The organism is Halovivax ruber XH-70 (assembly GCF_000328525.1).
In the GTDB taxonomy this organism is placed as follows: Archaea; Halobacteriota; Halobacteria; order Halobacteriales; family Natrialbaceae; genus Halovivax; species Halovivax ruber.
On sequence record NC_019964.1, the window covers coordinates 3161517 to 3217708 of the forward strand.

Consider the following 56192-nt stretch of genomic DNA (forward strand, 5'->3'; position numbering starts at 1 on the left):
CTCAATCGAGGTTCGCCCGCCCGCTGGTCGCGCTCCGGAGTCGGTCGCGAAAGGCGTCGGCCTCGGCGACCGGAACGTCGACGGCGAACGTCACGGCCTCAGCGTATTCGGCGTCGATGTCGTAGCCCTCGCTCTTGATGATGGCCCGAACCGTCCCCGAGTCGTCGTAGTCGACGCCGATCACGACCCGCTCGTGGGGTCGCCGTTCCACCACGCCGGCGGCCTCGAGGGCGTCTTTCACGGCCTGCGAGTACGCCCTGACGAGACCACCGACGCCGAGGTTCGTCCCGCCGTAGTAGCGCGTGACGACGACGGCGACGTTCTCGAGTTCCTGTCCTTGCAGGACCGAGAGGGCGGGTTTGCCGGCAGATCCCGACGGTTCGCCGTCGTCGCTCGAATACTCACGGAGAAAGTCGGCGTCCGGATCCGTCCGCACGCGGTAGGCAGGGACGTTGTGCGTCGCGTCGGCGTAGGTCTCGCGAACTTCGTCGACGAAGTCCTCGGCGGCAGCCACCGACTCGACGGGGCGGACGTGGCCCAGAAACTCCGATCCCTGCACCTCGAAGCTGGCGGTGGCGGCCTCGGCGACGGTGGTGTACGAATCCATGGCGAACGAGGGACGTCAGTTCTCGGTCACTGCAACTCGATCGACCGAACGAACGGCAGATCACGGAGTTCCGTGATGAGCGAACCGGGGATGTCCTGGTCGGTGACGAGGTAGAGGCGCGGTTCGTCGGTGAACTCGGGATCTTCGCTGATCGTCTGGCGGATCGAGACGCCGCGGTCGGCGACGACGCCCGTGACTGTCGCGACGATCCCCTCGGCGTCGGGGTCGTCGACCTCGATCGAGAGGACCGTCAGGTCGAGCACCGGCGCGAGGTCCATCAGACTCGGCACCTGCGAGATGTTCTGGAAGATACGCCGGAGTTCTCCGTCCTCGAGGATCGCATCGGTGGTCGAGTCGACGACGCGCCGGTCGACGTCGATCTCGCGAGCGATGCCCGTGTTGGGAATCTCGATCCCGCCGGAGACCACCCGCCCCTCGTCGCTGACGGAGAAGCCTCGCTCTAACAGCAGCCGGATCACGGCCTGCTGGCTCGGCGAGCCCTCGAACTTCTCCATGATCTCGTCGAACATGCGCCCCGCTTTTGGGGCCACGCACATATCTGTCCCGGAGCGCGGACCGGAACTGGTGACGACGAGCCGATTCGCCGAGGGCAGTCGAGATGGACGGCGTGCTGCGACGATCCGACGGCGGGTGAGGCGGCGATCCCGTGGGGCGTCGCCCGGCGACCGATCGGGACGGGCGGTTTTTTGGTTACCGACCGGCAATCACCGCGCATGCGACAGCTCCGGACCTGTGACTTCTGTGGCGACGATGCGGTCGGCACGTTCGAGATCGTGCCGCCGGAATTGCACCCGACAGAGGCCGAGCAGCGCCGCGTCGTCCTCTGTGGCGACTGCCAGCCGACGCTCGAAGAACTGCTGGAACCGCTGCTCGCCCGCGCCGGGGCGGCACCGACGGGAGAAACGGGCAGCGAAGCGTCCGGAGACGACGCGCAATCGAACGGGCAAGCCGATCAGCAGGCGTCCGAACGCGACGACCAGCCAGAAACCCGTCCCCTCAGCACCCGCGACACCGACGACACCACGAGCCGTGGCACGCCGGGGATCGAGACCGACGCGGCCGGTGACGAGGCCGGCGACGTCGTCACGCCGAGTGCGTCCGAGCGCTCGACCGGCGACGAGGGCGTCGCGATCCAGCCGGGGGACAAGACAGCCGACGACACCAACCCGTCGGCGACTGGGACTGCCAACGCGAGCGACGATGCATCGACCGCGACCGCGGCACAGGCCGACACGTCGAACACTCCCTCGGCGCCGAAAGCCTACGGGAAAGTGCTACGACTCCTCCAGAACCGGGAGTTCCCGATGGCGCGGGCCGACGTCGAGGCGCTCGCGGCCGGCGCGTACGACCTGGAGGACCACCAGGCCGAAGCCGTCGTCGATCACGCCGTCGAACAGGGCGACCTGGTCGAAGACGGCCGGAACGTTCGGCTGGGATAGGTGGGTCCGCGGGAACCGACGGAATCGACCGTGGGAATCTGTGCCGTCGGAGAAGATCGAACGGACTGACTACTACTCCTCGTCGCCGAGCAACGCCCGTGACGAGTTCGTCACCACGAGGAGGCTCGACGTGCCCATCGCGACGGCGGCGAACAGCGGATTGATCAGGGTCGACACGGCGAGTGGGATCGCGATCGCGTTGTAGACGAACGCCCAGCCGATGTTCTGGCGGACGCGGCGACGGGCGGCGTTCGCGATGGCGAAGACCGTCGACAGCGAAGACAGGTCGTCGTCGACGATGGCGACGTCGGCGGCGTCGGCCGCGAGAGCGGTGCCGCCGCCGAGAGCGATGCCGAGATCCGCGCTGGCGAGTGCGGGCGCGTCGTTGGTTCCGTCGCCGACCATCGCCGTCTTGCCACGGGCGCGCAGGCGGCGGACCGTCTCGGCTTTCCCCTCCGGTGGGACGCCCGCGAAGACCTCCGCGACGCCGTCGTGCTCGCGAAAGCGGGTCGCGGCTGCTTCCTCGTCGCCGGTGAGGACGACGACCTCGACGCCGCGATCGGCGAGATCGGTGACCGTTTCGTCCCAGCCGTCGCGGGGTTCGTCACCGACGACGACGATTCCGGCGGCCGTGCCGTCACGACCGACGAGGATCGGAAGACGACCGGCGGTCCGCTCCGATTCGGCGCGGTCGGCGAGTTCGTCGGGGACGGTCCAGCCGCGCTCGGCGAACAGACCGGGGTGACCGACCAGAACGACCTCGCCGTCGACGGTGCCACCGACGCCCGTGGCGTAGGACTCGAAGTCCGACAGGCGGTCGTCCGCGGGGAGATCCGTCGATTCGTCGTCCGTGGTGGCGTCCGCCGGTGCGTCGTCGGCGTTCGCAGGCGCGTCGGCGGCAGGTTCCGTGAGTGCTTCGTCCGATTGCTGGCCGTCCGCTGCCGCCACCCTGGCCGACTCGCCGGCCGGGACGCCGCCGTCGGTCGCCGGGTCAGAACTGGCGTTCGACGGCGATCCCGGAGACGACTGGTCGCCTCCCTCCGCACCCGCCGCGTCCGGCCCGAACGCATTGGCGATCGCCCCCGCGACCGGGTGGGCAGAGCGCTGCTCCAGGATCCCGGCGCGTTCGAGGAGGGTGTCGGAACCGCTGGCGTCTAGCACTTCCATCTCGCCGGTGGTGAGCGTGCCCGTCTTGTCGAAGACGACGACGTCGACGTCGCGGATGCGCTCGAAGACGGTCTCGTCGAAGACGACGATGCCGCGTTCCAGGGCTTCGCGTATGCTCGATGCGACCGCGAGCGGGGTCGCGAGGCCGAGCGCACAGGGACAGGAGACGATGAGGACGGTGAGGCCGACGAGCAACGCGTTCGAGACAGGCGCGCCGAGGACGAGGTAGCCCGCCGTCACGACGAGCGCCAGCGTCACGACCACCGGAACGAAGATCGTCGCCAGCCGATCGGCCAGTCCCTGGATACCGCCGCGAGCGCTCTGGAGGTCCCAGACGAGGTCGGCGATGCGGTCGACACTGCTCGTCGGTTCGCCGTCGACGCCGACGACGAGCGAGCCCTCGGCCAGGATCGAACCGCCGACGACGCGGTCGCCTGGCTCCTTCGAGACGGGCAAGGATTCGCCGGTGATGACCGCTTCGTCGACCGCCCCGTCCCCCTCGGCGACGACGCCGTCGACCGGGATCCGTTCGCCGCCACGAACCAGGAATCGGTCGCCGTCGGTGAGAACGGAGACGTCGACGGTGGTCGTCGAGCCGTCGGCCTCGTAGCGCTCGGCCGTGTCGACCTGGGCGGCCGAGAGATCTGCGAGGGCCTCGGTCGCCCGTTGCTTGATCGTCCCCTCGTAGTAGCCGCCGACGGTGACGACGAGGACAATCGCGACGGTGACGTCGTAGTAGATCTCCGTCGGCTCACCCACGAGGACCGCGAGCGTGCTGTAGACGTAGGCTGCCGTGGCGGCGAGCGCGACCAGCAGGTCCATGTTCGGGTTGCGCGTCTTCAGACTGACGTAGGCACCTCTGAGGATGGGGCCGCCGGTGACGAAGAGGACGATGCTCGTCAGCGCGAAGAGGACGATGAAGAACGGAACCGAGGCCGAGCTCGTGACCATCTCGACGAGGAACTCGTGGGTGCGTTCCGGGTAGAAGAGGTTGACGTGCAGCGGGTAGACGAGCAGGAGGTATTGCATCATCACGACCATCCCGAAGAGGACGCCCACGATGAGGCGGATCTCGTTTTGATCCTCCGCACGGCGCTTCGCGAGAGCGTTCTCCCGGTGGTAGGCGGTGTAGCCGAGGCCGGTCAGGTCCTCGGCGACCGCGTCGGGGTCGGTCTCGTCGGGATCGTAATCGACGCGGACGGTCTCGGAGACGTAGCTCGCCGCGACGTCGGCGACGCCGTCGGCCTCTGCACCCGTGCCCTCGATGAACACCTCACAGGTCGAGCAGTGCATCCCCTCGATCTGGAAGAAGGCACGCTCGGTTCCCGGCGGTGCCTCCGTCGGTTCGTCGGGCTCCGATGCCGTTCCCTCGGCGACGGCAGCGCCGTCGACGTCGGCCGGATCCGTCGTGTCGTCGAGCGTGCCCGCGACGTGCTTGCAGCCGGCACAGCAGTACCGATTTCCCTCGTCGTCCGTGACGACCGTGGCTTCGAGGGGAAGCTCACACAGTGTGCAGGTGCCGTCCGTCTCGGGACTGACGTCGACGGTCACCGACGATCACCCGAGGCGGGGCGTTTCCGGTCGGCGTGCCGACTCGCGACACCGCGAACGAGTCGCAGAACGCCCGCATCCCGGAAACAGTTGGACATAGGACGTACTCCGGGCTGGACGGGAAAAACGGTTTCGTGGTGGCGTTGACGGCACCAGCGGTTCCACGGAGAGGATGAAGTGGCTCGCCCACGCTGGTCGCTACAGTTCGCCCTTCGTACTCGGTGTCGTGTCGGCGCGCCGGTCGTCGATTCGAGTCGCGTCGTCGAGCGTGCGCGCGGCGGCCTTGAACAGTGCCTCGATCTCGTGGTGGGCGTTCTCGCCCTCGATGTCGGCGTGCATAGTGAGGCCGGCGTTCGTCGCGACCGAACGCCAGAAGTGTCTGGCCATGTGACTCGTGAGGCCGCCGACCGATTCCTGGGAGAACTCGCCGTCGAAGCGGTAGAGCGGGCGGCCGCTGACGTCGACGACGACGCTCGCGACCGCCTCGTCGAGGGGCACCCGGCGATCGGCAAAGCGGACGATACCGGCCCGGTCGCCGAGCGCCTCGTCGAGTGCGGTGCCGAGACAGAGGCCGACGTCCTCGACGGTGTGGTGGTCGTCGACGTGGAGGTCGCCATCGCACGAGAGCGTGAGGTCGAACAGGCCGTGCGTCGCGACCGCGGTGAGCATGTGGTCGAAGAAGCCGATACCGGTCTCGACGTCGGTCTCGCCCGTTCCGTCGAGCGCGAGCGTGCACTCGATCGTCGTCTCGGCCGTCTCCCGCGAAACCGTCGCGGTTCGATCGCTCATGCCGGAGACACGGACCTGCGGCTACAAGGCGGTTCCGCTCGCGACAGGACCCAGCGAATCGTGGTCAGGGGAAGGGGCAGCGACAACTGGCAACCGGGATCGGCGCTGATCGAGCCGACGAGTGACCGACCGTTCCAGTGGAAGAGAGATAATCCGGCGCGAGTGGGTTTATCCGCACAGATAGTTCGATAAAACGTCTAATGGATTTTCAACCCGTCGTAAAATGTCGTAACTGGACCCTTCCGTCGTGAAACCGGTCGAAATGACACCAAGATTAGTCGGTTTATATGATGGTACGGATCCCGTGGTTCTCACGAGCGCTGATCACACATGCTGTCCAAATCATCCCTCCTCGTCCCCGGCCCGGTCGCCCGATTCGGTCGCGAAGTGGACGCACTGGTGAGCCCGGTCCTCCGGACGGTGAAGACGCCCCTGCAGGTCGTCTCGTTCTGGGGCGCCATCGGGCTCCCGTTCGTCCTCGTCGGCGTCCTCGCGAACGGGCTCGAAAGTACCGGCGCGGCCCTCTCGTTCGTCGCACTGGTGGTCCTCAACCTCCTCGCGCTGTACGTCGGCCACGGACACAAACAGCCCTGACACGCCACACGCAGCCGTCTCTCCCATCAGAGACCGCCCCGCTGCCGCCAGCCGCCATCCCCGCGCTGGACAGCCGATCACGATCGACCGCGGCCACCTATTCCTCGATGGCCTGCTGCCCCTCCGCGAGCGTGAATCGCCCCTCGTAGAGCGCACTCCCGACGACCGCGGCCGCCGCGCCCGCGTCGGAGAGGGCCTGAACATCCGCGAGCGTCGCGACGCCGCCGCTGGCGATCACCGGGAGGGTCGTCGCCTCGACGAGTTCGCGGACCGGTTCTGCGGCGATCCCCTCGAGCTGGCCCTCGACGTCGACGTTCGTAAAGAGGATCGCGGCGGCACCGAGGTCGGCGTAGCGCGTTGCGGCTTCGGCCGGAGTCAGGCCGGATCCTTTAGTCCACCCTTCGACGACGACCTCGCCATCCTTGGCGTCGAGGCTCACGACGACCGATTCAGGGCGTGTCTCGGCGATTTCCGCGACGATATCGGGATTCTCGACTGCTGCCGTCCCGAGAATGACGCGGTCGACGCCACGATCGAGCAGCGAGAGCGCCTCGTCCGCGGTGCGGATACCGCCGCCGATCTGGACGGGGACGGAGACGGCGTCGACGACCGCTTCGATGGCCGCGGCGTTGGCCCGCTCACCGTCGAACGCACCGTCGAGGTCGACGAGATGCAGCGATCGAGCGCCGGCGTCGATCCAGCGCTCGGCCGCCTCGACGGGGTCTCCGTAGCGCGTCTCGGTCCCCCGCTCGCCCTGGACGAGCTGGACGACCTCGCCATCCTGGACGTCGACGGCGGGGATCACCTCGAACGTCGGGAAGTGGTTCATACGTACGGAGGCGGCCGGCGACGAAGTAAGGGTGCTGATCCCGGTCGACGGGTTATCGTGGATCCGGTCGACGGGTCGTCGTAGATTCGGTCGACGGGTCGTCGTGGGTCCGGTCGGCGGGCCGTCACTGTTCCGTCCGACCGGTCATCGCGACTCCAGTCGGCGATTCCCTCCCCGTCGGTGCCTTCACTCCCCGCCGCGTGGTTGCGTGTGTGAGTCGACGACAGCGAGTCGTTCGTCGAGTTCGACGACGAGTTCCGACGACTCGAGCGGGACCCGGATCGAGAACCGCCACGGGTCACGGTCGAGAACGGTGGTCGTCCGGTCGGTCACGGCCCAGGCGAGTTCCCAGCGCGGGATCGCCGTGAGATCGCGCCCGTGTTCGTGGAAGAACGAGATCGTGACTGGCCGATAGCACAGCGTCTGGGCAACCGGCGCGTATTGAAAGCCCGTACACTCGGTGCAGTGGTAGACGACGTAGGCGTCGAGGTCACGCGTGTCGTGCTGGGACGGGAGGGGGCTCTCGGCGTGGATTTCGGGCTCGACGGCCTGCGCACACCAGGGACACTGGCCAGCCGTCATTGCACTCATGATCGATCGACTCCGTCGGTGAACAGTCTGTAACAGTGCGTCTCGGTCACGGTCGACCAGGCCGTGAGACGGCAGCGAGATGTCCGTATAGTTCGCGTCGCACGTGGAACAGCGAACGCGGACGAGCGTCTCGTAGCGTGTGAGTTCGATGGGGTGACTACACCGGTGGCAGTCGGTCCCGACGTCGACGTCGGCGAGCGCCGGCGTCGATTCCTCCGTGAGCAAGCCGGCGACGAGCGTCCGAAATAGTACCATTCCGGGCCAGCGGAGGCGATATCCGTCGGGCTCCTTCGCGACGTAGTTGCCACACAGCTTCGTCAGATGGTAGTTGAAACGCCCGGAGTCGCGGATATCGACGCGCGACTGCAACTCGGCGTAGCCAAGGTGGGCGATTCCGGTCTCGGGTGAAGCCGTCGCTTCGCCGAGTTCCCGGACGATCGCGACGCGCGTCTCGTCGGCCAGGAGCGAGAACGCGGTCTCGGCATCGAGGGCACTCGGATCCGATTCGTCGCCAACCGGTTCGTCGGGACGCATTCGTTCAGGTGGCAGATTCGTCGCGGGGGACTATCGGTCTGGTGCCCGAACCCCGATCGAGCGAGCGGGCGTCCTCGAGCGGGTTCGTCAGGACGACCGTCGCTTCGCGCCCGGGTCCGACGCCAACCGCGACGAGCGGGGCGTCCAGCGCCTCGGCGATGGTCTCGAGGTACGTTCTCGCGGCGTCCGGGATGGCGTCGTAACCCGCCTGGACGACTGCACCCCAGTCCTGTGGCGACCAGGTCGCCATCGATTCGTAGATCGGCTCGCACCGCTCCCAGGCGGATCGAGTGGCCGGAATCGTCTCGACGCGTTCACCATCCAGCTCGTAGGCCGTACAGAGCCGAAGCTCGTCGAATTCGGCGAGGGTGTCGACGTGAGTGATCGCGAGGCCCGTGAAGCCGTTCACGCGGGTCGCGTGTCGGAGCATCGGGAGATCGAGCCAGCCGATCCGGCGGGGGCGACCCGTGACCGTGCCGAACGCGCCGACCAGATCCCGCACCTCGTCAGCCCGGCGTTCGGCCAGTTCCGTCGGCATCGGACCATTGCCAACCCGGGAGAGATAGCTCTTCACGACGCCAATCACGTGACCGCCGGCGACGATCGAGGGATCGACACCGGTACCGGTGATCGCACCCCCGAGCGTCGGGTTCGACGACGTGACGAACGGGTAGGTACCGTGATCGACGTCGATGTGCGTTCCTTGTGCCCCTTCGAACACGATCGACTTCCCGTCGTGATGGCTCGCAGTGAGGAAGGCACCGGCGTCGACGACCATGTTTTCGGCGTCGAGACGCTCGCCCCACTCTCGGAGGGTTTCTGCGATGGCATCGGCGTCGAACGGAGCCGTCGAGTCGGCCGCAGAAGAGGTGACATCGGAGCCGTCGACAGCGACGGGAACCGCATCACCGTCGGTGATGGCCTCGACGAGTCGCCGCTTCCGCGAGACGAGGGCGTCGAGTTGGCCGTCGAGTGACCCGGCGGCGACCAGCTCACCCGCCCGGACGCCGCGCCGCCCGGCTTTGTCCTCGTAGGCCGGGCCGATCCCGTTGCCGGTCGTCCCGACGGCGTCACCAGTCTCGCCTCTGGCCGTCTCCTCGATCGAATCCAGTGCACGATGATACGGCAGTACGACGTGTGCACGAGCGTCGATCCGTACGTCGGGGGAAATCCCCCGCTCGCGGAGTGCATCGAGTTCGGCGAAGAGGACCGAGAGGTCGACGACGCAGCCGTTTCCGAGGACGCCCACGGCACCCTGGACGACACCGCTCGGAAGCAGCCGAAGTTCGTACGTCTCACCGTCGTGTTCGACGGTGTGGCCGGCGTTGGCGCCACCCTGATACCTGACGACGATATCCGCATCGCCGGCGAAGACGTCGACGATTCCGCCTTTTCCTTCGTCCCCAAGCTGGGAACCGATGACAGTTGCGTTCACGGCGAGACCCACGGCCGACCGGGTCGTAACCGTTCTGTGAAGCACGATTCACGTCGGTGAAGCGACGTTCACACGGAGTCGCGATGCCACGGGCCGTCGGGCAGGTCCCACCGGCCGCGCTCGGCACGCCCGTACAGTGACCGTGGACGTTCCGCGGAGCGTGACTTCGACGAACGGAACGACTGCCATATTAGGGTCGTGACGGTGTAGGAACGGGTCTCGTGACGCGGCCCGGTGGACCGATACCGTGGAGTGTCAGCGACAGCGGGACGATGACGTTCGATCTGCGGGCTGTGACGGCGCTCGATTTGCAGATTGCGACGGCGGTCGATCCACAGACAGTGATGCATCTCGATTCGCAGACGGCAGTGGCCGGACTCACCCGACCGCTCGCCGCGCAGCCTGTCGACACGCCATCGCTATCGCCGGCGATGCTCGTCGTCTTCGCGATCGTCGTGGTCGCGGTCGTCCTCTTCGTCACCCAGCCGGTGCCGCTCGACGTCACCGCACTCGGCGTGATTGTCGCGCTCGTGGTTCTGGAGCCGTGGACGACCATCTCGCCGGAGGAGGGGATTTCTGGCTTCGCCAGCCCGGCGACGATTACGGTCCTCATGATGTTCGTCCTGAGCGAGGGCATCCGTCGAACCGGGGCCGTCCAGCTGCTGGGCGAGCGCATGGCCGCGTTCGCTGGCGACAGCGACCGGCGCCAGCTGGGCTCGATCGTCGGCGTCTCTGGTCTCTCGGCAGGATTCGTCAACAACACGCCCGTCGTCGCGATCATGATCCCGGTCGTCATCGACCTGGCCGAGCGGACGGGGACGTCCCCGTCCCGGTTGCTGATCCCACTCTCCTACGCCTCGATGCTCGGCGGGATGCTCACGCTGATCGGCACCTCGACGAACATCCTGGCGAGTTCGATCGTCGCCAGGGACGCCTACCTCGGGCGCCCGTTCTCGATGTTCGAGTTCACCGCGCTCGGCGTGCTGGTGCTGGCGACGGGATCGCTCTACCTCCTGCTGGTCGCGCCGGCGTTGCTTCCCGAGCGGATCGAACCGAGCGAGGCGCTCACGGACGAGTTCGACGTCTCCGGCTACCTGACCGAGGTGACCGTCCCGACCGACTCGCCGCTCGTCGGGACGACCGTCCACGCCGCGCTCGAAGCGGTCGACGTCGACCTGGAGGCGGTCACCCTCCTGCGTGGCGAGGACGCGTTCGGCGCCTCGATCGACGAGAAGGAGTTGCGGCCAGCCGACGTCCTCATCGTGCGGACGGGCCGAGAAGGGGTGATCGACCTCGCGGCCGTCGAGGGACTCTCCCACCGCCCGCGACGGGGAATCGACGAGGCGGACCTCGAGATCACCGGCGACGAGAACGGCGGGACTGAACAGCGACTGGCGGAGGTAATCGTCGCCCCCGACGGCGATCTCGTCGGTGAGACACTCGAATCGACGAGCTTCCGCCAGCGATACGGCGCGACGGTGCTCGCCTTGCGACGCGGTCCGGACGTGTTCAACACGCGGATGGACCTGCGTCCGCTTCGCGGTGGCGACACCCTGCTCGTTCAGGCGGATCACGACGCGCTCGATCGCCTCGGACGGAACCGGAACGTCATCGTCGCCCAGGAGTTCACCCGACCGACGTACCGGCGTGAGAAGCTCCCCCTCGCGCTCGGAATCGTTGCCGGTGTCGTCGGGCTCGCCGCCCTCGACGTACAGCCGATCCTGGTGACGGCGATCGCCGGCGCCGGCGCGATGGTCACCGCCGGGATCCTCGAACCCCGCGAACTCTGGGACGGTGTCGACTGGAGCGTGATCGTCCTGCTCGCGGGGCTCATCCCGCTCGGCATCGCGCTAGAGGAGACCGGCGCTGCGGCGTTCCTGGCCGGACACGCCGTCGCGGCCGTCGGCGATCTGCACGTCGTCTTCGTCCTCGGCCTGCTCTACCTCGGGACGGCCCTGCTGACGGAACTGCTCTCGAACAACGCGAGTGTCGTCCTCATGATCCCGATCGGGTTCGACGTGGCCATCCGGCTGGGGGCAGATCCCTACGCGTTCGTCCTCGCGGTGGTCTTCGCCTGCTCGACGCCGCTGCTCTCGCCCGTCGGCTACCAGACGAACCTGATGGTGTACGGGCCCGGCGGCTACGAATTCACGGACTTCGCCCGCGTGGGCGCGCCGCTGCAGGTGCTGCTCGCCGTCGTGACGACGCTCGGCATCGTGGTGCTCTGGGGCGTGTAGTCGGAGCAGTCGTCGTGGTTCCGACATCGGTGGTCGACCGCCGACACACCTCGTTGAAAGACAGTACCTACATCAGGACGGGCGGCATTGCCCCTGCTAGTATGGTAGAGACGGTGTTGATCGTGGGTGTGATCGCGTCGCTCTTCGTCGGCTTCAACATCGGCGGCTCATCCACGGGGATCGCGTGGGGACCGGCCGTCGGCGCCGGCCTGTTGAAGAAGACGACGGCGGCCGGGCTGATGACGGTGTTCGTCTTCCTCGGCGGGTGGACCGTCGGACGGAACGTGATGGACACGCTTTCGGGCGACATCATCACGATCGAGATCTCGCTCGCGGCAGGCGTCGCCGTCCTGTTCTTCATCGGCCTGGGGATCCTGATCGCGAACGTCTTCGGCGTCCCCGTGCCGACGTCGATGACGACGGTGGGCGCCATCGCTGGGTTGGGACTGGCGACGGGGACGGTGAACTACGAGACGATCGCCTGGATCCTCTCGTGGTGGATCGTCACGCCCATCATCGGGTTCTGGATCGGCGCGTTCATCGGCCGGTACATCTATCCGGAGCTCAATCGCCGGGTTGGAATCGAAAACTCGCCGGGGCCGCTGCTCACGTTCGATCGAAGTGGCGGCCTCCCGACACCTGCTCTCGGACCGAACACGACCTATCGCGAACTCGTGAGCACGATCGTCGTGCTGATCGTCGGCTGTTACATGGCGTTCAGCGCCGGCGCGAGTAACGTGCCCAACGCCGTCGCGCCGCTCGTCAGCAGCGGAGCGCTCGAGCCGAACCCAGCCATCCTCATCGCGACGGTGGCGATCGGGCTGGGCGGCTTTACGATCGCCCGCCGAACGATGGAGTCCGTCGGGGGCGAGCTGAGCGACATTCCCCTGCTCGCGGCGCTGATCGTCATGGTCACGGCCTCCACGATCACGACCGTCCTCTCGTCGATGGGCATCCCGATCAGCCTCGTGATGGGGTCGGTCATGACGATCGTCGGTCTCGGGTGGGGCCGGGCGACCCGACCGGTTACCGTCCGCGAGGCGGTCGCGGGCGAGGCCGGAGAGGCGGAGATCGCGATGGGAGCGCTCACCACCGAGGAGACGGCGGGCGCCGAACCGCGCCCGATCGGCGAAGCCGAGCGGAGCGAGGTGCTAGACGCGCGCGACCTGTTCAACCCGGGCGCCATCATCAAGTACATCTCGATGTGGATAATCGGGCCGACGATGTCGACGGCGCTTGCGTACGGATTCTTCGTGCTCGTCCCTGGCATCGCCTGACGGACCCAGCCGACGCGAGCTCACTGGCCGCCCACTCCCGTGAATCCGACCACCGTACTTATTCACCATGTCGACGTAGCGTCTCGTATGAGTTTTCGCGTCCTCGTCCCGATGGACGACTCCGAAATGGCCGAGCGAGCCCTCGAGTACGCACTCGAAACGCATCCCGACGCCGACGTGACCGTCCTCACGGTCGTCGGCGTGCCCTCGATGCTGATGGGCGACGCAGTCAGTCTCGCGCTGGAAACCGATCTTGACGAGGCGTCGCAAGAACACGCCGGCCCAGTGCTGGAACGGGCCCGCACCATCGCGGCCGAACACGACCGAGAGATCGACACCGTCGTCGGCCTGGGCCATCCGGCCCGGGTCATCGTGCGCGACGCGGACGACTACGACGTCATCGTGATGGGGAGCCACGGCGAACACAGCGCAGACATTGCACGGCGATTCCTGGTCGGCAGCGTCGCGAAAGAAGTGTTCCGCCGGTCCCCCGTCCCCGTCACGTCGGTCCGGTGATCGAGCCGATCCGGGACGGATGTGGACGTGTGCTTTCGACTGGCGAGAAACGAGTGTATTCGATCGACTGACTGAACGGGTGTATTCGATCGACTGATCGAACGAGTTACTCCTGATCGTCGTCGTTCTCGGTAGTCTCCTCGATCAACTCCTCGACTTCGTCCTCCCGTGGCCGGCGATCGACGCGCTCCTCGACCGACTCGACTTGCTTTTGGACGTCCTCGATCTGCTCGACGACGGTCTCTTCGATGGTGTCCGGAACCGTCTCCTCGACGGTTTCGGCGACCGTCTCTTCGACGGTCTCACCGACCGTTTCCTCGACCGTCTCACCGACTTTCTGTTCGACGGTTTCACCAACCGTTTCTTCGACCGTCTCGCCAACCTTCTCGTCCATCGTCTTCTCCACGGTCTCCTCGACGGTTTCGCCGACTTTCTGCTCGACAGTCTCGCCGACAGTCTCTTCGACCGTTTCGCCAACCGTCTGTTCGACTGTTTCGCCGACCTTCTCGTCGACTGTCTTCTCGACCGTCTCCTCGACGGTTTTCCCGACCGTCTCGTCCATCGTCTTCTCCATCGTCTGTTCGACCGTTTCGCCGACCGTCTCGTCGACCGTCTTCTCGACTGTTTCCTCCACAGTTTTCCCGACAGTCTTGTCCATCGTCTCGCCGACTTCCTTCTCGACGGACTCGCGGACGGCGGTCGTCATCCAGTCCGGATCGAACCGGGACATCTTCCAGACGACGTGGACGACGTAGGAGGCGAAGACGCCGACCCCGAACGCGAGGCCGACGTTCGTATCACCGGTGGCGATCAGCCCGATCGAGAGGACGATCAAGGCGCCGTAGGTCAGATCGACGATCGCATCAATGCGGACCGGGTTCATGGCTACGACCTTGCGGCGTACCCCGGTAAAACCTCTGGATCGGCGGCCATCGGCGAACGGTGCGGGCGATCGTCACGTCGACGGCCGCCCCCGATCAGTGCAGATGAACGTTCTTTTGAGCGCGGACGGTGTGGATGGTGATAGATACCGTGTTGGAACCGCTCCTCGTCGTCGGATTGCTCGTCGCCGTCTTCGTCGGATACAACATCGGCGGCGCCACGACCGGCCCGGCCTTCGGCCCGGCCGTCGGCGCGAACGTGATCTCGAAGGTGATGGCCGCCGGCCTGATGGCCGTGTTCTTCTTCCTCGGGGCAATCACGATCGGCCCCCAGGTCGTCACGACCCTCGGGGAGGAGCTGGTCACGGACACCGGGATCTTCACGATGCGGGCGAACGTCGCCGTCCTCTTCTTCATCGGCGGGGCCCTGTTCGTCGGCAACTACGCGGGCGTGCCGGCCTCGACGTCGATGACCGCCGTCGGCGCCATCGCCGCGCTGGGATTCGCGACGGACGCGGTGAACTGGGTCGTCCTCGGCGAGATCGTCAGTTGGTGGATCGTCGCCCCGATCCTCGGGTTCTGGGTCTCCGGCGTCGTCGGGCGGTACTTCTACCCGCGAATCAACGCCTGGGTCGCGATCGAGGGGAGCGACGACGAGGACGAGCTCATGGTGCAGATCGCGTGGAAAGGGGTCTTCCCCCGCATCCGATTCGGACCGGACGCCGATCGCCGCGAGAAGACGGGCGCGCTGGTCGTCGTCGCCATCGGCTGTCTGATGGCCTTCTCCTCCGGGACGAGCAACATCGCGAACGCGATCGCGCCGATCTACGGAACCGGAGAGGTCGAGATGATCCCGCTGATCCTGCTCGGCTCCGCCGCGGTCACCGTCGGCTGTTTCACGATCGCCCGCCGCACGCTCGACACGCTCGGCAACGATATCACGAACCTGCCGCTGACGGCGGCAATCGTCGTCGCCGTCGTGAGTTCCTCGATCGTCATCGTCCTCTCCTCGCTCGGCGTCCCCGCGAGCTTCGTCGTCATCGCGACGATGAGCATCATCGGCCTCGGCTGGGGCCGGGCGACCCGGACGACGACGCTCCCCGAAGTCGCCAGGGGTGAAGAGACGCACGTCTCCGTCGGCGCACTGACCGCCGAGGAGGAAGGCGAGTCACTCCCGGAGATCGGTGAAGAGGAACCGACGGACATCCCCCGGGCGTCGGACCTCTTCGACCCGGGGACGACCGCCAAGGTCGTTCTCATGCAGAACGTCGTGCCGGCCATCGCGACAGTCGGAGCCTATCTCACGTTCCGGTTCGTCCCGGTTTTCGGGTTCTGAACGGCGGCGGAGCAATCGGTCGGGTGCATCGACCGCCGAAGTGCCGGTCCCGCAGTCGACGGACCCCATATTCTGCGGTGTCTCGGGCTTGCACCGACGATTCCCAGGATATCCTACGTGATTAACGATGCAAGTCGCAACAGCAAGGTATTACAGGGCGGGTGCCGAATTCTCCGCTGATGCCCACGGTAGAATACCTCAACTACGAAGTGCTGGACGATCACGGCTGGGAGATGGACGACGACGACCTCTTCGACGAGGCCGCCGACGCTGGCCTCGACGACGAGGACTACGGCACGCTCGAGGTCAACGAGGGCGAGTACATCCTCGAAGCCGCCGAGGCCCAGGGCTACGACTGGCCCTTCTCCTGCCGCGCCGGCGCCTGTGCGAACTGTGCAGCCATCCTCAAGGAAGGCGAACTCGAGATGGACATGCAGCAGATCCTCTCCGACGAGGAGGTCGAAGAGAAGAACGTTCGCCTGACCTGCATCGGTCACGCCCTGACCGACGAGGTCAAGATCGTCTACAACGCAAAGCACCTCGATTACCTGCAGAACCGCGTCATCTAAGCAGTCTCCTCTTTCGCGATACTGCCGTTTTCGCCCACCGGATCCGAGCCGTGGGTTTCGATATCGGGAGTCTCTCGGACGAATCGCGCGACGTTAGGCTTCGACGAGACACCCCGTCCGGGACGCCCGAAACACTAACACGAGTGGCGCGTCGATGAGCGCTCGTGCTGTCGAATCTCCCCGCCTCGGTCCCCGATCTCCTTCGCCTGCTCGCGCTCCCCGTCTTCGCCTGGGTCGCCGTGTTAGACGTGCGAACCCGGCGCGTCCCGAGTGCGGTCTGGATTCCCCTCGGTGCGCTCGGCGCGGCCCTGCTCGCCTGGGACGGCTGGGTCGCCTACACCGCCGACCTCCACGCCTGGCAGTCGTTCCTCATCCCGACGGCGTTCAGCGTCGGCTTCGTCGTGCCGCTCGCGTACCTCTTCTGGTGGTTCGGCGGCTTCGGCGGCGCCGACGCGAAGGCGTTGCTCGTCCTCGCACTGCTCTTTCCCGTCACCCCGTCGTACGGGATCGGTGACTGGGCGTTCCCGCTCGTCGGCGGCGATCAGCTCTTGCCCTTCTCGCTGGCGATCCTGGGCAACGGCGTCCTCGTCGGGCTCGCGATTCCGGTCGCGCTCGGGCTCCGAAACGCGCTCGCCGGACGATTCACCCCGATCGCCCCGCTCGGCTGGCCGACGGCCGTCGACCGCATTCCACACCGCCACGGCAAACTCCTCCAGACGACCGACGGCTACACGCTCTCCGGACTAGATCTCGACGCGCTCAGAATGTACCTTCGCTGGCGTGGCGCGACGTTCGCAGAACTGCGGGCCGAACCGGATCGACTCCGCGATCCCGAGACGCTCCCTGACGAACCGAATCCGCCGACCGACGGTGCGATCGACGCTGGGCCGCCCGTGGCCGACGGTGGGGAGGTGGAATCCATCGATGCAGTGGAACAGACGGGACGCGATGAAGCCGATTTCAGCGCCGAGCCGACCAACGGCGATCCGACCGACGCCGACCCGAGCGGCGTCGAGTTCGACGATCCCTGGGGTGCGGCGGCGTTCCTCGACTCGATCGAGGGCACGGCCTACGGCACTTCGCCCGATGATCTCCGCGACGGACTCGACGTCCTCGCGTCCGAGGAACGCGTCTGGTACTCGCCTGGAACGCCGTTTCTCGTCCCGCTCTTTCTCGGCCTGCTCGTCGCGATTGGTTACGGCGACGTACTCATTTCGCTGATGAGCTAGCGGTGGTCGTTACGCCGCGAGTCGCGCTCGTAGCCGTTCGTACAGCGGCCAGCCGACCGTCCAGAACGCCGCGAACGCGGCGCCGACGGCGACGACGGCCAGCCAGAGTCCGCCGGACTGATCCGGCGACCCCGTCGCGAGGGCTGCGACGACGCCGAGGAGCAGGAGGAACGAGATCACCAGACTCCCCAGTTCCAGCGCGGCCGCAACGGGGTTCGCACGCACCGCAGCGAGAAACGAAGCGAGGGCCATAGACGCTTCTCGAAGGGCGACAACAAAATACTCACGATGGGGCCGCACGGGCCCGAAGCGAGTGCGCTCCGCGGTGCCTAGTTGTCGATGTTGACGGTGATCGACTGCGTCTGGAGGTACGAATCGAGCGCTTCCATGCCCTTCTCACGACCGATGCCGCTCTTCTTCGTGCCACCGAAGGGCGTCTCGACGCCGTCGCCGAACCACTCGTTGATGAAGACGGTGCCGGCGTCGACGTCGCGGGCGAGCGAGAGCGCCTCGTCGATGTCCTGCGAGAAGACGCCGCCGGTGAGGCCGTATTCGACGCCGTTGGCGATACGAATCGCCTCCTCGGGGTCGGAGTAGGGGATAACCGTGAGCACCGGGCCGAAGATCTCCTCCTGGGCGATTCGCATGTCTGGTTCGACGTCGGTGAAGACCGTCGGCTCGACGAAGAAGCCATCGCGGTCGGCCGGTTCGCCGCCGGTCACGAGCGTCGCGCCCTCCTTCACGCCGACGTCGATGTACTCGAGGACGCTCTCGTAGTGTTCCTCGTAGTTGAGCGGGCCCATTCCGGGATCCTCGACACCGGGGCCGAGGTCGTAGGACTCGGCACGGTCGACGATCGCGTCGACGAAGTCGTCGTAGATGGACTCGTGGACGACGGCGCGGTCGGCCGCCGAGCAGATCTGGCCGGCATTGGTGAAGATGCCGAGTGAGGTCCAGAAGACGGCCGAACCGAGGTCGGCCTCCGGTGTGACGATCGAGGCGTTCTTGCCGCCGAGTTCGAGCGTGACGGGCGTGATCGTCTTCGCGGCGGACTCCATGACCGCCTGGCCCGTCGGGACGCTGCCGGTGAAGGTGAGGACGTCGACGTCCTCGTGTTCGGAGAGGGCGGCACCCGGCTCCCCGCCGCCGGTGAGCACGTTGAGGACGCCATCCGGGAGGCCGGCCTCTTTGCCCAGTTCCGCCAGTCGGATCGCGGTCAGCGGGGTCGTCGGCGCCGCCTTCACGACGACGCTATTGCCGGCGGCCAGCGCCGGCGCGACGCCGCGAGCGGTCAGGTTGAACGGGAAGTTCCACGGGACGATCTGGCCGCTGACGCCGTAGGGTGTGCGCTCGGTGAACGCCAACTTGCCGTCACCCGTCGGTGCGGTCCGCCCCTCTAGTTTGTCGACTGCGCCGCCGTAGTACTCGAAGAACCTGGCGGCACCCGACACGTCGTGGTGGGCCTGGGTGAGCGGCTTGCCCTGATCCCGACTCTCGAGTTCGGCCAGCTCGTCCGAGTGTTCGGCAATGAGTTCGCCCAGCTGGGAGACGATCCGGCCGCGCTTGCCGGGCGACATGGCTTCCCACTCGGCCTGGGCCTCGCTGGCGGCCTCGACCGCACGGTCGACGTCCGCCGCACCCGCCTCCGCGGCCGTCGCGAGTGTCTCGCCCGTCGCCGGGTCGATCGTCTCGCGCGTCTCACCTGCCGCCGCCTGTACGAACTCGCCGTCGATGAAGAGCTGGTATGCTTCTGCGATTGCGTCTGACATTGTGGATCACTCGAGGTCGGCCTCGACCGAACCGACCGAACGAGGCCGTCTATCCACTCCATCGGGCTCGTGCACGATAATAACATTCATCTCGATCGGTTCGAATTCGGTCACGCCATCCGGGTGGAGTCGTATCGTCGCCAGCCAACGAGTCCGGCGAGTGAGGCCGCGAGGATCAGTACGGCCTCGAGTTCGGCGCCACTCGTCACGAAGTAGAAACCGGCCAGCGGAATCGCCACGGCGAACGCGACGGTCGCGCGGTCCAGCGAACGGTGGTCAGCGAGCGCTCGTACGCCGAAGAGAAGCGTGAGAGCGAGGGTAACCCCAGCGACCACGTCGACGAGGTAGTGGAGACCGAGGACGATTCGCGCGAGACAGACGAGGGCGACGACGGTGCCGGCGGCTGCGTATCGACGCCGGGCGGTACTCACGGTGAGGACGGACGCCAGCCCGACGTAGACGATCGTCGTGCTCGTCGCGTGTCCGCTCGGAAAGCCGTAGCCCCCGGCGAAGGCCGTGAGTTCGTAAATCGTCTCGACGACGCCCGGGAGCGCCTCCGGATCGAGTGGCATCGCGGTCGGCCGTGGCCACGCCAGCAGTTCCTTCAGCCCCCGGTACAGCCCCAGTCCGGCGAACCACGCACCGCCGACGAAGGCCACGCCCGATCGAGAGGGCGTATCGAGCAGGAAAAGCGAGGCGAGGAGGAGCGAGAGGAACCAAATGTCACCGAGCTGAGTTAAGACGCCGAAGACGACGGCCAGCCAGTCCGGAAGCAGTTCGTTCACCAGCGCGTGCTCGCCGATTCCCCGGGTCATAGAACCACACGGGGAGAGGAGCGACTAAATAGCTTGGATCGATGTGATAGGTGTCAGACATCCGATAGATGCTCGAACGAGAAGCGGTTCAGCCCGGGTCGAAACCGTCGGTGGACGGGCCCGGTCAGCACCGTGATTCGATGTCGGCCGCGATGTCGTCGAGTTCGTCGTCCGCGAGATCGGGCGTCTGTCCGGCGATCGCGTGGATCGGCCCGCCACCGTCCCCGTCGAATCGCGGGACGATGTGGCAGTGGACGTGCGGGACCTCCTGTCCCGCCGCTTCGCCGTTGTTGAACGCGACGGTGGTCGCGTCGGCGTCGACGGCGTCCTCGACTGCCGGGACCAGGTCGTGAATCGTCGCGTAGAGGTCGGACGCGACGTCGTCAGGGACGTCGTTCAATCGCTCGTACTCGTCTTTCGGGATGACGAGCGTGTGTCCTGGCGCGAGCGGGTTCGCGTCGAGGAAAGCGTACGTGGTCTCGTCCTCGTAGACGGTGCGGGCGGGGATCTCCCCGTCGACGATCTGACTGAAGATCGTGGGCATGTCTGTGGCTGTGTCGCCACGTCGTATGAAGGTTACCCGCGATCGCCGTCACTCGGTTCAACAGGGGGGAGCTAGGCTTCCCAACAGCCGGACGTAACTAATAGGGAACGACCCTCCCCTCGGTTGTATTAAAATATTTACGACATTAGCCGAATGCAGTGATGGGTGAACACCCTGCCTTCGAGACGTGACGTGATCGTCGGTGGCGGCGGTCTGATCACCGGTGGCTCCGGCGCCATCGGGGTCAAACTGTACCTGGAAGACCCAGACGCCGGCTACGTTCCGGGCCGTACCCCGCTGGCATGGGCCAACACCGAGTGGCCATTCCCGGACTACGATCCAGCACTGACGCGCAACCCGCCCCCTGAGAGCCCCCCGATGCAGATCTCGAGCGCGTGTGGGCCGTTCGAGACGACTCACTGTACGCCAACGAGTGGTCACCCCCGATCGTCGCGAACGGCCGGGCGTTCGTCGCAGGCGCCGAATCGCGCGGTGTCGCCCTCTGGGCCGTCGATATCGCGAACGGCGACGTCGAGTGGAGTCGAAGGTACCTCGGGGACGGCGGAATGGGCCCCTCTATCGCCGCTCCGGGGAGCGAACTCTACTATCGGATCGATGATTGGACACCGCCGGTCGGTGCGTTGGCCGCGGCAACCGGCGAACAGGTGTGGAGCTATAGCGATCCGCCCAACGGAAACTGGTTGATCGGCGGCGGACGATTCTACCACACCGACACGATCGATGGGGATCTCCACGCGTACGACGTCCGGACCGGCGACCACCTGTGGGTAACTCCCGTCGACGACGATCGGCTCTTCGTCCGGTCGTTTCATCCCGAAGTCGGGGTATTCGCGTCCGGATACGGAACGCTGTACGCGCTCGATCCCGTGAACGGATCGGTCCGCTGGGACAGGGACGCCCCAGGCATTACGAGATCGGGGCCTGTAATCACCGGCGAACGGGTATTCATCACCAAATCGACCGGCGAGAAGGACCTTCTGTCGCTCGATCCCGCGAGCGGCGAACGGCAGTGGCAGTACCCGCTTTCGCAGGTCTGGGGAGACACACAGGAGGGACGCGCAAAGCGGTGGTACGAAATCGGGGCGGCGACGCCGGAGGTCGTCGTCGTTCGAGAACGACGCGCCGACCGGTCGGCCGGGCGACTGCACGCCGTAGAAGCTAACGCAGGCGAGCGCCGCTGGCGAATCGCGCCGCCCGACGGCACCGCCGGGTTCGGGGCGCCCACCGTCGTCGGAGACAGCGTCTACGTCGGCGCGGCCGGCCCCCAGCGGAGCACGTTACTTCGCCTGGCGCTCGACGACGGGTCGCAACTGTCGTCCTGGGACCTCCCGCCAGGCGCCGGGGATACGCTGGTCGCCGACGGCCTGGTGATCGTCAAGGTTGAGGACGGGGTCGTCGCGTTGGCCTGAGAAGAAAATCCGTTTCCGAGCAGTCAGCGGGTGCACAACTCGCCCAGCGCTTCGCGGAGTGCGGTCGCGTACTCGTCGGCCTCGTACCCCATCCGACTGATCCAGACGTCCTGATTGGACGGATGGAGGATCGGCAGGAGCCAAGTATCCAGCGCCCCACACCGAGTGGGTTCGAGAACGGTGTCGAGAAAGCCGGACCCGTCGAGGTCGTCGAGCGAGCGGTCGTCAGCCGCTAACACCGACGTGGTGGCGTGTTTGCCGGTCGCGACGACGACATCGGGCTCGACACGATCGAGTTCCGTCAGGAGGTGTGGGCGACAGGCCGCGAGTTCCTCGGCGGTAGGTTCGCACGTACTCACCGAGTCGGCGGACTCGCTCGCGGAATCGGTGTCCGACTCGGCAGCGGCGCCGCGCGTCTCGTCCGCGGGCATGCACTTCACCGCGTTCGTGAAGTAGCTCTCGTCGGCGTACCCCACCTCGTCCATCATCCGGCGGATCCGCCGACCGGAGTGACGCGCGGTGTAGGCCATCCCGGTCCAGTTGCCGCCGCGCCACGGGTCAGCATCGGGATTGCCGGCACCTGGCGCCTCGCCGACGACGAAGACCGGGGCGTCGGGCGGCCCCGTTCCCCACGAGATGTGCTCGCGACAGGCGGCGAGTTGCGGACAGCGATCGCAGTCCGGTTCGATGACGTGGCGCGACGCGGGGAACGCAGGATCGTCAGGGTCGGAGGGCGATTCGGAGGACACGCACTGAGGCAGGGGCGCATCGACGAAGGGCGTGTCGATCCGACGCGTCCACCACGCACGCCGGGCCTTCGAGCGGAAGTCAGCTGGCACTGTCGGCCCGCCTCAGAAGTGCCTTTGGGAAGGTTGTTTTTACCATTTATCCCTATACGACTCACCCCAACGCACCATGGAAACAATTATACTATACAAAATTGAAGTGTCCGTATACGATGACTCCGAGCGATCGTCGCCGATCGAGAAGTTTGCAGAGGCAGGCGGAGGACGGCTAGATGGGGCGGAAGAAGGATCGCCGACGGAACCGCAGAAACGGCGAGCGACGGGAACGCGACCGAGACGATCGCCGCGAGAATCGCGAGGCCGACGAGCAGGCGTTCACTCCCATGGGAATGCCCGATGCACCGATTCCCGACGCGCCAGTCCCCGACGCGACACCGCCCGATGCCAGGCCGTCGGTCGGCTTGCCAGCGATGGAGAACGTGAATCCGATTCCGCAGACTGACCGGGTGCCGATGGCCAGTCGCGGCTACGGTCACGAGGCGCAAGAACACATCATGCGTGCGACGGACGGGACGGAGACGGACCCTCACGACGTGCCGGATGCAGTGCTCGATGTGCTCGCGACCGGCAGCGGGCAGTCACTCGACGCCTCGCTCCAGCGCGCCCTCGAAGACCGGATGGATGCAGACTTCTCGAACGTCGAGATTCACACGGGTCCGGAAGCGGCAAAGGCCGCCGACGCGATCGACGCGCGAGCGTTCACTTGCGGCAACGCGATCGTGTTCAACGACGGCGAATACGATCCGGAAAGCGCGGAGGGACAGTACCTGCTGGCGCACGAGTTGGCTCACGTCAAACAGCAAACGGGCGCGGCGATCTCGATGATGCCGCAAGCGGACGCCGACCTGGAAATCGATCCTGACCCGCAACTAGAGCGGGAGGCTGATCAGGCGGCCGAAGACGCGCTGTCCGGAGAGGAACCGCTGACCGTGAACCGGCTGGGCACGGACGTCCACGTCCAGCGGGTATCGGAAAACAAGGTGTTCGAGGCGATGGCGCTGTTCGAGGCCGAGAACGAGAGCGGCGAGATCAGCGACTTCCGCGAGGACCAGAACGAAAATCGGCTTGCGTATCTGCACGGAGTGGCCCAAGACGTCATCGAAAAGCAGCAAAAAGAGTCTTCGCTGGGGACGAAACAGGAGCTCAAGGCATCGAACTCCAGAGAAGTTCGCGATCTCGCAAAGCGCGGTCCGTCGGAAGCCGATATCAAAACGCAGATCGAGCAACTCAAATCGAACATCGATGCCGACCTGAGCGACGTGGCCCTGACCGAGGACCAACGCCGGCTCCTCGATGGTGACATCGAGGTCGGGATGTGGGACAAGGTCTCCTGGGGAATCGTCAAGGGTATCCTCTCCGTGACGACGATCCCGTATCTGATCAAGGCGGCGAAGCTGGGAACGGCGGCCGCGGGGAAGGACCTCGACGACCGGGGAAGACAGACGGTGGCGCAACTCCGGGACGGAAAGATATCAGATCTGGACGACCTCAAGCACCTCTGGGAGCAGACCAACGGCTCGCTCGAAGACCGGGCCGAGCAGATCGAACAGGAGATCCGGGAGGGAGTCTGGTACGATGAGGATGGCGACCCATACCAAACTGGTGGAAATCAATGAAGACCAAAATCGAAGGGGAGAAAGATGGTTACATAAAGGTCTATGTGACCGACAATGGCGGGGCTGAGCATGACTTGACTATTGAAAACGGGGGAGAAATAGAGTTCCATAAATGCGAGGAATACTCTAACAATCCCGCCAAACGAACTCGTAAACAGTCGGAATACGGGCAGCAAGCCCGCCGATATGCGCAGTGGACTGTGTACCGCGAGCGCGGGTACGACACGGTTCCACCAACCGAAAACCCCGATCGCCTCGTGGCTGGCCTGCTGGCCATCACCAGGCTCTCCGAAGATGAGTTCGACGACTATTTCGGCGATCTCCACGCCAAACTTCGTCGCCACTACGACGGGTTCGGCGTCGAATTGCCGTTCGACGACGCAGATCCCGACGACGCCATCGTCTACCAGAAGGATGTCTACCTGCAACCCGATCCGGTCGACTTCGACCCGCCGGTACTCGAGCAATTCCTCGATCGGTTCGACGGGGATGCCGATTCACCGGCCGTCGGCGACGGCGACATTCCGTTCGACGAGATGGACGAACTCGATTTCGAGGTCGAAGCCGTCTCGGGGATGCACGTGTTGCACAACGACGGGCAGGGGAACGAGCAGGTATCCCACGGCGAGCAACCACTCGATCGCGACCCGGACGTTCGCGTCGAACTGATGGCGTTCGATCCTGCGTCGGTTGACTCGTTCCAGCACTACGTCGTCTCGAACCTCGCCTACCAGATCCGCGACCGCTTCCTGCTGATGGGGGTGAAGCCGCCAGTTCCGTTCCGCGCACAAGGGTGGGGAACCTACGAGGGCTTCCAGAGCCAGAAATTCTGCTCGCTGTACGACGAGTACTGGTCGAGCGAGGCGACCGTAACGTCCTGGGAACCCTGGTAACGCCTCTCCATCGACGCATGTGCAGGCTCTGTGTTCGGTCCCCGGATTCTGCCGTTCAGTTACCATCCGCCGGATGTAACCAGTACACTGGCTGTTTGCGCTCGATACAACCTGACGGTAAATCGCGGGCATGGCCTCGGAAGCCAACCATCATGCGAGTATTCGAGTGGACGGATCCCCACGACGTGCCGGACGCCGACCTGGAGATCGATCCGGATCCGCAGCTAGAGCGCGAAGCGGATCAGGCAGCCGAGGATGCGCTCTCGGGCGACGAGCCGCTGATTGTGAACCGGCTGGGAACCGACTTCCACGTCCAGCGAAAGGACTGGAACGCCGGTCCCGCAAATGCCGAGCGCCTCTCGACGGCCGAGGGCCCCGGCCTCGTCGACGAGACAGTCGCGGATCTGACCACCAAGACCTACCGGCTGACGCAGGACGAGCTCGTCGACCTCGTCGAGGCGGTCGACACACCCGACGAGCTCCCCGCCTACGTCGAAGCGAACGATATCGACGTCGCCAGCCGCCTGCAGGACACGATGGGCAGTGGGTTCAAGGGCGCGACGAGCGGCTGGAAGGCCGGATCGCTGGTGGGCTCGATAGCCGGGCCCGCTGGGGCACTGGCGGGCGGCCTCGCCACCGTTCCGGTCGGCTACTTCATCGCCCAGCAGTATGGGAACGGAACGGCCGACACAATACAGAAGCGCCTCCGGTCACTACTCGGACTCACCACCGATCAGGAGTTCAAGATCGAAGGTGGAGAAACGGGCGACAAGTCCCTAAAATTCTGGTGAATCTAATGGAAGCACAAGTTATCGATAGAGACGATCAAGACATCGGTGTAGAAGTTGACGATAATAATGGGGTGGAGCATCGGATATTGGTATCATACGATGGAGACATCTCTGGACACAGTCAAGATGGCTACCCTGATGACCCTGAACGGAGAAGTACATCGGAGCAGGAAACGATATTCCATGCCCGCCGCTACGCCAAGTACTACGTCGCTCAGGAGACCGAATACGACACGATCCCGTGGGATCTGAACCCCGGGCGGTTCGAGACCGTCCGCGACGCACTGGCTGCCCTCACCGCCGACGAACTCGACGACTACTTCGGCGACCTGTTCGCCCAGAGTCTGAGTCACTACGCAGACGATCCCGACGTCGACACGGGTGGCACCGAGCGCCCCTACGAACTTCCGACAGACAAGATCGGTCCCGATGGTGCCGTACTCTACGAACAGGAGATCTACCTCGACGAATCAGATGATATTGAAGCCGTCTCAGGCGTCATCGTCGAGTACTACGTCGCGAAGGGCGAGCGGACGACCGTTCGTCACGACGAAGCGCCGGTGCCGGATCGCGACTCGGACGCCCGCATCGAGATTTCGCCTGCTCCGTTCGTCGACCTGAAACCCTTCCGGGACTATCTCGTATACAATCTGCGCTGTCAGATCCGCGATTGCTACGTCGGAATGGGGCTCGAACCGCCCGCGGCGTACAAAGTCCTCGGCCCGGGCCAGTACCGCTTCACAGGCAAGTACCAACACTTCGAGTGCTACCCCGCGTACTTCGACGTCAACGCGGACATCCCCGGCTACAGCCACGAGTTCGCGCCGGAGTTGCCGATTTCGGACGCCGAACTCGGTGGGTTGGTGGATCTGGGAAGTGAACGGTCACTGTACAGCCAGCTCAAAGGCGCGCTGTTCAGTCGGTAGGGCTCGAAACCAGTTCCGTCGCGGGCGACGGAGAGACACCCCCAGAGCCCGCAGTCGGGTCGGCTTCCCAATCTTTCGTATCTAGCCGCGTTCGATCGTCGCGGACCCGCGGGCAGAGCGTCAGGGCTATGTCGACCGAGCCCTACGGTCTCGCTATGACGCTGCTTGGATCGGAACTGCTCGCCGAGGTCGTCTCGCTCGCGGTGTACACCGTTCTCGCCATCGGGCTGACGATCGTCGGCGCACTCGCAGAGAACGCCAGTCTCCAGCACCTGGGCGCTGGCGACCTGATGCTCGCCGGCTGGCTCGCCGCGATCGGAACCGTCCTGCTGTACGCGGGCGTTTACGCCGTCGGCTACCAGAAGCTGGTTCTTCGCGCGAGCGCCGTGTTCGCGGAGTGAACGGCGAGGTTGGCAGGTACCCAGCCCGACGTTGCACCTTCCTACGCTTCGGCGAGTGACTGCAGGTACGTGACGAACGCGGCGATCGCGAGCACGGAAAATCCCGCGGATATGAACTGCATAGGGATCACTCCCCCCCGTGAACGCGGTCGTTGCGACAGTGAGGATGATGATCGCCGCGAGAGTAGTGAGGACCCATCCGATGTTCGTCAGGTACCGTCGGACCGGGAACGACATTGGAGAGATTTTTTTGCCACCAGCCATAATAGTTTCTCGTCGTTCGAGAGTGGATGATGTGCCGATCAAGTCTGACAGGTGAATCTGCCACACCGATTGCTCTTTAGTCTCGGAGCCAATTCCATCCGGTATGAGTCGATTCGGCGAGGTCGCCGACCAGTACGAACCCCACACACTCGAAGAATCGGTCTTCGAGTACTGGGACGAGGTCGACGCCTACGAGCAGACGAAAGCCCACCGGGCCGACGGCGAGCGGTTCTTCTTCGTCGACGGACCGCCGTACACCTCCGGCGCGGCGCACATGGGCACGACGTGGAACAAGACGCTGAAGGACGTCTACCTCCGCTTTTTGCGGATGCAGGGCTACGACGTCACCGACCGCCCGGGCTACGACATGCACGGGCTGCCCATCGAGACCCGGGTCGAGGAGAAACTCGGCTTCGAGAACAAGAAGGACATCGAAGCCTACGGGGAGGACGCCTTCATCGAAGCCTGCAAAGAGTACGCCGACGAGCAACTGGAAGGCCTCCAGTCCGACTTCCAGGACTTCGGCGTCTGGATGGACTGGGAGGACCCGTACAAGACGGTCTCGCCGGAGTACATGGAAGCCGCCTGGTGGGGCTTTTCCCAGGCCGCCGACCGCGACCTCGTCGAAAAGGGCCACCGCTCCATCTCGCAGTGTCCCCGCTGTGAGACCGCGATCGCCAACAACGAGGTCGAGTACGACGACGTCGAGGACCCCTCGGTCTACGTGAAATTCGACGTAACGGACCGCGAGGGAGACGCACCAGCGGACACGAGCGGCGACGGTAAGCTCGTCGTCTGGACGACGACGCCATGGACCATCCCCGCGAACACGTTCGTCGCCGTCGACGAAAAGGGCGACTACGTCGGGGTTCGGGCCGAAAGCGGCGACCACGAAGAGCTCCTCTACGTCGCGGAACCGAAAGTCGAGGACGTCCTCTCGGCGGGTCGCTACGACGACTACGAGGTCGTCGAGGAGCTGACCGGCGCGGACCTGCTCGGCTGGGCGTACGAGCACCCGATGGCCGACGAGGTGCCAGCCCACCCCGACTTCGACGGCGCCTGTGAGGTCTACGCGGCGGACTACGTCGACACGCACGGCGACGGGACCGGCCTCGTCCACTCCGCACCCGGCCACGGGGAGGAAGACTTCGAGCGCGGCACCGAACTCGACTTCCCGATCTTCTGTCCCGTCGGCGGCGACGGCGTCTACACCGAGGAGGGCGGCGCCTACGAAGGGCAGTTCGTCCGCGACGCCAACGAGGACATCGTCGCCGACCTCGAGGCGAACGGCTCGTTGCTGGCCTCGGAGACGATCTCGCACAGTTACGGCCACTGCTGGCGGTGTGATACGGGCATCATCCAGATCGTCACCGAGCAGTGGTTCATCACGATCACCGACGTCAAGGACGAACTGCTCGACAACATCGAGGACAGCAAGTGGCACCCCGAGTGGGCCCGCGACAACCGCTTCCGGGACTTCGTCGAGGAGGCGCCCGACTGGAACGTCTCCCGGCAGCGCTACTGGGGGATCCCGCTGCCCGTCTGGACGCCTGAAGGCGACTCCTCGTCCGATAGCGATGGGGCCGATCCCGACGACATGATCGTCGTCGGTACCCGCGAGGAACTCGCCGAGCGCGTCGACCAGGACGTCGACCCCGAGTCCGTGGACCTGCACAAGGACACGGTCGACGAGCTGACGATCACCGAGGATGGAACGACCTACACCCGCGTGCCGGACGTCTTCGACGTCTGGTTCGACTCCTCGGTGGCTTCGCTGGGCACGATCGGCTACCCGTCGAACGAGGACGACTTCGATGAACTGTGGCCCGCCGACCTCATCATGGAAGCCCACGACCAGACGCGCGGCTGGTTCTGGTCCCAGCTCGGCATGGGGACGACCGCCCTCGGCGATATTCCCTACAAGGAAGTCCTCATGCACGGGTTCGCCCAGATGCCCGACGGCCGGGCGATGTCGAAATCCAAGGACATCCTCGTCGACCCCCACGAGGCCATCGACAAGCACGGCCGTGACGTCATGCGCATGTTCCTGCTGTCGAACAACCCGCAGGGCGACGACATGCGCTTTTCCTGGGACGGGATGGAGACGATGGAACGCCACCTCCGGACCCTCTGGAACGTGTTCCGCTTCCCGCTGCCGTACATGCGCCTGGACGGGTTCGAGCCGGGCGTTGCGACTCCGTCGCAACGAGACGGAGGCGGCGAAGCCGCCGGAGTGACCCTCGAGACGGTCGCTGACGACCTCGAACTCGTCGACGAGTGGGTGCTGGCCCGGCTGCAGTCGACGAAGGCCGAGATGGCCACCCACTTCGACGACTACCGACAGGATCGGGCGCTCGACGCGCTCATCGACTTCGTCGTCGAGGACGTCTCCCGGTTCTACGTCCAGGCCGTTCGCGAACGCATGTGGGAAGAGGCCGACAGCGCGTCGAAGACGGCCGCCTACGCGACGATCTACCACGTCCTCCGCGAGACCGTCGTCCTGCTCGCACCGTACGCCCCGTTCGTCACAGAGGAACTCTACGGCACGCTCACCGGCGACGACGGCTTCGACACGGTCCACATGGAAGACTGGCCGACGCCGGACGGGCGCTTCGAAGACGAAGAACTCGAGACCGACGTCTCGCTGCTGCGCGCGATCGAGGAGGCTGGTGCCAACGCCCGCCAGCAGGCCGGCCGCAAACTACGCTGGCCCGTTCCGCGCGTCGTCGTCGCGGCGAACGACGAACGGCTCGCCACGGCCGTGGATCGACACGAAGCGCTGCTCGCCGACCGACTCAACGCCCGCGAGATCGAGGTGCTCGGCGCCGACGAGCGCTGGGGCGAACTCGAGTACAGCGCCGAGGCCGACATGAGCCTTCTCGGCCCCGCGTTCGGCGACCAGGCGGGGCAGGTCATGAACGCGCTCAACGAGGCCAGCATCGAGGAACCGGACCTCGACGCGCTGGCGGACGCCGTTTCAGACGCGGTAGGTGAGGACGTCGACCTCGACGACGAGATGGTCTCGTTCGTCACCCAGACGCCCGACGACGTGGCTGGGTCGACGATCACGATCGAGGGCGACGAACACGGCGTCGCCTACGTCGACGCCTCGCTCACCGCGGACATCGAGAGCGAGGGCTACGCCCGCGAGGTCATCCGCCGCGTTCAGGAGATGCGCAAGGACGCCGATCTCGACGTCGAGCAGCGCATCGCCCTCGAACTCGACGTGGGCGACGACCGCGTCGCTGATCTGGTCGACGAACGTATGGACCTCGTCCGCGAGGAAGTGCGTGCCGACGAAATCCGAACGGTGACAGACGGCCACCGCGAGACCTGGGACGTCGAGGGCGTCTCGATGGAACTGGCAATCGAACCGCTCGCGACCGCCGAAGCGTCCGATTAGGCGGACGCGACGATTTCTACATCGAGGGCTGACAGTCGACGATCGACGCGTCGCCGTTCACGACGACTCGCCACTCGACGTCGGCGACGGTGATCGTGAGAGAGATGCGAAGCGGTTCCTGCTGACTGACCGTCGGCGCCGAGAAGACGGCCCACTCGTACTCCCAGAACGGCGTGGTGTCGAGGGCGGCCCCGTGATCGAACAGCGTCGAGGCGATTCGAGGGCGTGTCGACAGCACGAGGCCCACCGGTGCGTACACGGTGGCGCCACAGCCGGCGCAGTCGAACCTGACCGACGGAGCGTCCGGTCGGCGCTCGGCCCACGAATCGACGGTCGACGTCATCCGGTGGGCGCAGAACGGACAGACGCCGTCGTCGGCGAGGTCGACGTAGGCCCGGGTTCGGTTCGCGTAGGCCGCGACGAACGCCGCCGTGGAGAGGGAGTCCGCCGGGCCCGGCGGGAAGTCAAATGCGCTCAAGACGTGCTCGCACGCGGGGCACTCGACGACTCCTTCGCCCGCTCGGTAGCTGATTTCGACCGTCGGATTGGCGCAGCGGCCGCACACGGAGTCGATCACGACCGGGTCGCGTTCGACCTCGTCGTTGAGCACGTCGGCGACGAGGAGGTTGTGCGCCCACCGCCCCTGCTGGGTGAGTTCGTAGCCGGCGCTCGATTTCCGAACGAACGTGCCCGTGAGCTGGCGGAGGTGGTAGTTCAACCGGCCGCCGTCGTCGACCGGGGATCGGTCAAGTATCGTCGAATACGACAGCGGCGCGTCGCTCGCGGCGAGGATCGCGACGAGTCCGAGTCGGAGCTCGCTGGCGAGGCCGCGAAACGAGTCGTCGCGCCCGGGTGGCACCCGATCTCGCCCGTCGTCCGCCGGCCCGGGAGCGTTTCGACGGGTCACAACGACTGTGACCACCGCGACCAGTAAGCCGTTTTGGAACGCCTCCGGGAGAAGGAAATTTCTCCAAATCGCTATGGCAGGTTCGACCCATCTCGAGCACACGATACGATGCCTGGACACGTCTTCCTCGAAGGAGAACGGATCGAGTTCCGCGTCGTCGAGAACGCCGAGACGGACCGCCGCGTTCTCGGATACGTCAGAAACGAACCCGGCTTTCGGCAGGCACTCGGATTCGATACCCCGTGGCCGTCCAATCGAACCGAATCGTTCATCGAGTCCGTGACGAACGACGAGTCGAGTTGTAACCTCCTCGTCTGCCTTCGCGACGATGGCGGTTCGAACGGGGCGGACGACTGGAACGAGACGGATCGCGGATCGATCGTGGGGGCCGTATCCCTCTTCGACATCGACCGCGTCTCGGGGACGCTCAGCTACTGGCTCCTTCCGGACTATCGCGGCGAGGGATACGCGACGGAAGCCGTCTCCGTGCTGTGTAACTACGCCGTTCGGGAGCTGGGGCTGCACCGGATTCAGGCCGACGTGTTCGACGAAAACGACGCGTCTCGACGCCTCCTCGAGCGGCTCGGCTTTGTTCACGAGGGGACTAAACGGGAGTGTCGCGTGTGCGGAGGCGAGTACCGGGGGGTCGATCAGTATGCGATACTCGACGAGGAGTGGAATCGGGAGGAGAAGTCATGAGCGAGACGGATTCGAGGCGAAACGGTGACGATGCACCGCCCGACTCCCGCCCGTACGACGTGGTGCTATTCGACCTCGATCGAACGCTGATCGAGCACGATCGCTGCGCGTCGGCGGTATTCGCGGAGGCCTGCGCCGACTGTGACGTCGAACCGTTCTGTGGATCGGAGACGCTGTCGCTGGCCCAGCGGGCCGTCGCCGCGGGAACGACCGATCTCGACGCGGACAGCTTCGATCGGCGCGTGTTCGAAACCGCCGCGGCGGCCGCCGGCGTATCGATCGACGCGAAGGAAGTAGCCGCGGCGTATCACGAGGTGCTCGACCCCCGTGCGGTGTCCCTTCGACCGGGAGCGAAAACCGCACTCCACGCGGCCGATCCGTACGAAACGGCGCTCGTCACGAACGGGCCCGAGCGCACCCACGCGGCCAAACTGGCGGCCGTGGGGCTTCGCGACCGGTTCGACGTGACGCTGTTCGGCAGCGACGTCGAGCGCGTCAAGCCGGCCGCAGAACCGTTCGAGCGGGCGCTCGCGGAACTCGACGGGACACCGGAACGAGCCCTTAAAATCGGTGATTCACTCGAGACGGACGTCCGTGGTGCGACCGAGGTCGGGATCGACACCGCCTGGATTTCCGACGGGAAGCCCGCCCCGAGAACCAGCGTCGAACCCACGTACACGCTCTCGTCGTTGGCTGACCTGCCGTCCGTGCTTCGGTGATCGTCACGGCACGCCCACAAGGGATTTGCTGGTCCGTCGCCGAAACGCGTTCAGATGCGACACTGTCTGTCGATCGTATTCGTCTTTCTTCTCGTGCTGTCGCTGCCCGCGATGGCCGTCGGGCCCGCAGCGGGCGCTTCGGATGGGGCGTCGAGCGCGCCGGGAGACGAGCAATCGACCGCCGCGTTTGCAACGTCGGATCCGTCAGTTCACGCCCTGTCAGTCGTGAACGAACGGGAACTGGCCCGCCCGAGCGCCGCAACGACGCGGGAGACGATCGACGAATCGGTCGAGCTTCACCAGCGGCCGGACGAGCCGGGCGAGTTCGGGGCGGTAGCGACGATTTCGATCCCCGAGGCTGTCACGCGCCTGGAGCTCTCCGTGCCGTCGGAAGCGGCGGTCGAGGCGACCGACGGGTTCACGAAGATCGATTCGAACACGCTCGAGTGGGACGGTGAAACGGCGGACCCGACGGTGACGCTCGGGGTCGAGGCGAATCGCCAGTACCGGGAGGGCGGCCATCGATCGACGGCGACCGCTCAGCGCGGCGAGGACCTCGACTTCGCCGAGACCGGCGAGTGGGGAATCGTCGCGGTTCCGCAGCTGTCCTACGGCTGGCAGTACCGACGCGGCCACTCGGTTGCTGTCGAGCGGACGGCGAGCGTCGACGGCGAGGGTGCCGTCGGCGAGACGATCGCCGTCTTCGGGCCCGTCGAGGAGTTCGTCTCCGAAGCCAACGGCGAGCGTCACCGGCTGGTGGTCCCCGAGGCGGCCGATCTCGCCGAGTCGCCGGACGCCATCCTCGGGGCGCTGAACGGAGCGGGCCAGGAGTTAGACGTCGGTGCACGAAACGACGAGTTCTTCGTCGTCGCGGCACCCGTTGGGGAGGTCGACTGGCGCGCCTCAGGCCTGCAGTACGGCGACAGTGACGCGTGGGTCCGGGCCGACGCCGACCTCGAACGGCCGGGGAACGTCTGGCTGCACGAGTACACCCACTCGCGCCAGCCGTTCGCGGGCGTCGGAAACGGCACGACGGCCGCCACACGGTGGCTCGTCGAGGGTCAGGCCGATTACTACGCTGCGACACTGGCACTCGAACTCGGATACGTCGAGTACGACGCGTTCCGCCGGTTCGTCGAACGAGGCTCCCGGTATCCCTACGACCAGGGTGTCCTCGCCGACCCCGGCACCTGGGCCGACAGGGAGACACCCTACGCTCGCGGCCCGCTCGCACTGCTGGCGATGGACCGCGAGATCAGACACGCCACCGACGGCGACCGCAGCCTGCAGGGAGTCTTCAGGCGGGTGGGCGCCGCGGAACGACCCCTCGAACTGGCCGAATTCTACGCGGCGGTCGAGGACGTCGGCGGCCCCGACGCTGTGGCGACGGCCGAACGCGTCGTCGAAATCGAGACGATCCCAGACACGCGCTCCGAGTCGGCGTATCGGTCGCTGTTCGCCGTCGAACCGACCGCGTTCGACACCGCCTTCGCCGAGGAGGCGATCGCCGTCACCGGTCCCTATCGCGACGGCTCCATCGACGAACCCGGTGAACTCGTCCCTGGCGAGACGGCGGCGATACCGATCACGGTCACGAACGTCGACGCGACGGCAGGGCACTACGACGCCGCACTCGCCGTCGACGGCGAGATCGTCGATGCGACCGCCGGCCAGCTGGACGCCGGAGTGCGAACGACCGAGACGGTCGCGTGGACGCCGTCGGAGCCTGGAACGTACGAATTGCAGGTCGGTGACGACCGTCGAACGGTCACCGTCGAGGCGGCGGCCACGGCGACCGTCACCGACCTCGCGGTCTCGGACCGCAGCGTCGACGTCGGCGACGACGTCACCGCGACGGCCGTCGTGACCGGCCATCCGGACCGGCCATCGACGCGCGAGGTGACCATCCGGACCCCCGGTGGCACCGTCGCCACGGAGACCGTTCACCTCGCTCCCGGAGAGTCGACACAGGTCGAGGCCACGTTCACGCTCCACGAGAACGGCCTGAACCAGGTGAGCGCCGGTGATCGGCAGACGCTGGTCGGTGTGGGGCGAATCGCCGGCTACGCCGCGGAGGCCGAAGCGGCGCTCACCTCACTCTCGACGACGGCTATCGCGGGCGTGACGGCGCTCGTCGCCGCCCTTGGCAGCGTGCTCGTCGCTCGACGGCGCGGCATCTTGGGAGACGGGTGAGCGACCTGGCCTGCGACACAGGGACCCAATTTTCGCGAGCGAAGAGGACGTACACGACGGCATCGGGGATGTTCGGCTATGTGGTGACGAGTAATCACTCCAGCGCGTCGGCGAGCCACGGCGCGGCCGATACCGCACTGGCGGGCCCCTCGATGGTGTCGGTGCCGTAGATCGCCTCGACGCCGGCGCGAGCGAGGCGCGTGTAGGCAGCGCCGGCGAGCAGCGGGTGCACACAGCTGACGTAGACGCGGGCGGCACCGCGGGCGTCGAGGACGCCGATGGCCTCGCTCATCGTCCCGCCGGTGGCGACGATGTCGTCGACGACGACCACGTCCCGGTCGGCGACGCGGACGTCGCTCGGTGCGATCTCGACCTCGGTCCCGGACGTGCGAGTCTTCTCGAAATAGTCGGTCGTACCCGCCCCGTAGGCGTCACGGACGGTCTCGGCGATGTCGACGGCGCCCGCGTCGGGCGAGAGGAAGATGGGGTCGGTCAGGTCGTCCGGGAGCGGCTCGGCCAGTGCCGGCGCGACGTCGACGTTCGTCGCCGGCGGGTCGAAGAAGTCACAGACGGCGGCTTCGTGGGGATTCGCGGTGACGACCCGGTCGGCACCGGTCGAGAGCGCCCGAGCGACGGCCCGGGCGGAGATCGGCTGGCCGGCTTCGAACGAGGCGTCCTGACGGGCGTAGCCCATGTAGGGGACGACGGTGACGATCTCGTCGACGCCGGCCTCCTGGGCGGCGTCTTGCAACTGGAGGAGCTCCACGTGCGCGTCGCTCGAGACGGTCGACGCGACGATCACGACGCGGTCCGGGACGCGCTCGGCGTCCGCGAGACCGGGCACGGAGGCGAGTAACTCCCCGTCGGGGAACTGTTCGATAGACACCGCGGCGAGCGGTTCGTCGAGCTCAGCAGCGAGTGTGGCGGCCAGCGACTGCGAGGAAGACCCACTGACGATCATACCGGAGACGACTGGCGGCGGCTACGAACCGGTTTCGGTTGTCGACGGCGGAGCACGATAGCAAGAGAGAGAGAGAGAGAGAGAGAGAGAGAGAGAGAGAGAGAGAGAGAGAGAGAGAGAGAGAACGACCGAAGGCGAACCTGACTACTGGGCGCAGAAACCGCTGGTCGTATCGCCAGCGACGCGGAGTGCTCCCGACTGATCGATGACGACGATCAGCGAGAGGCAGTCGGGGCTGTTCCAGTCCGCCGGGGTGACTTCGACGAACTCGGTGCCGTCGAGCCTGACCCGGACCCGGAACTCGCCGCCGGCCGCGTCCCAGGACCGGTCGAGCGCGACGCTCCCGGTGCGACTTTCGATCTCCTTCGATACCCACGATTCCATCGAGCCGTTGATCTCGACCTGCACGTCGACCGTGTGGGTCGCGTCGTGCAAGTTGTCGACCGTGATATCCCCGAGGAGGGTCCCCTCGACGGTCGACGACTCGTCCGTCGATCCGGAATCGTCCGGCGAGTTGGCGTCGCCATCGGGTCCGTCGTCGGTCGAGCCGTCGTCTGACCCCTCGTCTGCTCCATCGTCCGGGTCGCTCTCGTCACCACTGAGACAGCCGGCCGTCGCGCTCACACCGAGTGCGCCGGCGACGGCGAGGAATCGGCGTCGTGTCCGCTGTGTCATACGTGACTCTTCGACCTGTCGCGGATAACTGTTTGTCAGACATGTGTAGGAAGTGCGACTGTTTCGGGCCAACGGCGTCGTCCCTCTCGGCGAGTCGGTTACGGAGACCGCAGTAAATCGCGTTAGTCGACGAGTGCGATCGCAGCCGGATCACGAACCCCTAGCACGTGACGACGGTGGTCCGTACGGTCGGCGGCGATGAGTGTCCCAGCATCGGTGATCGCATAGACGGGGCCGGCCGGCCCAGCCGTCAGATCGACGATCGGGTCGTTCGCAGTGGCGAGTGTCCGACGGGTCGGCGCTGCGTCCGATTCCGCGAATTCGAGTGCGACGAGTGCCGTTCCGGACCCAACGGCCGATTGGATGGGTGCGGACCCGCTGGGGCGGTTCACGACGGAGACGGCATCGACCGGGTCGTCGAGCAACGAGTGCCACTCGCTCTCGAGCGTGTACAGTCCCGACTCGGCCCCCGCCAGCACCACTCCGTCGGACGCGACGTCCCGGACCTCGTCGAGGCCGATGGCCTGGAGCGTCCGGTCTCGGATTCGGAAGACGCCACGGTCAGTCGCGACGTACGGAGCGTCGATCGCTGCGACGGATGGACGCTGGACAGGCTCGTCAGCGGCCGCCTCCCGCGGCGCAGTAATCTCGGTCCACGACGAGTCGGCGGCCGGCTGCCCATCAGCGTACTCGAGACAGCGGAGTTCACCGTCCGGCGCGGCGGCGACGATCGTCTCGGGCCCAGCATCGACGCAGGTCGCGGGGCCGAATCCGGTCGGTTCGAGCGCGTCCGAGAGCGACGTCGAAAGATCGGGGCTAGCGGTCGTGCCGGGTCGTTCGAGATCAGTCGCCGGTTCGGTCTCGGTCGCCGACTCGTTCGTCGCGACGGTCGATCCCGCCACAGTCCCGACGAGCACGTCGTCCTCGGTCGCGACCGCGACGGCGTGTCGGGCGTCGCCCGCGTCGGTCGCGATCGGCTCGACGGCCACGTCACGAGCCGGTCGTCGATCGACCAGCGAGAATTCGCCGACGGCAGTGTCCGTGACTCGAACGACGACGAGGCCGGTTGCACTCGCCACGAGACACGAACGCGCGCCGACGTGTTCGTCGTAGACCCGCTTCTCCGTCAGCGTCTGCATGCCAGCCGATTCGGCGCGGATCGTAGAAAGGATTGGCATCACCCCGTGTCGATGGGCCCGAGACGACGGCGACGGCGTAGCGCTTCGGAATGTCTTTGAGGTGGGCGGTCGGAATGGGATTCGATGGAGGTATTCGGGTCGAGTGGTGCACGCGGCGTAGCGAACGAGGAGTTGACACCGGCGTTCGTGCTCCGCGTCGCGAAGGCGGCCGGGACGGCGTGGGGCGCTCCGCGCGTCGCGATCGGCCGCGATACGCGCCACACCGGCCGGATGCTCGTCGACGCGGCGACGAGCGGGCTAGCGAGCGTCGGTGCCGACGTCGATCGGCTCGGGATCGCCCCGACGCCCGGTGTCCAGGCCTACGCGGGGCGCGAAGGCGTGCCGGCGATCGTCGTCACGGCCTCGCACAACCCGCCCGAGTACAACGGCGTGAAGCTGATCGGCGCCGACGGCGTCGAACTCTCGGTCGCCGAACTGGAGACGATCGAGGAGACGCTGCTCGCCGAGGACTTCGCCGACGTCGCCTGGGACGAGATCGGGCAGGTGCGAGCGATCGACGGCACCAGAGAGGCGTACGTCGAGGACGTCCTCGCGGCGGTCGACCGCGAGCGAATCGCCGCGGCCGACCTCACCGTCGCGTTAGACCCCGGCCACGGCGCCGGGTCGCTGACGAGCCCGGACGTGTTCCGGGCGCTGGGCTGTCACGTCGTCACCGTCAACGCCCAGCCCGACGGGCACTTCCCCGGTCGCGATCCGGAACCCGTCGCGGAAAACTTAGGCGAGCTCGGCCGACTGGTTCGCGCCGCCGACGCCGACGTCGGCATCGCCCACGACGGCGACGCCGACCGGGCGATCTTCTTCGACGAGACCGGCACCCACTTAGAAGGCGACGCAACCTTCGCAGCCCTCGCCGCGGCGGAACTCGACGCGGACGACGCGCTCGTCTCGGCCGTGAACGTCTCCCAGCGACTCGTCGACGTCGCCACCGACGTCGGAGCCGACGTGGAACTCACACCGATCGGGTCAACGAACATCATCACGCGCATCCGCGAGCTCGACGCCGAGGGACGCCACGTCCCGATCGCCGGCGAGGGCAACGGCGGGATCTTCTTCCCAGACTACCGGCTCGCCCGCGACGGCGCCTACATCGCAGCTCGCTTCCTCGAACTCGTCGCCGAGACGCCCGCCAGCGAGCTCGTCGCGCCGTACGACGGCTACGCCAACGTCCGCCGAAACGTCGAGTACGCGTCAACGGCCGAGTGCGACGCCATGCTCGAGGCCGCAGCCGCCTACGCCGAGGACGCCGACGCGTCGGTGACCTCCCGCGACGGCTACCGGCTCGACTACGGCGACGCCTGGGTGCTCGCTCGCCCCTCTGGAACCGAGCCGCTCGTGCGAATCTACGCCGAGGCGCGTGACCGGGACCGGGCCGAGGAACTCGTGACGGACGTCCACGAGGCACTGCTGGCCGCTACGGGGCAGGCGTAACGGAGTCGTAGGCTGACCGAACGGAGCGGACGACGATTCGCAACTGGTAGCTGTGGCTCGTTACAGTACCGTTCGGCGGTACCCGCCGTTCAGGCGGCGTTACGAGCCGATGGATCCGGCGTACGTTTTGCCGAGGCGATCCGTCGCGAGGAGCACGCGGTGGGCGACGACGAGCACGACGACCGCGAGGAGGATGAGCGCGCCCTCCCCGACCGTCGGGAGCAGGCCGAGCGAGACGATGAGCGTGGTCGCACAGGCCGGCGGATGACGGGTGTCAGTCGCGAGCATCCCCCCGGCAGTGAGCGTGGTGGCGAAGACAGCACTCGCCCCGAGGCGCAACCCCGTAATCGAGCCCGGGGCCGTTGCCGTCGTCATGTCAGCACCGCCAGCGAGAAGCGTGTACGCGATGAGCCCGGCGGCGACGCCGACGGCGTGCCCGCCGATCACCCGTCGCGGGGACGTCGACTCGCCGCGTTCGAACAGTGCGAGGACGAACGCCGATGGCCCGAGGCTGGGAAAGAGCATCGGGAGCCCCGTGAGCCAGGCCAGCGCTGCCGTCGTCGAGAGGAGCATCCCGGTGTGCAGCGTCGTGCCGACGCGGTCGTCCATCGGCCGTCAGTCCCCGCTAGATGGGCAAAGACCCCGCGGTTTCGGAGCGGAGCCGATCAGCGCCATACGACACTCGACGGCCTGTCGCTACGACTCGCCAGTACCGCGATCGTCGGCGGGGACGATCGTCACCGGGACCGGCGACCGCCGCGCGACGGCCTCGGCGACGCTGCCGAGGAGGACCCGCGAGACGCCCGATCGGCCTTCGCTGCCCATGACGATGCCGTCTACGGGTTCGGTGCGGACGTGCTCGACGATCGCATCCGCAGGGGCGCCCTCGATTACGGCCGTCTCGACGGTGGCGTCGTGCTCGTCGGCGATGGTTCGAACGTCTGCGAAGAAATCCGGTTCGCCGTCGGCGACGCCCGGCGCACCGCCGCCGTAGGCCACTTCGAGGTCGTCGACGACGTGGACGACGGTCACCGCGACCTCGTCGAACGCAGTGAGCGCGTGCTCGAGTGCGGAACGAGCGAGCGCCGAATCGTCCATCGGGACGAGGAGCTGCTGAGTCACGAGCGAGGCTACGCAGTCGGACGGGTAAAAGTCGACGGGTCCGCGTCGACCGGCATCAGGTCACGTCGTCGGCCGTTTCTAGCGCGTCCTGCAACGCGGTGCGTTCGGCTCGAAGGGCCTCGAGATCGGCGGCGACCTGTCCGGCTTCGATGCGCTCGCGTTCGCGCTCGCTCAGTTCGGTCCGGGCGGTCGCGGCGGTCTGGAGCCGGTCGTACGCCGGATCGTGGACGAGGTCCCCGACTGCCTGGAGCGCGGCGGCCGGGTCCGTCTCGACGTCGCTCACGGTGGCCGCGAGTCGGGTGACGAGCGGGCGGCGTTCGCGCACCTGAAACCGCAGCGTCTCGGCGGGGGCTGGCGGCCACGGGATCGTCAACGGTTCGGCGTCGAGGCGCTGCAGGTAGGTTCGCTGGGTGGCTACCTGGCGCTTGAGTTCATCGGGGTCGTCGACGTGATGGGCGAGTTTCGACCGCGAGTACGCTGCGTACTCGAGAAGCTGTGAGACGGTCGACTCGCCTGCCGGATTCGACTCGACGAAGTCACGGAGGTCCGCAGGCGGTCGCTCGAAGTCCACGAGCGGGTAGAGGCGACTCCGTTCGAGGAAGGCAAACACCTCGCGGGCCGAGGCAGTCGACAGATGCGCGTCGACCGCGGCCTCGACGGCCCGGTTGTAGGTCTCGATCGGGTCCCGAATGCGATCGACCGGGACGTCGAGATCGACCGACGCGAGTTCGACGAGACGGTCGTGCCGATCGATCTCGGCGTCGAGGGTGTCGATGCGCCGATGGGCGGCTTTGCGAGCCTCGTGGAGGTCGCTCGTCGCCGCCTCGCGTTCGTCGAGGAGCGAGACGTAGCGCTCGGCTGGGTCGAGGGCCGCCTTCGCCGCCTCGAAGTCCTCGTCGTAGAGGCGGCGCTTGTCGATGGCCTCGTAGGCGTCCTCGAACGCCGCCCGTTCCGCGAGATCGTCGTCGAGTCCGTCGACGAGATCGTCGAACTGTGCCTCGAATTGAACGTAGGCCGCGAAGGCCTCGCGACCCGTCCCGACCGCTCGCTCGTCGTTGTTCTCGAGGAGTTTCCGTGCTCGACGATAGGCCTCGGCACCGCGTTCGACCTCGTCCGCGCCGACGTCGTCGATTCGATGCTGGACCGACTCGACCCGGTCGATCGCCGCCTCGAGTTGGGCCAGCGCATCACTGTCGATCTCGCGGGCGGTCGCGTCCGGTCCAGCAGCGTCGGTGCCATCGCTGCCGGATTGCACAGGATTCGACATGGTTACTCGTAGACGGCCTCCGGATCGAACACCCGTTCGCCGACGTGGTCGCCGTCGGCGGTGCGGTAAAAGCACGAGCGATGGCCGGTGTGACAGGCGCCGCCCTCCTGGTCGACGAGGTAGAGGAGCGCATCCGCGTCACAGTCGACCCGGACCTCGTCGACGCGCTGGACGTGCCCGCTCGAACCGCCCTTCTTCCAGAGTTCGTCGCGAGAACGCGAGTAGTAGTGGGCCAGCCCCGTCTCGCGGGTCCGCTCTAAGGCCTCGGGCGAGACGTAGGCGAGCATCAACACCTCACCCGACTCGGCATCCTGGGCGATCGCGGGGACCAGTCCGGTCTCGCCGAAATCCACCTCGACGTCGGTCATACGTGACAGGTCGGTGGGGAGAGCGATAGGCCTTTTGCAACCGAACGTTTCCCGCCGAACTTTTTGCGCGAGCGAGTGCTGGCAGTTGCCCGCAACTCGTCGCGAAAACCTTCGATGAAAAAGGACCGCGACGGAATCGCCGGAATACCGCGCTCACCTGTTCTCAGATGTTCTGAGCAGCGGTCCAAGCGGTGGAGCCGCGATCCGCGAGTAGCACGGATGCGCGACAGTTTTGGCACGGGCGCCACATTGGGTACTCACGACATGCCCATGGCCGACGATCGACGGGGTATCGCCGACGAACGCGAGAAGCGAAAGAACTGGATCAGCCGATTCCACGAGACGCACCCGCTTCGCTCGTTCATCTTCTTCGACCTGGTGGTTTGGCTAGCGGCCATCGGCATTGTCCGGTTGCTTCCCTTCGTGAGCGTCCGATGGTGGAGCGCCGGCTCGTTGCTCGCCGTCACGGTCATTACCTGGGTCGTGCTCGTCTTCGAACGACCGCCACGGCCCGGGTTCGGCCGTCGATAAGTCGATATCGTCGGGCCTCGAGGCGATTCTGTCACCTGAGAGTGTCGATTCCGCACGTCTGAAGACGGTTTTTCGCCGATAGAGACAGCACTCGACGGGCGAGTTCGACCTCGAGAAACAAACTCTCGGTCGGGACTAGGGCACTTGAACCCTTCAGTCTACCGGTAGGAGTGTACGGTAGCGTCAGGGCTTGTACCCCTCTGATTGTACCGAATCGTGCAATGGAAGAGTTGCCAGCGGGTGAGCGAATCGAGACGGTGCTCGGACAGCCGGCCGATCGAGTTGAGCCAGTGCGGTCCCTCCACGCAGTCCCGCCGCACGAAGTGTACGAGGTCGACGTCGACGACCGTCGGGCGGTCTGTAAGGTGTCCGTGGACGATCGCGGGTCGGCCGGTGTCGAGGGACGAGTCCTCCGGTACGTAGCGAGGGAGACGTCGATTCCGGTTCCCGAGATATTCGACGTGGGTGCAGACTGGTTTCTCGCGGCCTACCGGGAAGATTCGCCGACGGAACCGCCGGAAGACGAGCGGACTCTCGAGACGAACTGGCTCCGGATTGCCGGACGGACGCTTGCGACGCTCCACGGCGAGGCGACGTTCGACCGCCCGGGGTTGCTGGCGATCGACGGCGATCCCGCCGATCCGGAGAGCGGCCTGCGGGTCGACGCTGACCACGACGCGACGTGGAGCGACGCGCTCGACGATCAGCTGGCCGTCTACGAACGGACCGTCTCCGGCACCGGATACGAGAGCGCGGTCGCCGAAACGCGGGCGTTCCTTCGGGATCACGCCGCCCGATTCGACTGTCTCGGCGGCGAGGCCGTACTCTGTCACGGCTGGTTCACGCCGGACCACGTCGCCGTCACCGGCGGCGATACGACCTGTGTCATCGACTTCGAACACGCCCTGGCGGGCAGTCCCGAGTGGGACTTCTGGCGAACCGCCGTCCCACTGTTCGACGGGACCGGCTGGGAGGGGCCGGACGACGCCGAGGCGACGTTCCGAGCGGCCTACGAGTCAGTCCGCCCGCTTCCGGACGGATTCGACGAGCGAGCCGACGCCTACCGGGCGTTCGTCGCCGCCTCACACCTCGACTCGCTCGCCACCCAGCGAGGGATCGACGAAGAAACGCAGGACGTCGCGTCGTTCCTCTCGACGTTCATCGACGAGACGCTCGCCACCTGCCGAGACACGTGGGCGTGAGGAGGTTACCGCTGGAGGGTTTCGAGGGTTTCTGCGGCCTCGTTCGCGGCTTCGAGACACTCACGGGCGTATCGGGGGTCGTCGGTCGTCGCCGCCTCGTGTGCGAAGCGTTCGAGTGCCGTCCGTAGCGAGGTCGCCGCGTCGGTCGCGTCGCCGTCGGCAGGCCGTGCGGACGTGCGTCTCGGCGGCGTCGACGGGCCACCGGTGGCACCAGCGCCGGGATCGGCCAGTTCCGACGGATCCGGTGTGTCGACGGCGTCCGGGTTCGTCGGCGACGACTGCGGGTCGAACGATTGGCGCTCCGGTTCGACCGACGACGGCTCGCGAGGCTCGTCGGCCGTTCCCGAGTCGTTCGGTGTCTGCGACGTCGGTTCTGGGCGGCGGTCGGGCGTGCCGTTCTGCGGAGCGTCACCGGCAGCGGCGCCGTTCGCCGACGCCTCGACGCCCTCCGGACCGCCATGACAGGACGGACAGAAAGTGGCGCCGTTCTGCTGGAAGAGCGGGTCGCCACAGGTGTCACAGTGGGAGTTCGTCATCGTCGCGCCCTTCAACAGGAGGTCGCTCATGCGCTGGGTGGCCTCACGCTCGGTGTCGTCTTCCTCGTACTTCTCGCGCAGTTCCTCCCGGAGGGCTTCCTTGTCGATACCGCCGTCGTCGTCCTCCGTCTCGCTCATGGACGGCTAGTGGGGCTGGAACGTCGAAAAGGCTACGACCCGCGTCAGCGACTGGCGTCGGTGTCCGGGCGCCAGACCGTCCCCGAGGGGTCACTCCGTCCGTCGAAACATCCCGTTCGACGCCGGACGGGTCGCTTCGAAGCCGAATCGCTCGTAGAAACCGTCGACGTCGGCGAAGAGATTCACGTAGGCGTTCGGCGGGGCCGTCTCGGCGATCCACTCGTCGATCGCGGACATGATCACCGTTCCCAGGCCCTGGCCCTGGTGGTCGGGGTGGACGGCCATGTCGCAGATCTGGTAGACGGTTCCGCCATCGCCGACGACGCGACCCATGCCAACCGGCTCGTTCGTCGGCTCGTGGACGACGGTGACACCGAACAGTGAGTTCGGGAGGCCGCGTTCTGCACCGTCGCGGGATCGCGGGGGCATGCCGGCGGCTTCGCGGAGAGTGAGGAACGTCTCGGGAGTTGGGACATCCCGTCGAAGCGCGTAGCCATCGGGGACATCCGCAGTGGCTGCCATGTGAGACCGTTCGCCGGCAGTGAAATGAGGGTGACGGTGACGACGGGGTGTGCTACTCGGAGACGGCGGATTCGACGAACTCGACCGCCTCTTCGGGGGTCGACGCCGTCTCCATGTCGAGACTTGGGACCGCGGCGGCCCCGAGGCTGACGACCGGGCGCTCGTACACGTGGGCGAACCCGATTTCGGAGAGGGTGCCGGTGCTCCCGGCGAGGGCGATCACCGCGTCGCCGTTCAGCGGGACGAGCGCGTTGCGAGCGTGACCCATGCCGGTCGCGATCGGGACGTCGACGTGGGGGTTGGCGTCGGCGACCGAGTTGGTCGGGAGGATGCCGATGGTGCGGCCGCCCGCCTCCGACGCGCCGCGACAGACGGCCCACATGGTGCCGCCGAGACCGCCACAGACGACGTCGTGACCCCGGGTTCCCAGTTCCCGGCCGACTCGCTCGGCGAGTTTCGACTCTGCATCGGTGATCTCACCCCCGCCAATGACACTGACGCGCATGAGAGAGACAGGACGGGCCGGGCCCTTGACTGTTTGGTACCCGGAATGCACCCAGTTCAATTTGAAATTCACGTCTGAGATACTATCGGCGAGGCTGGATTGCCGTTCGACAGACGTGGAGGGGATGTCGTCGGCAGCGAACGGTCGCGGCTGACTCAGCTATTGGAGTCGGATCGGCAGTCGACTCGGTGGGTGACCCGGTGACGGGGTTGACCCGACGGTTTAACCAGTAGGAAGACGTATACGAACCCGGTATGTCAAAAGTTAGCGTGGTCGGCGCTGCCGGGACGGTCGGCGCCGCCGCAGGCTACAATCTCGCACTGCGCGACGTCGTCGACGAACTCGTCTTCGTCGATATCCCCGATCAGGAGGACGTCACGATCGGTCAGGCCGCAGACACGAACCACGGCGTGGCCTACGACTCGAACACGACCGTTCGGCAAGGGACCTACGCGGATACGGCCGGGTCTGACGTCGTCGTCATCACCGCCGGGATTCCCCGCTCGCCCGGCCAGACCCGGATCGACCTCGCGGGCGACAACGCGCCGATCATGGAGGACATCGGCGCCTCGCTCGCCGAGCACAACGACGACTTCGTCACCGTCACGACCTCGAACCCGGTCGACCTGCTCAATCGCCACCTCTACGAGACCGGCGACCGGGCCCGCCAGCAGGTGATCGGCTTCGGCGGCCGGCTCGACTCCGCCCGCTTCCGGTACGTCATCGCCCAGCGCTACGACGCCCCCGTCCAGAACGTCGACGCGACCATCCTCGGCGAACACGGCGACGCCCAGGTCCCCGTCTTCTCGAAGGTTCGCGTGGACGGTCGAGACCTCGCGTTCGACGAAACCGAGCGGGAGGAACTGCTCGGCGAACTCCAGGAGAGCGCGATGAACGTCATCGAGAAGAAAGGGGCCACCCAGTGGGGCCCGGCGACCGGCGTCGCCCACACGGTCGAGGCGATTCTGCGGGACACCGGCGAAGTCCTGCCCTGCAGCGTGACACTCGACGGCGAGTTCGGCCACGACGGCACCGCCTTCGGCGTCCCGTGCAAACTCGGGTCCGACGGCGTCGAGGAAGTCGTCGAGTGGGACCTCACCGACGACGAACACGACCAGCTCGACGAGGCCGCCGAGAAGCTCACGGAGCAGTACGAGAAGATCGCCTGACTGGGCAGGGAGTCGAGAACGGACCAACTGAGTAGAAGATACCGAGGGCTGCTGTCACGGAATCAACTGCTCGCCATCGTCGTCGTAGATCGTGATCGCGTCGACGGGGCAGGCCCGTGCTGCGAACTTCGCGTCGAGTTCGGCGTCTTCGGGAACCTCGCGGACGAAGACGGCATCCTCGACCTCCTCAGCGCCCTTGAGGACGGCCTTTCCGCGATCCTTGTCTTTCTCGAATTCGCTCCACTCGGCGACACATTGGTACATCCCGATACAGGTGTCCTCGTCGAACTCGACTTTCATAGCCGAGCGTTAGGACGGTCGGCCTATAGCGCTGGCGGGAATGGGCGGGATCCGTTCGAGCCGACGGGCCGTAGAATCCGGTTGGGCCGGCAAATCGTGTGCTATGTTAGTCGGAACCACATATCATCGTGATTTTATGTTCCCGGCGAATCGAGTCGGTCCTATGGTCACGGACGCCGCAGCGACTACGAAACCGTGCGAGGACGCACTCGGGCTCGCGATGTGGGACTATCAGCAGGGGCGGGATGGAACGCTTCGCTACCGCGACGGCCGCGAGACGAAGGACGGCAACGTCGAGGAATTCTACTTTACGCCCCCCGCAGAGTGGGCGGACGATCGAATCGCCCAGCTCCGGCGGCTGGCCGATTCCGGGGGACCGGTGCTCGATGTCGGGTGTGGAACCGGCCAGCACGTTCGATGGGTTCGGGATCAGGACGTCGATGCAGTCGGTATCGACGTGAGTTCGCGCGCCGTGGCGACCGCCCGCGAACGTGGGACACGAGAGGTTCTCGTCGGCGATATGTTCGACCTGCCGTTCGACCAGGACCGGTTCCGAGCGATCAACTGTTCGGGAACGCAACTCGGGCTCGGCGGCTCGCTCGCAGGCATCGCCGACGTCCTCGATCGGTTCGCACGCGTCACGACCGACGATGCAGTCGTGCTCGTCGACAACTACGATCCGAGGAAGCTCGGCGACGACTTCTTCGGCTACCGACCCGATCCGCGCGAGGGGATTGCCCACCGGTGCTTCCACTTCGAATACGAGCGTGCGACGACGGGGGCCGGTCTCGACGCGATCAGTCGGTCACTCCACTTCCTGCTGTGTTCGCCGGATCGCCTCCGCGAAGCCACGGCCGAGACGCCCTGGCGCGTCGACGAGGTGTTTCCCACCGACGACGGCCCGTTTTATCGCGCACTGCTGGAACGGATCGATGGACCCCTCGCCGAGTGACTGGCCAGCAGCGTGGTGTCGACGGGAGATCACGGGGTGTCTCGAAGGAACGTTTTTCCGCCCGGTCGGCAAACGACGACAGACGGAATGGTCGCCCTGTCGTTCGTCGTCCTGATCGGGGTCGCCGTACTGGCCTGTCTGTCGATGGCGTGGGTGCTCGGGGCGAACAGCAACTCGCCACCGTTCGCGCCCGCGATCGGAGCGAACGCGATCTCGACGATGCGGGCGGCGTTCATCATCGGGCTACTCGCCGCCGCAGGGGCGCTCATGCAGGGCGGGAGTATCTCCGAGACGATCGGGGCCGATCTCATCGACGGCGTGACGATCACCCCGCTGGCCGCCATCGCTGGCTTGCTCACCGCGGCGACGTTCATGGGAATCGGCATCTACACGCGGTACCCGATCCCGGCGGCGTTCGCGACGACAGGCGCGATGGTCGGCGTGGGCCTCTCGCTCGGCGGCGATCCGGCGATGGCGACCTACCAGCGACTCGGGACCTTCTGGCTGTTCGTTCCCATCATGTCCGGCGGCCTGGCGTACGCGACCGCGATCACGCTGCGCCGGGACGATATCCCCGAATCCGTCGGCGTTCCGGCGCTTGCGGGGTTGGTCGGGGCGATCATCGCCAACATCCGGCTGGGCGTCATCCCGGATCCCGCCGCCGACCAGGGGACCCTCGCCGGCCTCATCTCCCGGCAGTTCGGTGGCGGTCCCTCGCTTGTGGGCGGCGTCGACCTTGGAGTCGTCCTCGTGACGATCGCAGCCGGTACGATCGCGTTCTACTGGGTGCGTCGGAAAGTCCTCGCCTCGATCCAAGGCGGGATCCGGTCCTTCCTGCTGGTCCTCGGCGGGATCGTCGCCTTCTCCTCGGGCGGTTCGCAGGTCGGCCTGGCGACCGGGCCCCTGGAGAACCTGTTCCGAGTGGAGCTCGGATTGCCGGGGATCACGCTGCTCGCACTCGGCGCCGCAGGGATCCTCGCGGGTGCCTGGATGGCTGCACCACGATTGTTGCAAGCGACCTCCAGAGAGTACGCCCAGCTCGGCGTTCGCCGGTCGATCGCCGCGCTCGTTCCTGGATTCGTCATCGCCCAGCTGGCGATCTTCCTCGGCATCCCGATCTCGCTCAACAACATCATCCTCTCGGGCGTCATCGGCGGCGGCCTCGCAGCCGGCTCGGCCGGCGTCTCCCGGCGCAAGATCGGCGTCACGGTCTCGTTCTGGCTGTTAACGCTGGGGAGCTCGATCGCCGTCGGGTACGGGCTCTATCGGGTGCTCGCGATCGGACTTGGTGGATAGTCCTGAATCAGGGCCCGACCGGCCTCGATCCGGCACCGACCTCACTGCAGAATCGTGACCGGTACCCCGGTTCGCTCCGCGATGAGTTCCGGAATTCCGTCACCGAGGAGTCGCCGAACGATGCCGCTGACGTCGTGCCCGGAAACGACGACGTGATCGACTCCGTGGCGGTCGGCGTACGTGGGAACGAGGTCCGCTGGTGACCCCTCACGCGTCTCGACCGTCACCCGCGACGGGTCCGCGGCCGACGTTCGAAGTCCGTCGGCTCGATCGCGGGCCTCCGTGAGGCGCGTTTCACTCCGTTCCAGGATTCGGCCCTCGCTCACGGATTGATCCAGCGGGGCGACCACGGAGAGGAGCGTCACCGCCGCCTCCGGGAACGTCTCGAGGGCGTGTGCCAGCGCGTCTTCGTCGTCCGGGTCCCCGAGCGCGACGACGAGGACGTGGTCGGGATCGGCCATAGACCCAATTGGTCACCCATCCCCATCGGCCTGTCGGCGACGGTCGTGGGCACCTGTGGTGGCCAGCCACGGCGACTGAACCACCGATCCAATCGACCCCCAGCCGAACGCCGACGCGCGTCGCCCGACACGACACTTTAAACCGGAGCACGACCCAACCACGGGTAATGAATTTAGAGGAGCTGTCGGGGCTCCCGCCCGGCGCCGTCTCGCACTTCCAGGACGAGGGGATCGAGTCGCTGTATCCCCCACAGGCGGAGGCGGTCGAGGCCGGCGCCACCGACGGCGACAGTCTCGTCGCGGCCGTCCCGACGGCGAGCGGGAAGACCATGATCGCCGCCCTCTCGATGCTCTCGGCCATCGAACGCGGCGGGAAGGCACTCTACATCGTCCCGCTGCGGGCGCTCGCGAGCGAGAAGAAAGACGAGTTCGAGGCCTACGAGGAGTTCGGCGTCTCCGTGGGGGTCACGACTGGCAACTACGAGAGCACCGACGACTGGCTCGCCACCCGCGACATCGTCGTCGCGACGAGCGAGAAGGTCGACTCGCTCGTGCGAAACGGCGCCGACTGGCTCTCTGACCTCACCTGCGTCGTGAGTGACGAGGTCCACCTCATCGACGACAGAAATCGTGGCCCGACGCTGGAGGTCACCCTCGCGAAGTTGCGCGCGCTCAACCCCGCGCTTCAGGTGGTCGCGCTCTCCGCGACGGTGGGCAACGCCGGCGAGATCGCCGACTGGCTCGACGCCGAACTCGTCGCCTCCGACTGGCGCCCGATCGACCTCCAGATGGGCGTCCACTACGGGAACGCGATCAGCTTCGACGACGGCAGCAAGCGCGAGGTACCCGTCGACGGCTCGGAGAGCCAGGAGGACGCCCTCGTCAGGGACATCGTCGCCGAGGATGCCTCCGCGCTCGTCTTCGTCAACTCGCGGCGCAACGCCGAGGCCGCGGCACGCCGACTCGCGAACGTCGTCGCGCCGGAACTCGACGACGAAGAGAAAGCGGCACTCGACGAGCTCGCCGACGACATCCGGGACGTCAGCGACAGCGAGACGAGCACGGACCTCGCGGCCGCCGTCGAGAAGGGCGGCGCCTTCCACCACGCAGGCCTGGCCAGCGAACACCGATCACTGGTCGAGGACGCCTTCCGCGACCGGTTGCTGAAGGTCATCAGTGCGACGCCCACGCTCGCCGCCGGCGTGAACACGCCCGCCCGCCGCGTCGTCGTCCGTGACTGGCGCCGCTTCGACTCCACCGCGGGCGGCATGACCCCGCTCGACGTCCTCGAGGTCCACCAGATGATGGGCCGAGCGGGTCGGCCCGGCCTCGACCCCTACGGCGAGGCCGTCCTCCTCGCGAAGAGCCACGACGAACAGGACGATCTGTTCGACCGCTACATCTGGGCCGAGGCCGAAGACGTCCGATCGAAACTGGCGGCCGAACCCGCGCTACGAACCCACGTCCTCGCGACCATCGCCTCCGGCTTCGCCAGCACGCGAGACGGCCTCCTCTCGTTCATGAACGAGACGCTCTACGCGAGTCAGACGGACGAACGCGGGCGGCTGGAGTCGGTCACCGACACCGTGCTGGACTATCTGGAACGGAACGATTTCGTAGAACGGGAGGGGGGAACCGCCGGCGGGTCACGAAGCGGAGCCGACGCGGATGCCGCCGACGACGCGTTCACGTCTGCCGCCGACCTCGCGACGGAGGCCAACCGGGACGTCGACCTCCGGGCGACGAACCTGGGCCACACGGTCTCGCGGCTCTACCTCGATCCGATGAGCGCCGCGGAGATCGTCCACGGGCTCGAATCGGCCGGCAGCCGCCCGACGGCGATGGGACTCTACCAGCTGATCGCCCGCACGCCGAACATGTACGAACTCTACTTGCGCTCGGGCGAGGACGACAAATACGGCCAGCTCTACTACGAACTGGAAGACGAGCTGCTCGGCGACGCCCCGAGCGAGTACGAGGACAACCGCTTCGAGGACTGGCTGGCGGCGCTGAAGACTGGCGCCCTCCTCAAGGACTGGGCCGACGAGATGGACGAGGATCGCCTCACCGAGCGCTACTCCATCGGCCCCGGCGACCTTCGCGGGAAGGTCGAGACCGCCGAGTGGCTGCTGGGCGCCGCGGAGACGCTCGCCGCGGAGATCGATTCGGACTGGAGCGTCGCCGTCCGCGAGGCGCGCGCCCGGGTCGAACACGGCGTCCGCGAGGAGTTGCTCGAACTCGTCTCCGTCCGCGGCGTCGGTCGCAAGCGCGCTCGCCAGCTCTACCAGGCCGGCGTCGAGTCGGCAGCCGACTTACGAACCGTGGACAAGGGAATCGTTCTCGGCGCCCTTCGAGGGCGAAAGACGGCCGAGAACATCCTCGAGAACGCCGGTCGCGAGGATCCCTCGATGGACGGCGTCGAGGCGATCCAGGTAGACGGAGGCGACGCGCCCGGGGCCGCCGGAGTCGACGCCGGCTCTGGCTCGACTAGCGAGGCCGGGTCGGACGCGTCGACGACACCCGAGTCGGAGGACCAGTCCAGCCTGGGTGACTTCTGATGACGGGAACTGGCGTGACGATCGTCGAGGGAACGCTCCGGATCGACGACCTGGATGCGTTTCTGGCAACGATCGACCGAATCGCGGAGCGACACGACGTCACGATCCAGGCCGTCGACGCCCGGTACGTCGCCGGGCAATCCCACCTCGAACGCGCCGTCGAGAGCGCCGAACGAGCGATCGCGAACGACGACGCCATCGCCCGCGACCCGGCCGTCGAACTCCTGCTGTACGCCGCCGGCCGCCGCCAGATCGAACGGGCACTCGAGATGGGCGTCGACGAGGGAACTGGCCCCGCCGCGATCGTCGTCACCGGCGGCGCCGACGGGCCAGCCGCCGACGAGCTTCGTGACGAGCTCGACGTCGAACCGGCCTCCGTCGTCGGCAACCCGGACGAGGAGACCCTCTGTGACTTCTTCGACATCGGCGATCGGGAGCGAGCGGCCACCAATGCGACGCTCGAGCAACTCGTCTGCGAACGCGTCGCGTTACTGGCGGTCGAGAAGTAACGACCGTCGACGATTCACAGTCTGGCCAGCCTGCTAACCCCCTTCGTTTCAACTGGAGATCCGGAGTAGTCGTGTGGATTTCACTCGACGTGAAATCGGCAGCGATCGGTGACACTCGAGTTCGTCGGTCGCCGGCAGGGCTGCCGGATGGACAACCCGTTTGAACGTTCGATCCCTGTTTGCGGTATGGACCTCTCTATCGTCGATCTCTCCCACGTTCCCGAGGGTGCGAGTGCGACTGAAGCCTACCAACAGACGGTCGAACTCGCCCAGCTCGGCGAGGACCTCGGCTACGAGCGGTTCTGGGTCGCCGAACACCACGGGATGGCGGGCTACATCGCCGGGACCACGCCGGAAGTGCTGCTCGGCCACCTCGCCGCGGAGACCGAGTCGATCCGGCTGGGGTCGGGAACGGTCCTGCTCAACTACTACCAGCCGTACAAGGTCGCGGAGGCGTTCAGCGTCCTCGACTCGCTGGCGCCCGGGCGGATCGACATGGGACTCGGCCGGGCGACGGGGCCGCCAGCGGCCGACCGCGCCATGGGCTACGATTCGAGTCCCAAGACGCCCGAGGAAGCCGATTCCGAACACCGCGCGAAGGTCCAGGAGACGCTCCGACACGCGCTCGACGAGTTCGGCGACGACCATCCCTACAGCGGTCTGCAGCTCGCGCGATCGGCCGAAAACACCCCCGAGCCCTGGTTGCTCGGGTCGTCACCCTCTAGCGCAAGGCTCGCCGGCGAACTCGGCCTCCGATACTGCTTCGCTGGTTTCATCCGCCCCCAGTTCGCCGAACCCGCCTTCGACGCCTATCGCGAGGCGTTCACTCCCTCGCCGATCGGCGCCGGCCCCGACGAGCCGGCAGGCATGCTCGCGATCAACGCAGTCTGTGCCGAGACGGACGAGGAAGCCGCCCGCCTGCGCGCCCCGACCGAGGCGGTCTACCAGCGCATGGCCCGTGGGACCATCGGCGACGGCATCCCCTCGATCGAGACGGCGATCGACGAACTCGGCGGCGTCCCCGACCACACGCCCGATCCGCTCCCCGAGGGCGAGTGGTCACGCTCGATCTCCGGCAGCCCGGAGACGATCGACGCCGTCCTCACCCAACTCACCGATCGGGTCGGCGTCGACGACGTCATCGTCCAGCACACCATCCCCGACTTCGACGACGCGAAACGGTCGCACGAACTACTCGCCGAGGGCGTCGGGATCTGACATTGAATGTCGGCTTCCTATTCAGTCAGCTATAAGCGCCTCACAAACGACTTAAAAGTATTATTTCCGGTCTATTTTATTCCCAATGGAGGGTTCAACATCACTGACTTCAATTCTCTATCTTCTAAACTCTTAGAGAGTCTCTGTACCCGCTGAACGATCTCCGGTTGTGATCGAACAGATGGGTTTTCGGGTTCACCGTCGGAGACTTCGATATAGCCGTATTCCCTCTTCTGTTCTAAGGAGAGATTCCTGGGTACAACTACCCCATCTTCATCGTCTTCCCAAATAAATACCGAAAATTTATTTTCAGCAGTAATGTCGTTCACAGGCCACCCTAGCCCATCAGCCGTAAAACGGGATAGTACATTTAATTCATAGCCCTGCTTAAGTTCGTCTCCAAACCTGGGGTTTATCCGTTGGTAATGTGACATTTCAGACGGGACATCGGTCCAGCCATCGAATACGTTCTTCACACGGTATCCGCCATCAATAGCGCTTCTTCCATCTTCTCCTTGAAGAGAAGCAAGGATGTCAGGAGCACTTAAGGTAATTGCTGTCCCCGCACCTGTCCAAGGGTTCGAGCTTGCAAATGCTACTATCGTTGAAACGGTCAGATCAAATGCTGGGTTGACCCAGTCCGGCAAGGTTATATCAGATTCTGAGCCCGTCGGGGTAAATCCCCTATAACCTGCATCAATTGATGGAGGGTAGTACGCATCGTCGCCATTTATTACATCAAACGAATTGCTCTTAATGTCGTCAGTTTTCCACGTATCATCCTCTCCCCTAAGGCTTTGGCCACATCCGGTAAGTCCAAGATATGCCTCCCACCCATAAGTATCCGTCTTAAAAACCTCTAACAATCGAACATTACTAGTCCCAAATACGTGCTTCGGGGTATGGATGGCCTTCCCGCGATCAATGTCGTGATCACTTTTAGATTTAGAATCAATTGGTGACTGAATGTCCACTAGTTTTTCTTTCCAGAGGCGCTGTTCAACGGCCGACAAGGGTGGAATACTCCCAAGCGTTGCAATTCCGAAGGTGGAGCCGACAGCGTTTCGAATGAATTTTCGCCTATTACCAGACATTGCATTTTACCATAACTACCCCAGATAAAAAATCTACTGTTTTTCCTGTTGTGTTCTATAATATAGAGATATTTTAATTAAAAGCTCCAGAGGTCAATAGCCATTGGATTTGCAAAATTACGTATGTGTTATTTTTCAAATAGTCTTTCAATCAGCACATTGGTTTATGATTTGAGGAAACGCACCAATATCGTCGGATGGTTCTCGAATAAGCCATGTAAGTTCAAGGCAACCGTCATCCATGGCCTCAAACATTTTTGATAAAGTTTGCGAAGAAACCGTAGAAGTATCCCCATTTTCTATTCTGATTATATAAGAATAATCGAATGCGTTGTCGATGCCTCTTGGCTTAACCACCCATTCCTCCGATATTCCATCGGATATTGGATCAACTGTGTTAGAA

Annotated in this window: 55 protein-coding genes (1 of these 55 only partly in view); 27 read left to right on the plus strand and 28 right to left on the minus strand. The window is 65.9% G+C overall.

Translation table 11 applies throughout. The annotated features are described in order from the left end of the window. Window position 1: 1 nt before the first annotated feature. Entirely contained in the window at window positions 2-607 is a 606-nt protein-coding gene (locus HALRU_RS15205) for an IMPACT family protein (protein WP_015302276.1), read from the minus strand. Between the two features lie 26 nt (window positions 608-633). Beyond that, a complete protein-coding gene (locus HALRU_RS15210; protein ID WP_015302277.1) occupies window positions 634-1137 on the minus strand; it encodes a regulator of amino acid metabolism, contains ACT domain in 504 nt (167 codons plus the stop codon). A gap of 204 nt (window positions 1138-1341) precedes the next feature. Between HALRU_RS15210 and HALRU_RS15215 the strand changes: the two genes are divergently transcribed. Beyond that, window positions 1342-2067: a hypothetical protein gene (locus tag HALRU_RS15215; protein ID WP_015302278.1), complete on the plus strand. Its 726-nt coding sequence runs from the start codon at window positions 1342-1344 to the stop codon at window positions 2065-2067. Between the two features lie 72 nt (window positions 2068-2139). Here the strand turns inward: HALRU_RS15215 and HALRU_RS15220 are convergent, their stop codons facing one another. After that, window positions 2140-4785 carry a heavy metal translocating P-type ATPase gene (locus tag HALRU_RS15220; RefSeq protein WP_015302279.1) on the minus strand — a complete coding sequence of 882 codons (2646 nt, stop codon included), beginning with the start codon at window positions 4783-4785 and terminating at the stop codon, window positions 2140-2142. A 198-nt stretch (window positions 4786-4983) separates the two neighbouring features. Then, window positions 4984-5574 (minus strand): imidazoleglycerol-phosphate dehydratase HisB, encoded by a 591-nt coding sequence (gene hisB, locus HALRU_RS15225; protein WP_015302280.1) that lies wholly within the window; start codon window positions 5572-5574, stop codon window positions 4984-4986. A 330-nt stretch (window positions 5575-5904) separates the two neighbouring features. Here hisB and HALRU_RS15230 point away from each other — a divergent pair, with 330 nt between their 5' ends. After that, the gene (locus HALRU_RS15230) at window positions 5905-6168 is read left to right on the plus strand and encodes a hypothetical protein (RefSeq protein WP_015302281.1); all 264 of its coding nucleotides are present in this window, start codon (window positions 5905-5907) and stop codon (window positions 6166-6168) included. Between the two features lie 97 nt (window positions 6169-6265). Here HALRU_RS15230 and hisA read toward each other — a convergent pair whose 3' ends face one another. The 3 genes from hisA to HALRU_RS15245 form a co-directional block, all read right to left on the minus strand. After that, window positions 6266-6997, minus strand: a complete 732-nt coding sequence (hisA, locus tag HALRU_RS15235; RefSeq protein ID WP_015302282.1) for a 1-(5-phosphoribosyl)-5-[(5-phosphoribosylamino)methylideneamino]imidazole-4-carboxamide isomerase — start codon at window positions 6995-6997, stop codon at window positions 6266-6268. A 186-nt stretch (window positions 6998-7183) separates the two neighbouring features. Further along, window positions 7184-8122, minus strand: coding sequence for a DUF7351 domain-containing protein (locus tag HALRU_RS15240; protein WP_015302283.1), 939 nt, complete (start codon window positions 8120-8122; stop codon window positions 7184-7186). Between the two features lie 4 nt (window positions 8123-8126). Next, window positions 8127-9557: an adenylosuccinate synthase gene (locus tag HALRU_RS15245; protein ID WP_015302284.1), complete on the minus strand. Its 1431-nt coding sequence runs from the start codon at window positions 9555-9557 to the stop codon at window positions 8127-8129. Between the two features lie 431 nt (window positions 9558-9988). Here HALRU_RS15245 and HALRU_RS15250 point away from each other — a divergent pair, with 431 nt between their 5' ends. From HALRU_RS15250 to HALRU_RS15260, 3 genes are all read left to right on the plus strand, one after another. Further along, window positions 9989-11794: an SLC13 family permease gene (locus HALRU_RS15250; protein WP_148680731.1), complete on the plus strand. Its 1806-nt coding sequence runs from the start codon at window positions 9989-9991 to the stop codon at window positions 11792-11794. Between the two features lie 101 nt (window positions 11795-11895). After that, window positions 11896-13071 carry an inorganic phosphate transporter gene (locus HALRU_RS15255; protein ID WP_015302286.1) on the plus strand — a complete coding sequence of 392 codons (1176 nt, stop codon included), beginning with the start codon at window positions 11896-11898 and terminating at the stop codon, window positions 13069-13071. 87 nt (window positions 13072-13158) lie between these two features. Further along, window positions 13159-13587: a universal stress protein gene (locus tag HALRU_RS15260; protein WP_015302287.1), complete on the plus strand. Its 429-nt coding sequence runs from the start codon at window positions 13159-13161 to the stop codon at window positions 13585-13587. Between the two features lie 106 nt (window positions 13588-13693). Here the strand turns inward: HALRU_RS15260 and HALRU_RS15265 are convergent, their stop codons facing one another. Beyond that, window positions 13694-14470 carry a hypothetical protein gene (locus HALRU_RS15265; protein ID WP_015302288.1) on the minus strand — a complete coding sequence of 259 codons (777 nt, stop codon included), beginning with the start codon at window positions 14468-14470 and terminating at the stop codon, window positions 13694-13696. Between the two features lie 134 nt (window positions 14471-14604). Between HALRU_RS15265 and HALRU_RS15270 the strand changes: the two genes are divergently transcribed. The 3 genes from HALRU_RS15270 (at window position 14605) to HALRU_RS15280 (ending at window position 17602) form a co-directional block, all read left to right on the plus strand. Then, window positions 14605-15804, plus strand: coding sequence for an inorganic phosphate transporter (locus tag HALRU_RS15270; RefSeq protein WP_015302289.1), 1200 nt, complete (start codon window positions 14605-14607; stop codon window positions 15802-15804). Window positions 15805-15983: 179 nt separating this feature from the next. Beyond that, window positions 15984-16373: a ferredoxin Fer gene (fer, locus tag HALRU_RS15275; RefSeq protein ID WP_015302290.1), complete on the plus strand. Its 390-nt coding sequence runs from the start codon at window positions 15984-15986 to the stop codon at window positions 16371-16373. Between the two features lie 164 nt (window positions 16374-16537). After that, on the plus strand, window positions 16538-17602 hold the full coding sequence (locus HALRU_RS15280) for a prepilin peptidase (protein WP_015302291.1): 1065 nt from the start codon (window positions 16538-16540) through the stop codon (window positions 17600-17602). Window positions 17603-17611: 9 nt separating this feature from the next. Here HALRU_RS15280 and HALRU_RS15285 read toward each other — a convergent pair whose 3' ends face one another. The 4 genes from HALRU_RS15285 to HALRU_RS15300 form a co-directional block, all read right to left on the minus strand. Then, window positions 17612-17854, minus strand: coding sequence for a hypothetical protein (locus HALRU_RS15285; protein WP_015302292.1), 243 nt, complete (start codon window positions 17852-17854; stop codon window positions 17612-17614). A 77-nt stretch (window positions 17855-17931) separates the two neighbouring features. Beyond that, entirely contained in the window at window positions 17932-19371 is a 1440-nt protein-coding gene (locus HALRU_RS15290; RefSeq protein ID WP_015302293.1) for an aldehyde dehydrogenase family protein, read from the minus strand. A gap of 110 nt (window positions 19372-19481) precedes the next feature. Then, window positions 19482-20186: a phosphatase PAP2 family protein gene (locus HALRU_RS15295; RefSeq protein ID WP_015302294.1), complete on the minus strand. Its 705-nt coding sequence runs from the start codon at window positions 20184-20186 to the stop codon at window positions 19482-19484. 124 nt (window positions 20187-20310) lie between these two features. Beyond that, window positions 20311-20730 carry an HIT family protein gene (locus tag HALRU_RS15300; protein WP_015302295.1) on the minus strand — a complete coding sequence of 140 codons (420 nt, stop codon included), beginning with the start codon at window positions 20728-20730 and terminating at the stop codon, window positions 20311-20313. Between the two features lie 395 nt (window positions 20731-21125). On the opposite strand from HALRU_RS15300, the gene HALRU_RS15305 reads away from it, so the two are divergent. Beyond that, window positions 21126-22160 (plus strand): outer membrane protein assembly factor BamB family protein, encoded by a 1035-nt coding sequence (locus HALRU_RS15305; protein ID WP_015302296.1) that lies wholly within the window; start codon window positions 21126-21128, stop codon window positions 22158-22160. Window positions 22161-22183: 23 nt separating this feature from the next. On the opposite strand, the gene HALRU_RS15310 is transcribed toward HALRU_RS15305, so the two are convergent. Next, entirely contained in the window at window positions 22184-22909 is a 726-nt protein-coding gene (locus tag HALRU_RS15310) for a uracil-DNA glycosylase (protein WP_015302297.1), read from the minus strand. 269 nt (window positions 22910-23178) lie between these two features. Here HALRU_RS15310 and HALRU_RS16060 point away from each other — a divergent pair, with 269 nt between their 5' ends. The 6 genes from HALRU_RS16060 to ileS all read left to right on the plus strand — a co-directional run bounded on the left by HALRU_RS16060 (window position 23179) and on the right by ileS (window position 31260). Further along, window positions 23179-24582: an eCIS core domain-containing protein gene (locus HALRU_RS16060; protein WP_015302298.1), complete on the plus strand. Its 1404-nt coding sequence runs from the start codon at window positions 23179-23181 to the stop codon at window positions 24580-24582. Further along, window positions 24579-25475 carry a hypothetical protein gene (locus HALRU_RS15320; protein WP_015302299.1) on the plus strand — a complete coding sequence of 299 codons (897 nt, stop codon included), beginning with the start codon at window positions 24579-24581 and terminating at the stop codon, window positions 25473-25475. Before HALRU_RS16060 ends, HALRU_RS15320 begins: the two co-directional genes overlap by 4 nt. Before the next feature lie 152 nt (window positions 25476-25627). Further along, window positions 25628-26266, plus strand: coding sequence for a hypothetical protein (locus HALRU_RS15325; protein ID WP_015302300.1), 639 nt, complete (start codon window positions 25628-25630; stop codon window positions 26264-26266). A 5-nt stretch (window positions 26267-26271) separates the two neighbouring features. Next, entirely contained in the window at window positions 26272-27192 is a 921-nt protein-coding gene (locus HALRU_RS15330) for a hypothetical protein (protein ID WP_015302301.1), read from the plus strand. Between the two features lie 155 nt (window positions 27193-27347). Further along, window positions 27348-27593 carry a hypothetical protein gene (locus HALRU_RS15335; RefSeq protein WP_148680565.1) on the plus strand — a complete coding sequence of 82 codons (246 nt, stop codon included), beginning with the start codon at window positions 27348-27350 and terminating at the stop codon, window positions 27591-27593. Window positions 27594-27960: 367 nt separating this feature from the next. Further along, window positions 27961-31260, plus strand: a complete 3300-nt coding sequence (ileS, locus tag HALRU_RS15340; protein ID WP_015302303.1) for an isoleucine--tRNA ligase — start codon at window positions 27961-27963, stop codon at window positions 31258-31260. Window positions 31261-31276: 16 nt separating this feature from the next. Here the strand turns inward: ileS and HALRU_RS15345 are convergent, their stop codons facing one another. After that, window positions 31277-32167, minus strand: a complete 891-nt coding sequence (locus tag HALRU_RS15345) for a DUF7351 domain-containing protein (RefSeq protein ID WP_148680566.1) — start codon at window positions 32165-32167, stop codon at window positions 31277-31279. A gap of 108 nt (window positions 32168-32275) precedes the next feature. On the opposite strand from HALRU_RS15345, the gene HALRU_RS15350 reads away from it, so the two are divergent. The 3 genes from HALRU_RS15350 to HALRU_RS15360 are packed head-to-tail and all read left to right on the plus strand — an operon-like array spanning window position 32276 to window position 35778. Further along, window positions 32276-32866, plus strand: coding sequence for a GNAT family N-acetyltransferase (locus HALRU_RS15350; protein WP_015302305.1), 591 nt, complete (start codon window positions 32276-32278; stop codon window positions 32864-32866). Next, the gene (locus tag HALRU_RS15355) at window positions 32863-33585 is read left to right on the plus strand and encodes an HAD family hydrolase (protein WP_015302306.1); all 723 of its coding nucleotides are present in this window, start codon (window positions 32863-32865) and stop codon (window positions 33583-33585) included. The genes HALRU_RS15350 and HALRU_RS15355 overlap by 4 nt, the downstream gene beginning before the upstream one ends. A gap of 54 nt (window positions 33586-33639) precedes the next feature. Continuing rightward, complete coding sequence (locus tag HALRU_RS15360) at window positions 33640-35778, plus strand: CARDB domain-containing protein (protein WP_015302307.1); 2139 nt, start codon at window positions 33640-33642, stop codon at window positions 35776-35778. A gap of 94 nt (window positions 35779-35872) precedes the next feature. Here the strand turns inward: HALRU_RS15360 and HALRU_RS15365 are convergent, their stop codons facing one another. From HALRU_RS15365 to HALRU_RS15375, 3 genes are all read right to left on the minus strand, one after another. Further along, window positions 35873-36739 carry a ribose-phosphate diphosphokinase gene (locus tag HALRU_RS15365; protein ID WP_015302308.1) on the minus strand — a complete coding sequence of 289 codons (867 nt, stop codon included), beginning with the start codon at window positions 36737-36739 and terminating at the stop codon, window positions 35873-35875. Window positions 36740-36883: 144 nt separating this feature from the next. Beyond that, on the minus strand, window positions 36884-37414 hold the full coding sequence (locus tag HALRU_RS15370; protein ID WP_015302309.1) for a hypothetical protein: 531 nt from the start codon (window positions 37412-37414) through the stop codon (window positions 36884-36886). Window positions 37415-37536: 122 nt separating this feature from the next. Beyond that, entirely contained in the window at window positions 37537-38592 is a 1056-nt protein-coding gene (locus tag HALRU_RS15375; protein WP_245547753.1) for an HVO_0234 family beta-propeller protein, read from the minus strand. Between the two features lie 84 nt (window positions 38593-38676). Here HALRU_RS15375 and glmM point away from each other — a divergent pair, with 84 nt between their 5' ends. Beyond that, a complete protein-coding gene (glmM, locus tag HALRU_RS15380; RefSeq protein WP_015302311.1) occupies window positions 38677-40041 on the plus strand; it encodes a phosphoglucosamine mutase in 1365 nt (454 codons plus the stop codon). 99 nt (window positions 40042-40140) lie between these two features. Here glmM and HALRU_RS15385 read toward each other — a convergent pair whose 3' ends face one another. The 4 genes from HALRU_RS15385 to hisI all read right to left on the minus strand — a co-directional run bounded on the left by HALRU_RS15385 (window position 40141) and on the right by hisI (window position 42798). After that, complete coding sequence (locus HALRU_RS15385) at window positions 40141-40650, minus strand: HPP family protein (RefSeq protein ID WP_015302312.1); 510 nt, start codon at window positions 40648-40650, stop codon at window positions 40141-40143. Between the two features lie 87 nt (window positions 40651-40737). Then, window positions 40738-41163 (minus strand): universal stress protein, encoded by a 426-nt coding sequence (locus HALRU_RS15390; RefSeq protein WP_015302313.1) that lies wholly within the window; start codon window positions 41161-41163, stop codon window positions 40738-40740. Window positions 41164-41218: 55 nt separating this feature from the next. Beyond that, window positions 41219-42430 carry a DUF7118 family protein gene (locus HALRU_RS15395; RefSeq protein WP_015302314.1) on the minus strand — a complete coding sequence of 404 codons (1212 nt, stop codon included), beginning with the start codon at window positions 42428-42430 and terminating at the stop codon, window positions 41219-41221. Window positions 42431-42432: 2 nt separating this feature from the next. Next, window positions 42433-42798, minus strand: coding sequence for a phosphoribosyl-AMP cyclohydrolase (hisI, locus tag HALRU_RS15400; RefSeq protein WP_015302315.1), 366 nt, complete (start codon window positions 42796-42798; stop codon window positions 42433-42435). Between the two features lie 264 nt (window positions 42799-43062). Here hisI and HALRU_RS15405 point away from each other — a divergent pair, with 264 nt between their 5' ends. Beyond that, window positions 43063-43329, plus strand: coding sequence for a hypothetical protein (locus tag HALRU_RS15405; RefSeq protein WP_245547754.1), 267 nt, complete (start codon window positions 43063-43065; stop codon window positions 43327-43329). Window positions 43330-43550: 221 nt separating this feature from the next. Then, window positions 43551-44531, plus strand: coding sequence for a phosphotransferase family protein (locus HALRU_RS15410; protein WP_015302317.1), 981 nt, complete (start codon window positions 43551-43553; stop codon window positions 44529-44531). A 5-nt stretch (window positions 44532-44536) separates the two neighbouring features. Here HALRU_RS15410 and HALRU_RS15415 read toward each other — a convergent pair whose 3' ends face one another. From HALRU_RS15415 to HALRU_RS15425, 3 genes are all read right to left on the minus strand, one after another. Further along, a complete protein-coding gene (locus HALRU_RS15415; protein WP_015302318.1) occupies window positions 44537-45205 on the minus strand; it encodes an Sjogren's syndrome/scleroderma autoantigen 1 family protein in 669 nt (222 codons plus the stop codon). A 90-nt stretch (window positions 45206-45295) separates the two neighbouring features. Then, on the minus strand, window positions 45296-45727 hold the full coding sequence (locus HALRU_RS15420; protein ID WP_015302319.1) for a GNAT family N-acetyltransferase: 432 nt from the start codon (window positions 45725-45727) through the stop codon (window positions 45296-45298). Window positions 45728-45779: 52 nt separating this feature from the next. Further along, window positions 45780-46232, minus strand: a complete 453-nt coding sequence (locus tag HALRU_RS15425; protein ID WP_015302320.1) for a TIGR00725 family protein — start codon at window positions 46230-46232, stop codon at window positions 45780-45782. 254 nt (window positions 46233-46486) lie between these two features. Here HALRU_RS15425 and mdh point away from each other — a divergent pair, with 254 nt between their 5' ends. Further along, window positions 46487-47401 carry a malate dehydrogenase gene (gene mdh, locus HALRU_RS15430; protein WP_015302321.1) on the plus strand — a complete coding sequence of 305 codons (915 nt, stop codon included), beginning with the start codon at window positions 46487-46489 and terminating at the stop codon, window positions 47399-47401. A gap of 54 nt (window positions 47402-47455) precedes the next feature. Here mdh and HALRU_RS15435 read toward each other — a convergent pair whose 3' ends face one another. Then, window positions 47456-47701: a ferredoxin gene (locus HALRU_RS15435; protein ID WP_015302322.1), complete on the minus strand. Its 246-nt coding sequence runs from the start codon at window positions 47699-47701 to the stop codon at window positions 47456-47458. 163 nt (window positions 47702-47864) lie between these two features. Here HALRU_RS15435 and HALRU_RS15440 point away from each other — a divergent pair, with 163 nt between their 5' ends. Next, window positions 47865-48653 carry a class I SAM-dependent methyltransferase gene (locus HALRU_RS15440; protein ID WP_015302323.1) on the plus strand — a complete coding sequence of 263 codons (789 nt, stop codon included), beginning with the start codon at window positions 47865-47867 and terminating at the stop codon, window positions 48651-48653. 87 nt (window positions 48654-48740) lie between these two features. Next, window positions 48741-49949 carry an inorganic phosphate transporter gene (locus tag HALRU_RS15445; RefSeq protein WP_015302324.1) on the plus strand — a complete coding sequence of 403 codons (1209 nt, stop codon included), beginning with the start codon at window positions 48741-48743 and terminating at the stop codon, window positions 49947-49949. 41 nt (window positions 49950-49990) lie between these two features. On the opposite strand, the gene HALRU_RS15450 is transcribed toward HALRU_RS15445, so the two are convergent. Continuing rightward, complete coding sequence (locus HALRU_RS15450; protein WP_015302325.1) at window positions 49991-50410, minus strand: universal stress protein; 420 nt, start codon at window positions 50408-50410, stop codon at window positions 49991-49993. A gap of 167 nt (window positions 50411-50577) precedes the next feature. On the opposite strand from HALRU_RS15450, the gene HALRU_RS15455 reads away from it, so the two are divergent. From HALRU_RS15455 to HALRU_RS15465, 3 genes are all read left to right on the plus strand, one after another. After that, window positions 50578-52968, plus strand: a complete 2391-nt coding sequence (locus HALRU_RS15455; protein WP_015302326.1) for an ATP-dependent DNA helicase — start codon at window positions 50578-50580, stop codon at window positions 52966-52968. After that, window positions 52968-53477, plus strand: a complete 510-nt coding sequence (gene cgi121, locus HALRU_RS15460) for a KEOPS complex subunit Cgi121 (RefSeq protein ID WP_015302327.1) — start codon at window positions 52968-52970, stop codon at window positions 53475-53477. Before HALRU_RS15455 ends, cgi121 begins: the two co-directional genes overlap by 1 nt. A 186-nt stretch (window positions 53478-53663) precedes the next feature. Further along, complete coding sequence (locus tag HALRU_RS15465; RefSeq protein ID WP_015302328.1) at window positions 53664-54695, plus strand: LLM class flavin-dependent oxidoreductase; 1032 nt, start codon at window positions 53664-53666, stop codon at window positions 54693-54695. 71 nt (window positions 54696-54766) lie between these two features. On the opposite strand, the gene HALRU_RS15470 is transcribed toward HALRU_RS15465, so the two are convergent. Further along, window positions 54767-55789 carry a hypothetical protein gene (locus tag HALRU_RS15470; RefSeq protein ID WP_015302329.1) on the minus strand — a complete coding sequence of 341 codons (1023 nt, stop codon included), beginning with the start codon at window positions 55787-55789 and terminating at the stop codon, window positions 54767-54769. Between the two features lie 147 nt (window positions 55790-55936). Further along, window positions 55937-56192, minus strand: the 3' portion of a protein-coding gene (locus tag HALRU_RS15475) for a hypothetical protein (RefSeq protein ID WP_171815000.1). 221 nt of this gene lie beyond the right edge of the window; only the last 256 of its 477 coding nucleotides appear in the window; the start codon falls outside the window, past its right edge; it ends in the stop codon at window positions 55937-55939.

Excerpts from the sequence above, each read along its gene's own strand:
- HALRU_RS15205 (WP_015302276.1), bottom strand. The coding sequence starts at position 607 with ATGGATTCGTACACCACCGTCGCCGAGGCCGCCACCGCCAGCTTCGAG.
- HALRU_RS15210 (WP_015302277.1), bottom strand. The coding sequence starts at position 1,137 with ATGTTCGACGAGATCATGGAGAAGTTCGAGGGCTCGCCGAGCCAGCAG.
- HALRU_RS15215 (WP_015302278.1), top strand. The coding sequence starts at position 1,342 with ATGCGACAGCTCCGGACCTGTGACTTCTGTGGCGACGATGCGGTCGGC.
- hisB (WP_015302280.1), bottom strand. The coding sequence starts at position 5,574 with ATGAGCGATCGAACCGCGACGGTTTCGCGGGAGACGGCCGAGACGACG.
- HALRU_RS15230 (WP_015302281.1), top strand. The coding sequence starts at position 5,905 with ATGCTGTCCAAATCATCCCTCCTCGTCCCCGGCCCGGTCGCCCGATTC.
- hisA (WP_015302282.1), bottom strand. The coding sequence starts at position 6,997 with ATGAACCACTTCCCGACGTTCGAGGTGATCCCCGCCGTCGACGTCCAG.
- HALRU_RS15240 (WP_015302283.1), bottom strand. The coding sequence starts at position 8,122 with ATGCGTCCCGACGAACCGGTTGGCGACGAATCGGATCCGAGTGCCCTC.
- HALRU_RS15250 (WP_148680731.1), top strand. The coding sequence starts at position 9,989 with ATGCTCGTCGTCTTCGCGATCGTCGTGGTCGCGGTCGTCCTCTTCGTC.
- HALRU_RS15255 (WP_015302286.1), top strand. The coding sequence starts at position 11,896 with ATGGTAGAGACGGTGTTGATCGTGGGTGTGATCGCGTCGCTCTTCGTC.
- HALRU_RS15260 (WP_015302287.1), top strand. The coding sequence starts at position 13,159 with ATGAGTTTTCGCGTCCTCGTCCCGATGGACGACTCCGAAATGGCCGAG.
- HALRU_RS15265 (WP_015302288.1), bottom strand. The coding sequence starts at position 14,470 with ATGAACCCGGTCCGCATTGATGCGATCGTCGATCTGACCTACGGCGCC.
- HALRU_RS15270 (WP_015302289.1), top strand. The coding sequence starts at position 14,605 with ATGGTGATAGATACCGTGTTGGAACCGCTCCTCGTCGTCGGATTGCTC.
- fer (WP_015302290.1), top strand. The coding sequence starts at position 15,984 with ATGCCCACGGTAGAATACCTCAACTACGAAGTGCTGGACGATCACGGC.
- HALRU_RS15285 (WP_015302292.1), bottom strand. The coding sequence starts at position 17,854 with ATGGCCCTCGCTTCGTTTCTCGCTGCGGTGCGTGCGAACCCCGTTGCG.
- HALRU_RS15290 (WP_015302293.1), bottom strand. The coding sequence starts at position 19,371 with ATGTCAGACGCAATCGCAGAAGCATACCAGCTCTTCATCGACGGCGAG.
- HALRU_RS15295 (WP_015302294.1), bottom strand. The coding sequence starts at position 20,186 with ATGACCCGGGGAATCGGCGAGCACGCGCTGGTGAACGAACTGCTTCCG.
- HALRU_RS15300 (WP_015302295.1), bottom strand. The coding sequence starts at position 20,730 with ATGCCCACGATCTTCAGTCAGATCGTCGACGGGGAGATCCCCGCCCGC.
- HALRU_RS16060 (WP_015302298.1), top strand. The coding sequence starts at position 23,179 with ATGGGGCGGAAGAAGGATCGCCGACGGAACCGCAGAAACGGCGAGCGA.
- HALRU_RS15320 (WP_015302299.1), top strand. The coding sequence starts at position 24,579 with ATGAAGACCAAAATCGAAGGGGAGAAAGATGGTTACATAAAGGTCTAT.
- HALRU_RS15325 (WP_015302300.1), top strand. The coding sequence starts at position 25,628 with ATGCGAGTATTCGAGTGGACGGATCCCCACGACGTGCCGGACGCCGAC.
- HALRU_RS15330 (WP_015302301.1), top strand. The coding sequence starts at position 26,272 with ATGGAAGCACAAGTTATCGATAGAGACGATCAAGACATCGGTGTAGAA.
- HALRU_RS15335 (WP_148680565.1), top strand. The coding sequence starts at position 27,348 with ATGACGCTGCTTGGATCGGAACTGCTCGCCGAGGTCGTCTCGCTCGCG.
- ileS (WP_015302303.1), top strand. The coding sequence starts at position 27,961 with ATGAGTCGATTCGGCGAGGTCGCCGACCAGTACGAACCCCACACACTC.
- HALRU_RS15350 (WP_015302305.1), top strand. The coding sequence starts at position 32,276 with ATGCCTGGACACGTCTTCCTCGAAGGAGAACGGATCGAGTTCCGCGTC.
- HALRU_RS15355 (WP_015302306.1), top strand. The coding sequence starts at position 32,863 with ATGAGCGAGACGGATTCGAGGCGAAACGGTGACGATGCACCGCCCGAC.
- HALRU_RS15360 (WP_015302307.1), top strand. The coding sequence starts at position 33,640 with ATGCGACACTGTCTGTCGATCGTATTCGTCTTTCTTCTCGTGCTGTCG.
- HALRU_RS15365 (WP_015302308.1), bottom strand. The coding sequence starts at position 36,739 with ATGATCGTCAGTGGGTCTTCCTCGCAGTCGCTGGCCGCCACACTCGCT.
- HALRU_RS15370 (WP_015302309.1), bottom strand. The coding sequence starts at position 37,414 with ATGACACAGCGGACACGACGCCGATTCCTCGCCGTCGCCGGCGCACTC.
- HALRU_RS15375 (WP_245547753.1), bottom strand. The coding sequence starts at position 38,592 with ATGCCAATCCTTTCTACGATCCGCGCCGAATCGGCTGGCATGCAGACG.
- glmM (WP_015302311.1), top strand. The coding sequence starts at position 38,677 with ATGGAGGTATTCGGGTCGAGTGGTGCACGCGGCGTAGCGAACGAGGAG.
- HALRU_RS15385 (WP_015302312.1), bottom strand. The coding sequence starts at position 40,650 with ATGGACGACCGCGTCGGCACGACGCTGCACACCGGGATGCTCCTCTCG.
- HALRU_RS15395 (WP_015302314.1), bottom strand. The coding sequence starts at position 42,430 with ATGTCGAATCCTGTGCAATCCGGCAGCGATGGCACCGACGCTGCTGGA.
- hisI (WP_015302315.1), bottom strand. The coding sequence starts at position 42,798 with ATGACCGACGTCGAGGTGGATTTCGGCGAGACCGGACTGGTCCCCGCG.
- HALRU_RS15405 (WP_245547754.1), top strand. The coding sequence starts at position 43,063 with ATGCCCATGGCCGACGATCGACGGGGTATCGCCGACGAACGCGAGAAG.
- HALRU_RS15410 (WP_015302317.1), top strand. The coding sequence starts at position 43,551 with ATGGAAGAGTTGCCAGCGGGTGAGCGAATCGAGACGGTGCTCGGACAG.
- HALRU_RS15415 (WP_015302318.1), bottom strand. The coding sequence starts at position 45,205 with ATGAGCGAGACGGAGGACGACGACGGCGGTATCGACAAGGAAGCCCTC.
- HALRU_RS15420 (WP_015302319.1), bottom strand. The coding sequence starts at position 45,727 with ATGGCAGCCACTGCGGATGTCCCCGATGGCTACGCGCTTCGACGGGAT.
- HALRU_RS15425 (WP_015302320.1), bottom strand. The coding sequence starts at position 46,232 with ATGCGCGTCAGTGTCATTGGCGGGGGTGAGATCACCGATGCAGAGTCG.
- mdh (WP_015302321.1), top strand. The coding sequence starts at position 46,487 with ATGTCAAAAGTTAGCGTGGTCGGCGCTGCCGGGACGGTCGGCGCCGCC.
- HALRU_RS15435 (WP_015302322.1), bottom strand. The coding sequence starts at position 47,701 with ATGAAAGTCGAGTTCGACGAGGACACCTGTATCGGGATGTACCAATGT.
- HALRU_RS15440 (WP_015302323.1), top strand. The coding sequence starts at position 47,865 with ATGGTCACGGACGCCGCAGCGACTACGAAACCGTGCGAGGACGCACTC.
- HALRU_RS15445 (WP_015302324.1), top strand. The coding sequence starts at position 48,741 with ATGGTCGCCCTGTCGTTCGTCGTCCTGATCGGGGTCGCCGTACTGGCC.
- HALRU_RS15450 (WP_015302325.1), bottom strand. The coding sequence starts at position 50,410 with ATGGCCGATCCCGACCACGTCCTCGTCGTCGCGCTCGGGGACCCGGAC.
- HALRU_RS15455 (WP_015302326.1), top strand. The coding sequence starts at position 50,578 with ATGAATTTAGAGGAGCTGTCGGGGCTCCCGCCCGGCGCCGTCTCGCAC.
- cgi121 (WP_015302327.1), top strand. The coding sequence starts at position 52,968 with ATGACGGGAACTGGCGTGACGATCGTCGAGGGAACGCTCCGGATCGAC.
- HALRU_RS15465 (WP_015302328.1), top strand. The coding sequence starts at position 53,664 with ATGGACCTCTCTATCGTCGATCTCTCCCACGTTCCCGAGGGTGCGAGT.
- HALRU_RS15470 (WP_015302329.1), bottom strand. The coding sequence starts at position 55,789 with ATGTCTGGTAATAGGCGAAAATTCATTCGAAACGCTGTCGGCTCCACC.